Origin of the sequence: Stappia sp. (genome assembly GCF_048268045.1) — a bacterium.
In the GTDB taxonomy this organism is placed as follows: domain Bacteria; phylum Pseudomonadota; class Alphaproteobacteria; order Rhizobiales; family Stappiaceae; genus Stappia.
In genome coordinates this window covers 391549-444278 of sequence record NZ_JBLWWG010000004.1, presented here as the reverse complement: position 1 = coordinate 444278, position 52730 = coordinate 391549, and the positions used below count along the sequence as shown (strand labels likewise).

Sequence of the window (52730 nt, the reverse complement as noted above, 5' to 3'; positions counted from 1 at the left end):
TCCTCCACGGCAACACCTCACCACCCCTGAGGCGTCATCCCGGGCTTGACCCGGGACCCAATCCACATCGCGGCGGGCGGTGCGACTGCCGCGTCCGCCCGGAGCGATCCGCAGGCCCGGAGCCCGCATCGCGCGCTGCGGGAACCAATAGACCCCGGGTCAAGCCCGGGGTGACGGCCGAGCGGGAGGCCGGCACCCAACCTCCGCCGCTGAGTCACCTCGCCTCCCCCACGGCGTCGCCCCCCGTAGCGACGCCCCACCTCCTCCACGGCAACGCCTCACCACTCCTGAGGCGTCATCCCGGGCTTGACCCGGGACCCAATCCACATCGCGGCGGGCGGTGCGCCGTGGAGGGAACGCGAGAAAGGCGTGGGTCACGGGCGTGGGCGCGGGTTCTGGGAATTTCGCTCCGCCGCGCAATGGGATAGGTTGCGGGACTTGCATCCTGCTCCTTCCCGTCCGGCCAGCACCGCGCCGCCCGCCAGCCCGAGGACCGATACGTGGCCCATGACAGCGCCCCCGGCCACAAGGCCGATGCTTCTCCCGATGCGCCGGCGGGCGGAGCCGTGCGGCCCTTCGAGGTGACCAACCGGACGGTGCTCGCCATCGCGGTTCCGATGACGCTGGCCTATCTGTCGACACCGCTGCTCGGGCTGATCGATACGGCGGTGATCGGTCAGCTTGGCGACGCAGCGCTGCTCGGCGGCATCGCGCTCGGCGGCGTGCTTTTCGATCTGGTGTTCACCAGCTTCAACTTCCTGCGCTCCGGCACCACCGGGCTGACGGCGCAGGCCGTGGGGGCGGACGAGCACGAGGAAGAGCGCGCCGTGCTGCTGCGCGCGCAGGTGCTCGCCGCCAGCCTCGGCATCGCCCTGGCGGCTCTCAGCCTGCCGCTGCTGACGGCGGGGCTGTGGCTGATGGGCGGCAGCGCCGAGGTGCAGGCGGCGACCGCGACCTATTTCACCGTCCGCGTGCTCTCCGCGCCTATGGCGCTTGCCAATTACGCTTTTCTCGGCTGGTTCATCGGGCGCGGGCAGGCGATGACCGCGCTTGCCCTGCAGACCGGACTGAACGGCATCAACATCGCGCTTTCGGTGGCGTTCGTGCTGGTGTTCGACTGGGGCGTCGCCGGCGTCGCGGCGGCGACCGTGGTGGCCGAGGCGACCGCCTGCCTCGCCGGTGCAGCAATCGCGCTGGCGATCCTCAGGGGCGCGCCGCTGCCCTCCCGCGCCAGATTGTTCGACCGGCAGAAGTTCCGCAGGATGATGGCGCTCAACGGCGACATCATGATCCGCTCGTTCTCGCTGATCGCCGCCTTCGGCTTCTTCTATTCGCGCTCGGCCGCACAGGGCGACACGGTGCTGGCGGCAAACGCGGTGCTGGAGAAGCTCTTCATGGTGGCGAGCTTCTTTCTCGACGGGCTGGCGACGGCGGCCGAACAGCTGTCGGGGCGCGCGGTGGGCGCGCGCTACCGCCCGGCCTTCGACCGGTCGCTGAAGCTGAGCCTGCTGTGGGGCTATGTGCTGGCCGGCCTGCTGGCGCTCGTCTTCCTGACCATGGGTCCGCTGCTGATCGAGACGATCACCACGGCCCAGGACGTGCGCGAGACGGCGGAGGCCTACCTGCCCTGGGCGGCGGCGACGCCGCTTCTCGGCGTGCTCGCCTTCCAGATGGACGGGGTCTTCATCGGCGCCACCTGGTCGCGCGACATGCGCAACATGATGCTGGTATCGCTGGTCGGCTTCCTTGCCGCCTATGCCATCGCCTTTCCGCTCCTCGGCAACCACGGCCTGTGGCTCGCCTTCGCGATCTTCCTGGCAATGCGCGGGTTCTCGCTGCTGGCGATCACGCCACGGCGGGCGGCGGCGACCTTTCCGCGCGCGCCGGGCTGAGCCGGCACGCGCGCGATTTCACAGCAGGCAGTCGAGGATCTCGTCCTCGCCGACCAGCCCCAGCGGCGCGGCGCCATCGGCAACCAGGATCGGCCCCTCGGACCGGCGCTTGAGGGCGATCACCTCGCGCACCGGCATGCGCGGCGGACAGATCGGCGCATCGCCAAGCCGCTCCGCCTCGCCGGCGGCAAGCGGGCGCATGATGTCGCGGGCGCGCAGCACGCCAAGCGGATTCATGTGGGCGACGAACTCGGCGACGTAGTCGGTCGCCGGCTTGCGGACGATCTCCTGCGGCGTGCCCAGCTGGATGACGCGCCCGCCCTCCATGATGGCGATGCGCGAGCCGATCTTGGCGGCCTCGTCGAGATCGTGGCTGACGAAGATGATGGTCTTGTCGAGCTTGTCCTGAAGCGCCAGCAACTCGTCCTGCAGATGGCTGCGAATGAGCGGGTCGAGCGCCGAGAACGGCTCGTCCATCAGGAGGATCGGCGCGTCGGTGGCGAAGGCGCGGGCAAGCCCGACGCGCTGCTGCATGCCGCCGGAAAGCTCGTGGACGTATTTGTCGCCCCACTGGGCAAGGCCGACCAGCTCGAGCTGGGCATCGACCTTTTCCTTGCGCCGGGCCGGGTTCAGCCCGGCGAGCTCGAGACCGAAGCCAACGTTCTCGCGCACGCTGCGCCAGGGCAACAGCGCAAATTGCTGGAACACCATGGCGATGCGCCCGCGCCGAAGCGCGCGCAGATCGGCCGGCGCGCAGGCGGACGGGTTCACCGAATGATCGCCGTCATGAACCAGCACCTCGCCGCGCGAAATCCGGTTGAGACCGTTGACGGCGCGCAACAGCGTCGACTTGCCGGAGCCGGACAGCCCCATGAGAACGAGAAGCTCGCCCTCGACCACGTCGAAACTGGCCTTCGAGACACCGAGTGTCTGGCCGGTCCGGCTCTGGATCTCGGCCCGGCTGAGGCCCTCGTCCATCAGCGGGTAGGCCAGTTCCGGCCTGTCGCCGAAGACGATGTCGACATCGCGGAAGGAAACGATGGGCTGCGTCATCAGGTGCGGCCCTCCGGCTCGTCGCGGCGGAAGAAGCGGTCGAGCACGATGGCGACCAGCACGATGGCGATACCGACCTCGAAACCGCGGGCGATGTTGACCGTGTTGAGGGCGCGCAGCGTCGGCACGCCGAGGCCGTCCGCCCCGACCAGCGCGGCGATCACCACCATGGAGAGCGACAGCATGATGGTCTGGGTGAGCCCGGCCATGATCTGCGGCAGCGCGTAGGGCAGCTCGACCTTCCACAACAGCTGCGACTTCGTCGCGCCGAAAGCCTCGCCCGCCTCGATGAGCTGGCGGGGGGTGGAGGAAACGCCGAGCTGGGTCAGGCGGATCGGCGCGGGTATGGCGAAGACGACGGTGGCGATCAGGCCGGGCACCATGCCCAGACCGAAGAGAATGAGCGCCGGGATCAGATAGACGAAGGTCGGGATCGTCTGCATCAGGTCGAGCACCGGACGCATCGCCGCATACAGCCTCGGGCGATGCGCGGCGGCGACGCCGAGCGGCACGCCGATCACCATGCACACGACGGCGGCGGCGATGACGAGCGAGAGGGTCTCGGTCGTCTCCTCCCAGTAGCCCTGGTTGATGATGAGAAGCAGGCTCGCGGCGACGAAGACGGCGAAGGAGAGCTTGCGGCGGACGACATAGGCAAGCGCACTCACGATGACCACCGCGACAAGCGGATGCGGAGCCTGGAGAACCCAGAGGATCGCCCCGATCATTGCCTCCAGTGCGACGGATATGCCGTCGAAGAACCAGGCGCCATTGTTGGTCAGCCAATCGACGCAGGCTCTCGCCCAGGGGCCGATCGGCAGTTTGTTGTCGGTCAGCCAGTCCACGCGAGCCGCCTCCTTTTCTGCCGTTTTTCGGGTATATCGCCCGCCATCACAGGCGGGAGGGGCGGCGGGTCCGCCACCCGGCGCCGCCGCTCCCGGGAAGGCTCCCCGGCGCGGCGGCGGTTGTTTTCAGGCCCGCGCGCGGCGCGGTCCGACGGCTTACAGGCCGAGTTCGGACTTCAGTGCCGCCTTGGCGTCGGAGCCGTCGAGCGTGGTCACACCCTCGAGCCACGCGTCGGCGGCCTTGGGATGCGCCTTGAGCCAGGCGCTGGCAGCCTTCTCCGGCTCGGTGCCGTCGTTCAGGATCGCGCCCATGATCTCGTTCTCCATCGACAGCGAGAAGACGAGGTTGTCGAGGAACTGGCCGACGTTCGGGCACTCCTTGCCATAGCCGGCGCGTACATTGGTGAACACCGTCGCGCCACCGTAGTTCGGACCGAAGACGTCATCGCCGCCTTCCAGATAGGCCATCTCGAAATTGGCGTTCATCGGGTGCGGCTCCCAGCCGAGGAAGACAACGTCCTCCTTGCGCTTGGCGGCGCGGGCCACCTGCGAGAGCATGCCGGCTTCCGAGCTCTCGACGATTTCGAAGCTCTTGAGGCCGAAGGTATTGCCCTCGATCATGTCGATGATCAGCCGGTTGCCATCATTGCCCGCCTCGATGCCGTAGATCTTGCCGTCAAGGTCGTCCTTGAACTTGGCGATGTCGGCGAAGGACTTGAGGCCCTTGTCGTAGGTGTATTTGGGCACCGCCAGCGTGTATTTGGCGCCTTCCAGATTGGCCCGCACCGTCTCGACCGAACCGTCCTCGCGATAGGCCTTGATGTCGCCCTCCATGGTCGGCATCCAGTTGCCGAGGAAGACGTCGATGTCCTTGTTCTTCAGCGAGGCATAGGTGACGGGAACGGAGAGGATCTTGACGTCGGCGTCATAGCCGAGCGCCTCGAGCACCACGGAGGCAACCGCCGTCGTCGCGGTGATGTCCGTCCAGCCCACGTCGGAGAAGCGGACCGTCTTGCAGGCGTCGCCATCGGCGGCAAGAGCCGTGCCGGCCGTGAGGCCGACGGCAAGGGTTGCAGCGCCGAGGCGCAGGGCAAGTCTGGTCATGAGCGTTCGTCCTTCCCTTTTTCAAAACGCACCGGCGCAGAAGCGCGCCGGACATGGCAGGTCGCCGGCCACAGGCCGGGAACAAAGCTGTCGGGGCTGGCCGCGCGAAGCGCGAAGCGGCCGCCGGTCCGCGCAAGCCCGAAGCAGGACGGGCAGGACAGGACACAACGGCGACGTGCCGCGAAAGCCGGCGCCACAGGCAGCCCCGCTTTCCGGCCGGTCCGTCGCGCTTGTTCTTCGCGGCGAGGCCCCCAAGCCTGGACACAGCCCCTAGCGGGCCTGCGATCCGATGGCCGGCATCAAAACATTTTTAGACGAAATACGCAATTCCCCGCTCAATCGCCTTTTTTTCATTGATTGAACAGCCAATCAAAAATACACCTGCGATGCTGCGGGCGGTTCGGTATCCGCCCGGAATAACGGGGATGGACATGCCTCGCATCGGAATGGAATCGCACCGCCGCAAGGCCCTGATCGACGCGACCGTGGAAACCATCCACGCGCGCGGCTTCCTCGACGCGACGATGGCGGAGATCGCCCGGCGCGCGGGCGTGTCGGGCGGACTGGCGCATCACTATTTCGGCTCCAAGGCGGGGCTTCTGAACGCCACCATGCGCGCGCTTCTGGCCGATCTGTCGCAGGAGACGCAGGAGCGGATGGCGAAAGCCTCCGGTCCGCGCGAGCGCATCTCGGCGATGATCGCGGCGAGCTTCGCGCCGGCGCAGTTCCAGCCGGCTCTGATTTCCGCCTGGCTCGCCTTTTATCTGCAGGCGCGCACCGAGCCGGATACGCGACGACTGCTGCGCATCTACCACCGCCGGCTCGTGTCCAACCTTGCCCACGCCTATTCGGCGCTGCTGCCGGGCGGGCGGGCGCGCGGCGCGGCCGAGGGCACGGCGGCGATGATCGACGGCCTGTGGCTGCAGCGGGTCTTCGCCGAGGGCCCGGTCCAGCCGCGCCCGGCGATCAGACACGTCGAGGACTATGTCGACAGGCAGATCGCGGACGTGCTTCCGCGCGCCTGAGCGGCGCGAGCGAAACGCAAGAACCTGACGAGAGACGCAGACCATGCAGGACGCCACCCATATCGTGATCGGCGCAGGCTCGGCCGGAGCCGCGCTCGCCTTCCGCCTGTCGGAAGACCCGACCAACCGGGTGCTCGTGATCGAGGCCGGCGGCACCGATGCAGGGCCTTTCATCCAGATGCCGGCGGCGCTGAGCTACCCGATGAACATGTCCCGCTACGACTGGGGCTTCGTCAGCGACGCGGAACCACACCTGGACGGACGCCGGCTGGCGACACCGCGCGGGCGCGTGGTCGGCGGCTCATCGTCGATCAACGGCATGGTCTATGTGCGCGGCCACGCGCGCGACTTCGACACCTGGGCGGACATGGGCGCGCACGGCTGGTCCTATGCGGACGTCGCCCCCTACTACCGGCGCATGGAGACCTCCCACGGCGGCGAGGCCGGGGTGCGCGGCACGCAAGGCCCGATGCATGTCACGCGCGGAACCAAGTGGAGCCCGCTCTACGACGCCTTCATCGACGCCGGCCGGCAGGCGGGATACGCGACCACCGCCGACTACAACGGGCTGAAGCAGGAAGGCTTCGCCGACATGGAGATGACGGTGTGGAAGGGGCGGCGCTGGTCGACGGCAAACGCCTATCTGAAGCCGGCGCTGAAGCGCGACAACCTGCGCATGATCACCGGCGCCGCCGCAAGGCGCATCGTCTTCGAGGGTCGCCGGGCAACCGGCGTCGAGGTGAAGCTCTCCGGCCGCATAGAGACGTTTCACGCCTCGCGCGAGGTGATCCTCGCCGCCTCCTCGATCAACTCTCCGAAGCTGCTGATGCTGTCGGGCATCGGCGAGGCGGCGGCCCTTTCCGCGCTCGGCATCGAGGTGATCGCCGACCGCCCGGGCGTGGGGCAGAACCTGCAGGACCATCTGGAGCTCTACATCCAGCAGGCCTGCACCCAGCCGATCACGCTCTACAAGCACTGGAACCTTCTTTCCAAGGCTCTGATCGGGGCGCGGTGGCTCTTCTCGGGCACGGGCCTGGGCGCGTCGAACCACTTCGAGGCCTGCGCCTTCATCCGCTCCAAGGCCGGCGTCGAATACCCGGACATCCAGTATCATTTCCTGCCCTTCGCCGTGCGCTACGACGGCAAGGCGGCGGCAGAGGGCCACGGCTTCCAGGCACATGTGGGGCCGATGCGCTCGAAATCGCGCGGGCGGGTGGCGCTCGTCTCCGCCGATCCGGAGGCCGCGCCCTCGATCCTCTTCAACTACATGTCCCATCCCGACGACTGGGCCGATTTCCGTACCGCCATCCGGCTGACGCGCGAGATCTTCGCTCAGGAGGCCTTCGCTCCCTATCGCGGCAAGGAGATCCAGCCGGGAAGCGCGGTGCAGTCGGACACGGAGCTGGACGCCTTCATCAAGGAGCACGTGGAAAGCGCCTACCACCCCTGTGGAACCTGCCGCATGGGGGCGCCCGACGACCCGATGGCGGTCGTCGATCCTCAGGGACGGGTCATCGGCGTGGACGGCTTGCGGGTCGCCGACAGCTCGATCTTCCCGCAGATCACCAATGGCAATCTCAACGCCCCCTCGATCATGTGCGGCGAGAAGATCGCCGACCATGTGATGGGCAAGGATCCGCTGCCGCCGTCGAACCTGGAGCCATGGATTCATCCGAAGTGGCGGACAGAACAGCGTTGACGCCCTAAACTCATCAAACGACGACACGACACGCCGTAAAGCGAACGACCGGAGAAGCCAGCATGCGCGCACAGCCGCCCGCCTCTCATTTCATCAATGGAGCCTATGTGCAGGATCCGCACGGCAGGCCGCTGGAAAGCCGCTACCCGGCGACCGGAGAGGTGATCGCCCGGCTCAACGCGGCGGGCGCGGAGACCGTCAATGCGGCGGTCGCGGCGGCGCGGTCCGGCTTCCGGGAATGGGCCGCGACGCCGCCTGTCGAGCGTGGCCGCGTGCTGCGGCGGGCGGCCGCGCTGCTGCGGGAGCGCAACCGCGAGCTCTCCGAGCTGGAGACGCTCGACACCGGCAAGCCCTTGCAGGAGACCCTCGTCGCCGATGCGGCCTCCGGCGCCGACTGCCTTGAGTATTTCGGCGGCCTGACGGCGACGCTCACCGGCGAGCACATCGACCTTGGCGGCTCCTTCGCCTACACCCGCCGCGAGCCGCTGGGCGTGGTCGCGGCCATCGGCGCCTGGAATTACCCGATCCAGATCGCCTGCTGGAAGGCGGCGCCCGCGCTCGCCTGCGGCAACGCGGTCGTCTTCAAGCCCTCGGAAGTCACTCCCCTGTCGGCGCTGAAGCTCGCCGAAATCCTCACCGAGGCCGGCCTTCCCGATGGCGTTTTCAACGTCGTCCAGGGGTTTGGCGAGACCGGCGCGCATCTCGTCTCGCATCCGGACGTGGCCAAGGTCTCGCTGACCGGCTCGGTGCCCACCGGCACGAAGGTCGCCGAGCTTGCCGCGCAAACGCTGAAGCACGTCACACTGGAACTCGGCGGCAAGTCGCCGCTCGTCATCTTCGACGACGCCCATCTCGACAATGCGGTGTCGGCGGCGATCAACGCCAACTTCTATTCATCCGGCCAGATCTGCTCCAACGGCACCCGCGTCTTCGTCCAGAAGGGCCTCAAGGAGGCGTTTCTCGCCCGGCTCGCCGAGCGCACCGCCAACGCCCGCCTCGGCGACCCGATGGACGAAACGACCGACACCGGCCCGCTGGTCTCGAAGGCGCAGTTCGACAAGGTGCTTGCCTATATCCAACGCGGAAAGGCGGAAGGCGCGCGCCTCGTTTGCGGGGGCGACAGGGCCAGCGTCGCGGGGATGCCGGAGGGGCTCTTCGTCCAACCGACGGTCTTTGCCGATGTCGCCGACCACATGGCGATCGCGCGCGAGGAAATCTTCGGCCCCGTCATGTGCGTGCTCGACTTCGACAGCGAGGAGGAAGCGGTGGCGCGCGCCAACGCCACCGAGTTCGGGTTGGCCGCCGGCGTCTTCACCCGCGACATCCAGCGCGCCCACAGGGTGATCGCCGCGCTCAACGCCGGCACCTGCTGGATCAACACCTACAACCTGACGCCGGTCGAGATGCCCTTCGGCGGCTACAAGAAGTCGGGCTTCGGCCGCGAGAACGGCCATGCGGCCATCGGCCACTACAGCCAGGTGAAGTCGGTCTATGTGGAGATGGGCGACGTCGAAAGCGCCTACTGAGGCCCTGGCGCGCACTCGCCCTCCAGCAGGGCAAGCACCGCCTCGGGCGGACGGCCGATGGCCGCGCGCCCGCCCGCGATGACCAGCGGCCGCTCGATCAGAACCGGGTCGGCGGCCATGGCCGCCACCAGCACGTCGGCGTCCTCAACGTCTCCAAGTCGCCTTTCCCGATAGACGGGCTCGCAGCTGCGCATGAGCTGGCGCGGGCCATCTGCCCCGAGCGCGGCCAGCGCGGCGCGGATCTCGGCCTGCGAGGGCGCATCCTCGAGGTAGAGGCGCACCGCCGGCACGACGCCGCGCGCCTCCAGCAGGGCAAGCGTTGCCCGCGACTTGGAACAGCGCGGGTTGTGCCAGATGACGATCTCTCCGCTCACAGCGTGTCCTCGCCGTCCGGGTCGAGCCGGGCCCAGGCCTCGGCGTTGCGGCCGCTGGCGGCATCCAGGCCGGACAGCGCGTGGCGGTCGAGGCTGTTGGCGAGATGGGTCAGGATACGGCCGACGAGATCCGGCCCCTCGTAGACCAGACCGGTGTAGAGCTGCAGCAGATTGGCCCCGGCGGTGATCTTGGTCCAGGCGCTCTCGCCGCTGTCGATGCCGCCGACGCCGATGATCGGCAGGCGCGGACCGACGCGCAGGCGCATGCGGGCAAGCGCGATCGTCGCCCGGCGAAACAGCGGCCGCCCCGAGAGCCCGCCCGTTTCGGCGGCCCCCTTCGCGTCCGAAAGGCCGGCACGCGACAAGGTGGTGTTGGAGACGATGAGACCGTCGAGCTCGGCGGCAATGACCTCCGAGGCGATGTCGTCGAGACCGGCCTCCTCCACATCCGGTGCGATCTTGAGGAAGACGGGCACCGTCCGTCCGACGCGGGCGGCGGCCTTCTCCCGCGCGTCCATCACCCGTGACAGCAGCTCGTGCAGGGCGTCGCGGGCCTGCAGATCGCGCAGGCCCGGCGTGTTGGGCGAGGAGATGTTGACGGTGAAATACGTCGCCCGGTCGGCAAAGGTCTCGATGCCGGCCACATAGTCGGCGATCCGGTCGGTGGCATCCTTGTTGGCCCCGACGTTGACGCCGACGATCCCCCCGCGGCCGGCGCGCGCGTCAAGACGGCCGCGCAGTGCCGCATGGCCCTCGTTGTTGAAGCCGAGACGGTTGACGACGCCATTGTCCTCGACAAGGCGGAAGACGCGCGGCCTGGGATTGCCGGACTGCGGCAGCGGCGTGACCGTGCCGACCTCGGTAAAGCCGAAGCCGAGGCCCAACAGCGCGTCCGGCACCTCGCCGTTCTTGTCGAAGCCGGCGGCCATGCCCAGCGGATTGGGGAAATCGATGCCGGCGACGGTCACGGCCAGACGCGGATCGCTCGCCGCCGCGCAGGAAGGGGCAAGCCCGCTCGCCAGCGCCTTGATGGTGAGACCGTGCGCGGTTTCCGCGTCGAGGGTAAACAGCGCGCGCCGCGCGATCCCGGAGGCGAGCCTTGCGAACATCACAGCCCCTCCGGGAAGCGGTGCGCCCCATCGGCGCCAAGCGGCAGGTCGACGACCGACACGACCGCCGACATGGGCAGCGAAGCATAGAGATGAGGGAAGTGCGCGCCGCCGCGCGAAGGCTCCCAGACGAGCTTGTCGCCCAGCGACGCGGCATCGATGGCCGCCAGCACGAGATCCGACCGGCCGGCAAAATGCTTGCCCGCCGTCTCGCGCACCTGGTCGGCGGCGGAGAAATGGATGAAGCCGTCGGCGAGATCGACCGGCGCGCCGGTGAAGACGCCCGCCGCCTCCGCCTCGCGCCAGTCCGTGGCCGGGGAAATCTTGTAGATCAGCGTCATCGTCTCTCGCCCTCGGATCGCGGTCCGGGCAGGCCCGGAGTTTCGTCACGCCGGATTACAGCCTGTCCGGCAGGGAGACAAGGGCACGGCAAAAGCCCTTTTATATCAATGACACTCCCTTTCAAACCCCGGTGAACAGGCGCAGAAGCGACCCTGTATCCAGCCCCGCACACCACGGCACGGGGTGGCGCGCGCACAGCAATAGGAATATATACCGGAGCGGGGATAAGGTCTTTGACCGAAAGGGGCGGCGGCAACCAGGCGCGGCGCGGCACACGACAGCGCGCGAGACAACGGGAATGCACGATGCTGTCGCATGAGAGCGTATGGTCGGCTATCGACGGACTTGCCCGGCGCAACGGCTTGACCCCCTCCGGTCTCGCCCGCCGTGCCGGCCTCGACCCGACGACCTTCAACCCCTCCAAGCGGGTTGCCTCCGACGGCAGGCCGCGCTGGCCGTCCATGGAATCCATTGCCAAGATCCTGACCGCGACCCGCTCCGACCTTGCCGAATTCGTCGACCTGATCGACAAGAGGCTGGCGCTGCGCGACGCGCTGCCGCAGCCGACCACCGCAACGGTCGCGACGGCCGGGTTCTTCAACGACGAGGACCCCGGGCTCGCGCCGCCCTGGGCCGCGCCCGGCCCCTCCTCCGCACCGCAGGGCCTCGCGGAAACGCCCGCCAACGACATGGCGATCCGCGTGAGCGGAGACATGATGCTGCCACTCTACCGTGACGGGGATGTCGTCGTGGTGTCGCCTGCCGCCGAGATCCGCAAGGGCGACCGGGTGGCGGTACGCACCGTGTCGGGCCGGCTCACGGCCCATATCTTCGAACGACGGACCAGAACCCGGATCGACCTCAAGGGCCTGGACGACAGCGCAGGCTCAATCCGCTACGGGATCACCGAGATCGTGTGGATGGCGCGAATCATCTGGGCCAGCCAATAGGCGACGCCCAGCGGGAACGGGGAAAGCGACGATGCACAAACGACCCGACAAGCCGCTGTCCGGAGCACCCTTCCGGTCGCCCGGCCTGCCCCGGACGCTGGCCGGCGCCGGGCTTGCAGTGGCGCTCGCCGGACTTGCGGCCTGCCCCCTTGCCGCGCAGGAGACGCTCCCCGCCCTGCCCGACGCCCCCGACCCGAGCTCGATCCGCAATGTCACGCCGGGCGGCATCCTGCCGCTGCCGCCGCTCACCGGACCGCTCAAACGCATCGCGCCGCGCCTGCCCGAACGCACGGTGGTCGAGGTGCCAAGCGAGGTAACCCTGAAGCAGCCGGTGGTGATCGACGCCGGCACGCTGAAGGCCGGACGGCTGACCATCCGCCTGGCGGGTGTCGCAGCCCCCGCTCCCGACGCCACCTGCCCCTCGCGGCTTGGCGGCACCTGGCCTTGCGGCATGCGCGCGCGCACGGCGCTTCGCGCCTTCGTCCGCCGGCTCGCGGTGCAATGCGACGACATGAGTGAGGTCGCCCCCGGCCTGGTCACCGCCACCTGCCAGCGCAATGGTGTCGATCTTGCCGACTGGCTGGTACGCCAGGGCTGGGCGGACCCGCTCGAGGATGCGCCGGAAGCCCTGCGCGCGTCGGCGGAGGAAGCGCGGGAAGCCCGGCGCGGCCGCTGGAAGCTCGACGGGCTGCCCGAGCTGCCCGACGCCCTGTCGCTGCCGGAGAACGCGGACGACAGCAGCGAGATCGGCGCAAGGATCGCGCCGCCCGTGATCCCCGACACCGGCTTCGGGGCCGCTGAGCGGACGCAACGTCCCGCAGAGGCGGGGTCCGCGCAACGCAGCGGATATGTGAGCGGCGACATCGAGATCGTCGACACGCCTTGGCATCCGGAAAATACCGGAAGCAACTAACCTGCGAAGCAATCATAAACGCTGCTGCAGAAGATGTAAAAACAATCAACCCACCATAAATATTGTCAGAAATTACATATCCCAATAGGTTTCATGATATAAAATCATGGATAAATATCATAAATATAAGTATATTTCCCCGTATATAAAAACATCATGAAATTGAAAGATATGTTTCGTGTTGTAAACTTTCTAAACTGGCGAACTTTAATTCTTTTTTAAAGATGACAACAAATAGTAATACCGAGAACAAAGCAAACTAACGCCGAACTTTCGAACAAACCGAAATAGCCATGCGAAACCACCCTCCTCCCTGTGGCCGCATCGCGACAGGCGGTGTTCTCGATGACCCGATTTCTTGGCCCAAGCAGGCCAAGCCGAGCATATACGCATCACCTAGAAGTGGGGACCAAGACGGTGCGACTCTCAAATCTCAAGATCTTGTCGAAGATCCTTCTCGTTATCGGCCTTCTGAGCGCCGTTGCTGCGGTACTGACCTACAATGCGGTAACCGCCATGAGCGACATGGACAAGGCCAGCTACAAGATGGACGCCCAGGCCACGAATTCTCGCCTGATCGCCTCTCTTGGCGCCAACCTTCTTGCCATCAGTCGCGAAGACTTCCGGATGGGAACCGACCCGCGCCCGGGAACGATCACGGAAGTGACCGCGACCATTCAGCAGGAACGTAAGGTCTTCGTCGACCGCATGGGCCGTATCCGGAGCAACAACGCCGAGGCGATCGAGACCGAACTCAATCAGATCGAGGTCCTCTGGAAGGACTTTCAGGCAGAGGTCGACGAGGACATCGAGATGATCTCCTCCATCGGCGAGAACCGCACGCCCGAGCAGACACTCCTGATCCAGAATTCGCTGGGCGACACGCTTGCCGCCAGCCAGAAGCTTCGCCGGGCCTTCCAGGATCTGGCCAAGAAGCTCGAGGACAATGTCGGCACGCTCAGGGAAGAGGCCTCGCAGACCTACAAGCAGAGCGAAGGGCTGATGTACACGATGGCCGTTCTCGGCATCGTCGGCGGCATCACCATCGGTTTTCTGATCGCCCGCTTCGGCATCGTCAAGCCGATCCGCGAACTCGCAGGCAGCGTACAGGAACTGGCTGCTGGCAAGTTCGACATCGAAGTGGCCGGACGCGGACGCAAGGACGAGATCGGCGAGATCGCCGACGCGGTCGAGGACTTCAAGGTGAAGCTCGCCGAGGAGGCCCGCCGCGAGGTCGAGGAAAAGACCGAGGCCGACCGCATTGCCGCCGAACAGCGCAAGGCCGAGATGATCAAGCTCGCCGACGACTTCGAGAACGCGGTGGGCGAGATCGTCAATGTGGTGTCCTCCGCATCGACGGAGCTACAGGCAGCGGCGAATACGCTGACCTCCTCCGCCGAGGAAACCAGTTCCCAGTCGGCTTCGGTGGCAAGCGCCGCGGAACAGGCAGCGATGAACGTGCAGACCGTCGCCTCGGCCATCGAGGAGCTCGCCAGCTCGGCCAGCGAGATCGGGCGGCAGGCCGAACAGTCCAAGACGGTGGCGACGCGCGCCGTCGACCAGGCCAACCGCACCAATGCCCAGATGCGGGAGCTGCGTGAGAACGCCGACCAGATCGGCGCGATCATCAGCCTCATCGACGAGATCGCCGAAAAGACCAACCTGCTGGCGCTGAACGCGACCATCGAGGCGGCACGCGCCGGCGAGGCCGGCAAGGGCTTCGCGGTTGTCGCCCAGGAGGTCAAGGGGCTGGCCGAGCAGACCGCCAAGGCGACCTCGGAGATCTCCACCCAGATCAAGTCCATGCAGGGCTCGACGACGGACGCCGGCGAAGCCATCGCCTCGATCGGCAAGACCATCGACGACATGAACACGATCTCCGACTCGATCTTCGGCGCCATCGGCGAGCAGAGCGGCACCACGGCGGAAGTGGCCCGCAATGTTCAGCAGACCGCACAGGGCACGCAGGAGGTGACCGACAACATCACCGGCGTCACCCAGGCGGCCCAGGAGGCAAGCTCCGCCTCGGCTCAGGTGCTCGCCTCGGCCAACGAGCTGGCCCAGCAGTCGAACGCGTTGCGCACCCAGATGACGCGCTTCCTCGAGACGGTCCGCGCCGCCTGACGAGGCGGGAGGGCGACCCGCCCTCTCCCCGCGAAAACGACAAAGGGCCCCGGCCAGATGGCCGGGGCCCTTTTTGTTTGTCTTCAGAGCCAGTGCCCGCCGCTTCAGGCGTTGCCGGCAAGCTCGCCCGAGATCGCACCGGCAATCAGCGCGCGGGTTTCGGGAATGCCGTAGAGCGCCACGAAGGAACCGAAGCGCGGCCCCCGCTCCTGACCGAGCAGCAGGCGGTAGAGCGCGTTGAACCAGGTCACGGCGACGCCGGGGCCGCCGTCCGGGCTCTTCTTGTTGTGATCCTGGAACCGCTCGATGGCGCGGCCGACATCGAGAACCACATCCTGGATCGCCGCTCCGTCCGCATCGGCTGGCAGGCCGGCGAGCTTTGCATCGAGCGCCTTCAACGCCGCCAGCTCGACCTCGTCGGGCTTGTGGAACACCTTGGTCGGCTTGACGAAATCGTCGAAGTAACGGATCGCGTAGCCGACCAGCTCATCGAGCTTCGGGTGGCTTTGCGGCGTTACCCCCGGCACATGGCGCGAGATGAAGGCCCAAAGCACGTCCTTGGTTTCGGCGTTCGAGGCGGACACCAGATTGAGCAGCATGGCGAAGGAGACCGGCACGTCGATGGCCGGCGGGCGACCGGAATGGATGTGCCAGACCGGATTGGCGAGCTGCTGCTCGACCGGCAGCGAGGCATAGCGGCCGGCAAAGGCGAAATACTCGTCGACGGTCTTCGGAATGATGTCGAAATAGAGCTTCTTCGCCGTCTTCGGCTTGGAGAACATGTACAGCGCCAGGCTTTCCGGCGAGGCATAGGTGAGCCACTCGTCGATGGTCAGGCCATTGCCCTTGGACTTGGAGATCTTCTCGCCGTTCTCGTCGAGGAAGAGCTCATAGACGAAGTGCTCGGGCGCACGCCCCCCGAGGATCTCGCAAATCCGGTCATAGATCGGCGCGTTGGTCAGATGGTCCTTGCCGAACATCTCGAAATCGACATCGAGGGCGGCCCAGCGCATGCCGAAGTCAGGCTTCCACTGGAGCTTGACGTTGCCGCCGGTGATCGGGAGCGTAACCTCCGCTCCGTCCTCGTCGTCGAAAGTGATCGTGCCGGCCTTCGGGTCGACGTTCTTCATCGGCACATAGAGCACGCGGCCGGACTTCGGCGAGATCGGCAGGAACGGTGAATAGGTCGCCTGCCGCTCCGCCCCAAGGGTCGGCAGCATCACGTCCATGATCGCCTGATACCTGTGTGCGGCGCGGATCAGGATCTCGTCGAAGCGGCCAGACCGGTAGTAGTCGGTGGCGCTGGCGAACTCGTACTCGAAGCCGAAGGTGTCCAGAAACCGACGCAGCATGGCGTTGTTGTGCGCGCCAAAGCTCTCATGATCGCCACCGAACGGGTTCGGCACGGCGGTCAGCGGCATGTGCAGATACGGCTCGAGCGCGGCCCGGTCCGGCACGTTTTCGGGGATCTTGCGCATGCCGTCCATGTCATCGGAGAAGCACAGCAGCCGCGTGGGGATCTTGTCCTCGGTCAGCACGCGAAAGGCGGTGCGCACCATCGTGGTGCGGGCGACCTCGCCAAAGGTGCCGATGTGCGGAAGGCCGGAGGGGCCGTAGCCGGTCTCGAACAGAACCGGCCGGCCGGGATCGCGCCCGCCAAAGCGTTTCAGCAGCTTGCGCGCCTCCTCGAAAGGCCAGGCTTTCGAGACCTTCGCCGCCTCTACGAGGGCCGGGGTAAGGTCGAGGGGGGGCAGCGAAACTGACGTCATGAAGGAACCGTTGCTGATTTGCGTGGTGGCGGGATCGCGCGCGCCCAGCTCCAGACGGGCGGCTGCGCGCCAACTAACTAGCGGAAGCGCGCGGCAAACGGAACCGAAAACCGGCGCACGACATCCCCTCGAAAGCAATAGCGCCCCATGGCGGGCGATCTTCGAAAGTCGGCTTGCGCCCGCGCGCGCCGACGCTTAGGTGAAACGCAGCATCCCCTTTTCAGGAAAGGGCCTGTCCGACAATGAGCGAGAAATGTCCATGAGCGAAACTGTCAGTCTCCAGGAAGCCCTGATCTACGCGATGGTGATGGTGTCGGCCTCCGACAGCAGCATGACCGACCGCGAGTTGCGGTCGATCGGCAAGATCACCCGCACCCTTCCCGTGTTCCGCGACTTCGACCAGGAGCGCCTGCTGCCCGTCGCGCAGGAGTGCGGCCTGCTGCTTCAGGGCGAGACGGGCATGAGCGACACGATCGCACTCATCGCCCGCAGCGTGCCGGAAAGCCACCGCGACACGGCCTATGCGCTGGCGGTGGAAGTGGCGATCGCCGACCTGACGGTGGCCCGCGAGGAATTGCGCCTGCTGCACCTGCTGCGCGATGCCTTCGCCCTCGACAAGCTCACGGTCGCCGCCATCGAGCGCGCCGCCCAGGCCCGTTTCCGCAAACCCTGACGGCCGCCGCCGTCAGACCGCGGCGCCGTCGATCCAGCGCTGCGGCCGGCCGACATGGTAGCCCTGCGCATGGGTCACCCCAAGATCGCGCAGGACGGCGAGCGTTTCCGCGTCCTCCACGTATTCCGCGATGACGGAGACGCCGATCTGGCGTGCGACCGCGACGATGCCGGCGACGATGGTGCGCTGGAGCTCGTCGTGGGCGACATCGCCGATGATGCCGCCGTCGATCTTGAGGGAATCGATGGGAAACTGTCGCAGGTAGGCGAAGGACGACAGGCCCGAGCCGAAATCGTCGAGGATGACGCCGCAGCCGCATTCGCGCAGCGCGAAGATCAGCGCGCGGGCGGTTGCCATGCTGCGCACCGCGGCCGTCTCCGTGATCTCGAAGGAAATCCGCTCGCAAAGCTCCGGCGTGCGCTCGAGCGCCTCGAGAAGGAAATCCTTGAACTCCGGATCACCGACCGACAGGCCAGAGAGGTTGATCGTCAGCCGGATCGAGGCATCGAGCTCACCGACATGGCGCAGCGCCGTTGTCACCACCCAGCGGTCTATCTCCTGCATCAGACCGTGGCGCTCGGCGGTGGCAATCAGGGACGACGGCGGCAGCACCCGCCCGTCCTCGTTGACGAAGCGCAGCAGCGCCTCGCACATCGGCAGACTGGTTCCGTCGATGGGAGCGATGGCCATGGTGTAAAGCTGGAAATGCCCGGTCTCCAACGAGCGGCGGATAAGCTGAAGATTGCCGATGTCGGCGCGCCGCGCCACCATCTCGGCCGCCTGCGGGCGATAAACCACCGCCCTGCCGCCTCCCATTTCCTTGGCATAGAGGCAGGCCTGGTCCGCCTGATTGAGGATCTGGTGCGTGGTGCGCGGCAGCGCCTCCTCCTCCGACTGCGGTCCGATCATGGCAATGCCGACACTTGCCCCGATCCGATGCCGCGTGCCCCTCCAGGTGAAGGGCATCTCGAAGACATTGGCGACGATGCGGTCGCCGAGGGCGGACGCCGCGTCGACCGTCGTGCGCTGGCAAAGGACGGCGAACTCATCGCCGCCGATCCGCGCGCAGCAGACGCCCCCGTCGGTCTCGAAGGTGCGCAGCATGTCAGCGATCTGGCATAGCAGCGCATCCCCGGCGCTGTGGCCCGCGATGTCGTTGACCAGCTTGAAGCCGTCGATATCGATGGTCAGCAGCGCACCGTGCAGCAGCGAGGTCTGCGCTTGCGCGAGCGCTGCCTCGAGCGCGCCCTGAAGGGCGTGGCGGTTGGCAAGACCCGTGAGCGCGTCCTCCTGTGCCTGACGGCGCAGCTCCTGCGCCATCCGCGTCGCCGCAGTCACGTCGGTCATGACGAGAACCGCCGCCGTCACCTGGCCGCTGCGGTCGCGGTAGGGATCCATCTTGATGCGCACATAGCGCTTGGCGTCCTCCGCATCCGCTGCGATCCCGTACTCGTATTCAACGCTCTCGCCGGCGAAACAGCGTTCGAAATAGTGTCGCGACCGCGCCTCGAAGCACTCGATGCCAATCATCTGCCGTACGTCGCGGCCGATGAGATCTTCCGGGGCCATACCGTAGAAGGCGGCGTTGGCGTGGTTGGTGAAGCGGTAGACGTAGTCGGTGCCGATCACCGATATGCGGTCCGAGGTTTGCCGCACGATCTCCTCGTGCATCGACAGGCGCTCGTTGATCTGCTCGAAGAGGGTGACGTCGCGGGCGGTGGAGGCGACGCAGGCGACAATGCCGTCCGCGTCGAAGATCGGCTGGAAGAAGACCTCCAGCGTGATGCCGCGGGTGCGGTCCCGCAGACCCGGTGAGCGCAGGCGCGAGGCGATGCCGGCAAATGCCCGGTCGATGTTGGCGCGCCGGGCCTCGAAGACCGTATCACCGAGAATTTCGGCGACGTGCCGGCCGACCACGTCGGCGCGGGGCCGGCCCTCCGCTTCCAGGAACGTGCCGTCGACATCCCAGATCCGGTAGTCGCGGTCGCAAACGAAGACGCCGGCGCGGCTCATCTCGATGATGGCGCTGTGCACCTCATCGCGGCTGACCGTGAAGGGCCAGTCGGAGATGGCGACGTTCGCCTCACCTCCGCCGCGCGTCGACGCGCGTGTGGGCGGGCGTGTCCTTGTCGTCATGGCACGCTCCTTCTTCGAGTGACCGCGGCCCGAGGCAGCGGTGGACGGGCGATCCGGTCGCCTGAAAGCACTCAGCCGGTCAACGCAACGCTCAGGACGCCGGTCCTGGCGCCTCCACGGTCCAGCGGGCCGGGCGGCCAATGGCATAGCCTTGCGCGAAGCTCACGCCGAGACGTCCAAGCAGGGCCATCGTCTCGAGATCCTCCACATATTCGGCCACGACCCGGATCGACATGGCTTCGGCAACCGCGACAATGCCCGCGACGATGGTCTGCTGGACCGTGTCGTCACGCAGTCCGCCAATGATGCTGCCGTCGATCTTCAGCATGTCGACATCGAAACGGCGCAAATAGCCGAAAGACGAAAGCCCCGAGCCAAAGTCGTCGAGAATGATCCCGCAGCCGCGCGCACGCAGGGCCGCGATCAGGTCGCGGGCGGTCTCCATCGACCGGATGGCCGATGTTTCGGTGATCTCAAAGGAAATCTGTCCCTTGCGGGGAGCGGCCGCGTCCAGGGCCTCGATGAGAAAATCCCGGAACCGCGCATCGCCGACCGACTGGCCGGAAAGATTGACCGACAGTCGGGCATCGGCGGCAACGCCCGGCAACCTGGCAAGAACGGCCTCGACAACCCACCGATCCACGCGGCTCATCAGGCCATGGCGCTCGGCGGCGGCAATGAAGTTGCCAGGCGGCATCGGCGTGCCGGCCTCATCGAGCACGCGCAACAGGATCTCGTCATAATCGCCGCTGCCGGTGCCGATCGGGGCAATGGGCATGACGTGCAGTTCGAAACGATCCTGGCGCAACGCCTCCTGAATGACGCGGACGTTCATCACCTCCTCGTTGCGGGCAAGAATGTCGCTGTCCTCGGGGTGATAGACCGACACCCGCGCCCCGCCGGCATCGCGCGCGACGCGACAGGCGCGGTCGGCACGCTTCATCACGTCGCTGACCGATGACGCGGCGCCTTCATACACATCCTGATCGATGGGGACGATGCCGATGCTCGCGCCAACGGAATACCGCGCCGTCCCCATCTCGAAGCCGGCGCTGCCGATTGCCGCGACGATCTTCTCACCGAGCGCGACAGCGGTTCGCTGGTCGACGCCACACAGCAGCATGGCGAAATCGTCACCGCCAAGGCGGGCAAGATAGGCGTCGGGGACAAGCGTCGCCAGATGGCGAGCGACCTGGCGCAGCAACACGTCCCCCGCTGCGTAACCGGCCATGTCGTTGATCGTGCGAAAATCGTCGAGGTTCAGAACCATCACCGCCGAAAGACACTCCTGCGTGTCACAGGCACAGGTCGCGACGGCGCCAAGCTGGCGCGACAGATTTTCCTCGAAGGCGCTGCGGTTGGGAAGCCCGGTAAGCGCGTCCTCGGTCTCATGCCGCTCGATCCGCTCGATCATCGCGGCGACATCCGACACGTCGCGACGGTTGACCACCGCGCCGATGATGGTTCCGTTTTCGTCGCGGAAGGGTTCGAGGCGAATGGCGAAGCGGGCCGGCGTGCCGTCGAATGTGCTGGTGACGTCCTCGAAGGCAACATTCTCGCCGCAAAAGCAGCGCGACAGCGGAATGAGCACCGTCTCCATGTAGGAGCGCGTTCCGACAATCTCGGCGACAGCACGTCCCACCACCTGATCAGGCATGAGGTTCCAGCGTCGCGTGTACGAATGATTGGCCCAGACGTAACGATAATCGGTGCCGATGACGGCAAGGCCGTCCGCCGTCTGGTTGAAGACCTCGCCCAGCATGGAGACGCGGCGTTCGAGATCATGCAGCCGCGTGGCGTCTTCCAACCGGACGAGAACGCCGACCACGTCGCCCCCCTCGCCCCGCACAGGGATATGGTGAATACGCAGCAGCCGCCCGCGCGAGGCCCCCCTTTGCCCCCAGTCGACGATGCAGGTTTCCTCTCCGTTCAGCGCAGCCTTGATCTGGCCCAAGCGGGTTTCGAAGACGGAGGGGCCGAGCAAATCGGACACATGGCGACCGACAATGTCCTCCCGCGCGACACGGTCATCGGCGAGAAAGGCATCGTTGACGGCCCGCACGATCAACTCGGTATCAAAGTAAATCATCCTGGAGCGCGCAGACAGAAAGGCGGCCTCGAAAGCGCATAGCGCCTCGCCACCCGCAATCCTTGCGAGGCGGACCGCGTCCTGCTGCACCCCCTGCCTCGACGCCAAAACGGAACTCCCCCTGCTGAGATCGTATCGCGGTCATGATTTCAACATGATACGTAATGCGACCATATCAAGAAAAAGTTGACGAATGGATCAGGAAAAAGACCACCCATCGTCACAAATATCAAATCACCTTCCGGTAATTGAAGCCTGCGAAGCTTAACGATTCCAGAACAGAAACAGACGAACCTTGAACGTGCATTCAATATCTGCCGGCACGAAGCATCCGAAAGAACCTCCGCAGCGTCAGTTCAAACTCCTCGGCTCGCCGGGCACGTCGAGGGAAAAGGCGGGAATGGAGACGTCGAAGCCCTCGCCGCCGGCGGTTTCCATGCGGTAGCTGCCACTCATCACACCGGAAGGTTCGCGCAAGGGGCAGCCGGAGGTGTACTCGAACCGCTCGCCCGGCCCGAGCACCGGCTGCTCACCGACGACACCGGCGCCGCGCACTTCCTCCAGCCGGCCCGCCGCGTCGAAAATGCGCCAGTGGCGAGCGCGCAGGCGGACAGTCTCCATGCCCAGATTGACGATATCGACCGTGTAGGCCCACAGGTACTGACCGCCGTCGGGATCGGAATCCTCGCTGAGGAAAACCGGTTCCACGGTGACCTGGATGTTTCGCGTGACGGACCTGTACATCGTGTCTTCCAGGATCAGAGTTAGGGGCTTGCTCATCAGACCACGCGAGCAGGGAACGCAGGGCCACCCCCGGGAATGTTAGGGCAATTTTGCATCATATCCAGTACGCCGAGCAACGTGAACCGGATGAACCTGCCAATCACAACGTATCGTGAGGTTCCTTCGGGGGCGGCGCGCTTGCGCGCGGCTCAACCCTCGGCCATCAAGGACAGTGCGCCCGACCACCGATGGCGGCGGGAACCTTCAAGCTCCGGAAGAGCCGAACCATGTTCGACGCCCGCCTGCGCCCCCTCATCGATCCGCCGCTCGACGCAGCTGGACGCCGACTGGCACGGCTGGGCATCGCCGCCGACCAGGTGACCCTCGCCGGCTTTGCCTGCGGCATGGGCGCGGCACTCGCCATCGCTCTCGGCGCGCCACTCGCCGGCGCCGTTCTCGTCGCGCTCAACCGGCTTCTCGACGGACTGGACGGTGCCGTGGCGCGCGCCAGCCACAAGAGCGACCGGGGTGGCTATCTGGATATCGTCCTCGATTTCTTCTTCTACGGCGCGGTGCCCTTCGCCTTCGCGCTCCACGCGCCGCAGGCGAATGCGCTGGCCGCCGGCGCACTGCTTCTGGCCTTCTACATGAACGGCGCGAGCTTTCTCGGCTTCGCGATCATGGCGGAGAAGCGCGGCCTCTCGACCGACGCACAGGGAAGAAAGTCACTCTACTATCTGGGAGGGCTTGCGGAAGGGGCGGAGACAATCGCCGTGTTTCTGGCGATGTGCCTGCTGCCGTCCTGCTTCGCCATCCTCGCCTGGGGCTTCGCGGCGGTCTGCGTCGTCTCGGCGGTCTCCCGCGTCGTGCTGGTGGCCGGCCTGCTTGGCGACGCGGACGCGCCCTGAAAGCTGCGTCCGCGAGGCGTGGATCAGCCGCGCGCGGCCTTGAGGGCCGTTTCGAGGTCTGCTGCGAGATCGTCGGGGTGCTCCAGCCCGATCGACAGGCGCAGCAGCCCCTCGCCGATGCCCAGTTCGGCGCGCGCCTCCTCGGCCACGCTCTGGTGCGTGGTCGTCGCCGGATGGGTGATCAGGCTGCGCGCATCGCCCAGATTGTTGGACATCTTGATCACCTGCAGCGCGTTGGAGAAGCGGAATGCCGCCTCCTTTCCACCCTCGAGGTCGATGGCGATCATCGTCGAGCCGGCACGCATCTGCCGACGCGCGACCTCGGCCTGCGGGTGATCGTCACGCCCCGGATAGATGAGGCGCTTCACGCCTGCACTCGTCGCCAGCATGTCGGCCAGGCGGGCCGCCGTCGATGTCTGGCGCTCGACGCGCAGCGAAAGGGTCTCGAGCCCCTTCAGCAGCACCCATGCGTTGAACGGGCTGAGCGAGGGGCCGGTGTGTTTGACGAAGGGCATCACCTCGTCGGCGATCCAGTCCTTCTGGCCGAGCACGACGCCGCCGAGACAACGGCCCTGGCCATCGATGTGCTTGGTCGCGGAATAGACCACCACGTCGGCTCCGAGAGTGAGCGGGGACTGCCACATCGGCGTCGCGAAGACATTGTCGACGACGAGCCTGGCCCCAACCGCATGGGCCAGCTCGGCGACCGCGGCGATATCGATGACCTCCAGCGTCGGATTGGTCGGGCTCTCGAGGAAACAGGCCGTGGTTTCAGGCCGGATCGCCGCGCGCCAGGCCTCGATGTCGGTGCCGTCGACCAGCGTCGTCGACACGCCGAACCGCGGCAGCAGCGTCTCGACGATGTAGCGGCAGGAGCCGAACAGCGCCTTGGCGGCGACCACATGATCTCCGGCCCGACAGCACGCCATCAGCGCGAGATTGACCGCCGCCATGCCGCTCGCCGTGGCGATGGCGGCTTCCGCGCCTTCGAGACCGGCGATGCGTGCCTCGAACATGGCGACCGTCGGATTGGCGTAGCGCGAGTAAACGAAGCCCGGATCGTCGCCGTTGAAGCGTGCCTCGGCCGCCTCGGCCGTTCCATAGACGAAGCCCTGTGTCAGGAAGAGCGCCTCGGACGTCTCGCCGTAGGGAGACCGGGTGGTGCCGCCATGGACGAGGGCGGTGTCGGGATGCCAGTTGCGCGCGTTTGAGCTCATGCCTCAACTCCAAATGCAAAACCCCGGCCGTGACGGACCGGGGTTTTCGCAACCCGGCCTGTTTAGCGACTTCTTTAACGTGGCTGCAAGCCGGCCGGCCCAAATCACCACGGAACGGAAATCTGATAAGCCACGCTTCGACCCGCGTCAATGCCCGCAGGCAAGGCAGACGCAAGGGAAGCCGCCGCCGAACACTCCCCGTCGACGGCCCGCCAGCCTGCCTGGGGCGCATGGCAAACCTGCGACAAACCCCGTGGCAAAACACTGCGGGCTGCGCTAAGAGCGGCGGACAAGGCAATTTGGGGGGCAACATGACAGCGGCCGAACATGGCATTCTTCCGGCGCAGGCGATCCGCGCCATGTTCCAGCGCGGCGCAATTTCCGCTCCGCGCTCTCCTGACACGGACCAGATCCAACCGGCAAGCCTCGACCTGCGGCTCGGGCCGCTTGCCTACCGTGTTCGCGCCAGCTTCCTGCCCGGCGCGGACGCCACCGTCGCCGAAAAGCTCGACCGGCTGAAGCTTCATGCCTTCGACCTGTCGCGCGGCGCGGTGCTGGAAACGGGCTGCGTCTACATCGTGCCGCTGCTCGAGGGGCTGGATCTGCCGGGCGATGTCTCCGCGACCACCAACCCGAAGAGCTCTACCGGCCGGCTCGATGTCTTCACACGGGTGATTACGGACGGCGGTCGCGCCTTCGATACGGTGCCGGCGGGCTATCGCGGCCCGCTCTACGCGGAAATCAGCCCGCGCACCTTCCCCGTGCTCATTCGCGAGGGCTCGCGCCTGTCGCAGATCCGCTTCCGCGTCGGCCAGTCGCTGGTGAGCGATGAGGAGCTGCGCGCCGTGCACCTCGCCCATGGCATCGTCTCCGGCGGTCCGCAGGCCGAGGCCGCCGAAGGCGATGCCGACGACGAGGCAACCATCGCCGGCGGCGTGCATCTGACCATCGACCTCAAGGGCGACGGTGTTGGAAGCCTCATCGGCTACCGCGGCAAGCGCCACACCGGCGTCATCGACGTCGACGCGAAGGCGGCGCAGGATCCGCTCGACTTCTGGGAGCCGATCATCCATCGCGGCGCCGGGGAGCTGATCCTCGATCCAAACGAGTTCTATATTCTCGTATCGCGCGAGGCGGTGCATGTGCCGCCGCTGTTCGCCGCCGAGATGGTGCCCTTCGATCCGCTCGTGGGCGAATTCCGCGTCCACTACGCCGGTTTCTTCGATCCGGGCTTCGGCCACTCCGCCATCGGCGGAGGCGGCTCGCGGGCCGTGCTCGAGGTGCGCTCCCACGAAGTGCCCTTCATCGTCGAACACGGCCAGACCGTCGGGCGATTGGTCTATGAAACCATGCTGGAACGCCCGGACGCGCTCTATGGCGAAGGCATCGGCTCCAACTACCAGGGCCAGGCGCTGAAGCTCTCCAAGCATTTCCGCGCCGGCTGAGGTCTTAAGGCCGGGGCGGCGACGCCCCGGCCCCGGATCCTTTCCCTTTCCCGGTTCCCGTCGGGCGACCTGCCGACAGATGCGAAAGAGTGCGCGCCGGGCGAACCGCCGCGGTTGACTTTTCGCCGGCCAGTTAGTATGCCTTCCTGACTATCGAGATACAGGCCGACATGCCAGACACCGACACTCACGCCCTTTCGCCGTCGCGCGCGCTTGAGCACCTTCATCGCATCGTCCATCGCCGATGGGCGACGATGGCGACCGGCATCGGTGTCAGCCACAGCGAGTTCGAGTATCTGCGGGCGATCAAGGAGCAGGAGCGGCGCAAGGTCCTGCGCGACGAACACACCCAGCATCTTCAGGACGTGGCGGCGGCGATGGGCGTGCGCAAGGCCTCGGCCAGCGCCATGGTTGTGAAACTTGAGGAACGCGGCCTTGTGCGACGGGTCCCGTGCCTGATGGATGCCCGCGCCCAGCATATCCTGCTGACGGGCTCCGGCGCCGAGCTGCTCGCCCGGGGTGAGGCCGTCTACGAGGCGGCGCTCGCCGAGATCTTCTCCGACCTGCAGGAGGCGGACATCCAGCCGCTGCGCTCGGCAATCAGGACCCTCGCAGACCTCCCCTGAGCGAGGCCTGTTCTTCCAACACCTTCCCCCTCGCTTCCCGGCGCCATCGGGACGCCACAAGGAAGCCCCTCCCATGCGCGCGCACTTTGGTATGTCTTCCATACTAACTTAATGGTCGACGGAGATGACGAAGGCCCAGACAAACACACGGCTTCGGGTTGCCAAAATGGGCAAGAGCGATGCGGCAACCGCGCCGTTCGGCGAGGGAGCACTTTTCGACAAGAGCGCGGGCAGCAGCATCGCGGCGCCGGTCGCGTCTTCCCGATCTTCACCCGCCGGCATGGCGCCCGCGCGCGCCCGGCGAAACGCAAGGAGACTGAAATGACCTTCGATGCAGCACTTATCGGAGCAGCGATCCATCTGCTCTTCTGGGAAAAGCTCCCGCATTGGGGCACATGGTTCAACCGGCTGATCGAGGCCCTGCCCGCGCCGTTGCGGGTGCTCTACAAGCAGTGGAACTGCCCCTATTGCGCCGGCTTCTGGATCGCACTCTGCCTGCACGGCGCCACCGGGCTTTCGACCCTGCCCTCGCTTGACGACATGCCGGCCTATTGGGCCGGGTTCGGCGAACCGCTTGGCTGGCTGCTCGACGCGCTGGCAACCGCGACGCTGATCCAGCTCATCGTGCTTCTGGTCAATGCCATCCGGCTGCCGGCGATGAAATCCGTGATGCTTCGCGACGAATTCATGAAGCGCCAGTCGAACTGACCTCCGGCCCCGCGGGGAGGTCCCGTCGCGCGCGGGCCTCCTCGCGCAGGGCCTTCACCTCCTCGCGCAGGGCGCGCACCTCGGCAAGGACCACGCCCGTTTCCGTATGGATGGCCTGGCGGTCGGCCTCCGCGCTCTGGTCATGCTCCTGCTGCATGGCGGAAACGATGACACCGATGAAAAGGTTCAGCACGGTGAAGGCGGTGCACAGGATGAAGGGGACGAAGAGGGCCCAGGAATAGGGATAGACCTCCATCACCGGCCGGACGACGCCCATCGACCAACTCTCGAGCGTCATGATCTGGAACAGCGTGTAGGTGGAGCGACCGATGGTGCCGAACCAGTCCGGGAAGCTGCCGCCGTAGAGCTTCGTCGTCATGACCGCGAAGACATAGAAGACAAGCGCCAGAAGAAGCACGATGGAGCCCATGCCGGGAAGCGCGGCGACAAGGCCGCCGACCACGCGGCGCAGCGAGGGCACCACCGAGATCAGCCGCAGCACCCTGAGGATGCGCAGCGCGCGCAGCACCTGGAACGCGCCATTGGCCGGCATCAGCGCGATCGCGACGACGACGAAATCGAAGAGGCTCCAGGGATCGCGGAAGAAGGCAAGCCGGTGGGCATATATGCGCAGCACGATCTCGACGGCAAAGATCGCCAGCACGATCCGGTCGAGCGCATAGAGGAAGGGCCCCGCCGCCGCCATCGCGGCCTGGCTGGTTTCCAGCCCGAGCGTGACCGCATTGACCACGATCAGCGCGATGATCGTCCATTCCCAGCGCCTGGAGCGCACCAGTTGCGATAGTCTGTCCCGCATTGCCGCCAAAGCGCTTGCCCCGTGTTTCGATGCTCAGATGGCCGCCAGTCCGGCAGCCGACCAGAGGTGGGATCGCACGGGCCGAAATCAAGCGGCCGAGCGTGCCGCGAAGCGCGATCTCCACAGGCTGGCGTGCGTGTGCCCCCTTGTGCGGGACCGGGAGAGCGGGTATCTAAATCTCGTGATGCGGGTATGGTGAAATGGTATCACAGGAGCTTCCCAAGCTCTTAGCACGGGTTCGATTCCCGTTACCCGCTCCAACCTCCCCCGTCTTTCAAGCTTCCCTTTGATGTCTTGTCCGCGACGCCCGCTTGCGGAACGCGCGCGCCTCACAAATCCACCAGGTCCAGTCCGTCGCCGAGCTCGCTGCGGGCGATGTCGACCACACTTCGGTGGTGGGTGAAGAGGATCGGCTGCAGGCTCTCCGACAACCCCGCCAGCGCGCGCAATCCGGCCGCCGTGCGGTTGTCGTCGAACGTCTGGAACAGATCGTCGCCGATGAAGGGCGCGGCCTCGGCACGGCTCGCGTAGTCGCTCAGGAATGCGAGCCGTAACGCCAGATAGAGCTGGTCGCCGGTGCCTTCGCTCAATCCGCTCATCGCCACCTCCTCACCGCCCTCGGCGCGAAGTGCGTAAAGCTCGCTGCGGTCATCCTCGGCAAAGCTGCGTGTCAGGCCCGAGAAGGCACCGTCCGTGAGCTTCGCGAAGATCTCGCCGGCACGCTCGACCAGCGGGTCGCCCTGGCTCTGCCGATGGCGGGCAAGGGCTGCGTCGAGCAGCAGCGCCGAGATCCTCAGCACCGACCACTCCCTTGCCACGTCGAGCATCTCCGTCTCCGCCGCCTGGCGGATGAAGGCGGCCTTTTCCGCGCCCTCGCCCTCCTCCGCCGCGCGACGGTCGGCCAGCGCCGCCTGGCGCGCGGCGTGGGCTTCGTCGCGGGCGCGCGTCAACCGTTCGTCCTCGGCCTGCAGGCCCTCCAGATCGACCGAGGCGCTGTCGGCGTCGAAGCCGGCGAGTTCCTCGGCAACCGCCGCCCGGCTCTCGCCTTCGGAGACCTGCGCAAAGCGGGAAAGACTGTCGGCATGGGCCAGGGCGAGGCCATCGCGCTCGCAAAGACGCACGGCAAGGTCGCGCAGCGCCTCCTCGGCAAGTCCCCTGGGCAGGCGTGCACGCAAGACCTCCAGCCGGGCCCGCGCCTCTGCGAGCCGGGCGTCGGCCTGCTCCAGCCCGCTCTCCGCCTTTTCCTTCTCCGACAGCGCTCCGTCGCGGCGGATGCGGGCGGCAAGCTGCTCCTCGTGGCGGCGGTTGAGGAGCGCGGCCGCCACCACCGGCGGATGGTCGGCAAGGTCGGGGGCAATGCCCGCCGACAGCGTCGCCACGCGCGCCTCGAAGGCGCGATTGTCGCGGCGCATCCCCTCGACGCGACGGGCCGCGTGGTCGCGCTGCGCAAGAGCGGCAGGCAGCTCACGCCAGGCAGCGACGGCCGCCTCGGCCGCGGCAATCGAGCTGCCCGCGGGCAATCCCAGTGGCGCAAGCGCCGCATCGAAGCGCGCGCGCCAGTCCGCGGAGCGCGCGGCAAGCGCCTGCCTGTCGGCGACGATCCGCTCGACACGGCTGCAAAGGTCCTCGCGTCGGGCCGCTCTCATGCGGCCGGCGGCCCAACTCTCCTGCTGCTTCGCCAGCGTGGCCTCGAGGCGCCGCGCAAGCGGGCGGAGCCTCTCTGCGGGCGCGATTTCAAGGTCGAGATCCCTGGCCAGAGCCTCCAGATCCGGCCGGAGCGTCTCGGCCAATTGCTCCAGCGCCTGCAGCCGGTCGGCAAGCTCCACAGCTTCGCCGCGGCGTTGCAGAAGCGCCTCGACGCCGCGACGCCAGTCGAGCATTCGCTCGGGCGCAAGCGGCACCATGCCCAGGCCGGCGAATGCCGCCTGCCACTCTCCCCATGCCGCCTCTCGCTCCCCCGCGACCCGCTCGCCCTCGGCTTCAAGGGCGGCAAGTTCGGCGCGGTGCCCGGCCAGCGCCTCACGGTTCGCCTGATGGCGGGTGACGCGCTCCGCTTCCGCAATCGCCCGGTCGGCAAGCCGGTCTGCCTCCGCAACACGGCCCTGCACGTCGGCCAGAGGATCGCCCGCGCCAGCCCGTGCGACAGCAAGGGCGTCCGGCAGACCGGCAAGAGCATGGTCGCGCGCCGCCCGCGCGGCACGGATCGCCTCGGCGGAGGGAATATCGCCACCGCGTTCGGCCTCGGCGACAACCGCCGCGATGCGGTCGATGCGGTTGCGCATTTCGCGAAGGGCATCTTCCTGCCGGCGCGCCTCCTCGCCAAGGCCCGCAAGCCGGTCGCGGTGCGCGGACAAAAGCGGAAGCGAGGGCAGCGGCACGGTGGCGAGAGCGTCTGGGTCGGCGACCGGCGGATCGAGCCGGCCCGCCTCCTCGGCCAGCCGCCGGCGCGTAGCGGCAAGCCTCGGGACGATCTCGTCGACGCCGTCCAGTGTCTTGAGATCGGGAGCAAGCGCGGCCAGACGGGCAAGCAGCGGCCCCGGATCGCTTTGTTGCACGCCCGGCTGCGCCTCGCCGTCGAGATCGGCAAGCGCCTGTCGTTCCTTCGCCTCGCTCTCGGCAAGCGTCTGTGCATCGCGCTCGATCCGGCGGCCAGCCTCGATCGCGCCCGAAAGCCCCGCAAGATCGGCATCTGCCGGCTGCCTGTCGTTCAGCGCCGCACCGGAAAGATCGTCCCCGCCATGACCGAGACGGCGGAGAATGGCGGCGATCTCCTCCCCGTGCGCATCGGCTTCAGCCTGAACGCGCGGGATCTGCTCCAGCCGTTGGCGGTAGGCTCCGGTTTCGGCAAAGAGTTCGGCGATCTCCTCAGCCCGTTCCAGCAATGCATCATCGACCACAAGCGCCGCGTGGGCCTTGCCGGCCTCCTCCGCGCGGACAAGAGCGGCGCGACGGATCGCCTCCACCGCATCGAGGCCGTCAAGCGCGGCCTTCAGGTCGCCTGTCAGGCTGTCGGGCACCTCTGCGAGATCGGCGAACCGGTCGAGCGCGCGTTCGTGCGCGAGAAGCTCCTCAAGAAGCGGGCGCAGTCGCAGAAGCCGATCCAGACGGCGCTCGCGCTTGCGGTGCTCCTTGAGCGTGACGGATGCCTCGTCGAGCGCGGCCTCCGCCGCATCGACCGCCGCGTTTAGGCCCTTCCACGCAGCCTCGCGCAACTCGCGCTCGCGCATGAGTTTCGTGGCCTCCTCGTGGCGGGCAAGCGCCTGGAAGAAGCGGCGATCCTTGGAAGCGCGCGCCGCGAAAAGCCCGCTCGCCTCCTCGTCGAGCGCCTTGCGCAGGGCGGCAAGCCCGTGGCGGCCGGAAGCAGCGGCGAAGAGCGCGCCCTGCCCGTCGCCTTCCTGCGAGAGCAGCGCTCTCGCCCCGTCCCGCAGGCGCGCCGAGTTGAGGCCGAAACTGTTCAGAAAGACATCGCGGCCGAGATTTCCCAGGAAGGGAACCAGCGCATCGTCACGCAGCGGCGTCTCCGCCTCATCATCGGAAAGCAGCGTGTTCTTGTTGCCACGCCGGCGGCGAAAGGACAGATGCTCGCCGTGGCTGTTGACCAGGCGCGCGCCGACCCGCAGCGACTTGGCCTCGTGGCGAAAGTCCCATTCCTTGGCATGCGGAAAGCCGAAGAGAAGATCGGCGATGGCCGCGAGCGCGGTCGACTTGCCCGCCTCGTTCGCGCCGTAGACGAGATGGAGCCGCGCGCCGGAACGAAAGGCAAGCGATCTGTCCGTCAGTCCGCCGTACCGCAGGAGGTCGAGCCGCTCGAGGCGCATCTCCTTAAGCGCCCCCACCGATACGCAGCCCGAGCAACGCCCGCGCCTCGTCGACGAGCGCGTCGAGATCCTCGCCAAAGGGCGCGGCGGGATCGAGAAGCCCGCCTGGAACCCGCGCGGCGATCTGCGCGATTTCCGCCTGTGCGGCGGCGCGGAAGTCCTGATCATGCACAGCTTCGTCAAGAAGCGAGGCGAGATCGAGCGCGCCGTCGCCGAGTTGCACCGGATCCTGCGTGCCGGGACGGGCGAGGTCGAGAACAAGCTTTTCAAGGAAGAGATCGGCTCCGGCTCGGTCGAAGGCACCCTGGACCTCCACGGTGAGATCCGCGCGCCCGGCCAGCAGCGCATCGCGCAGCGGACTTTCGCCGAAAAGCCGCAGGCGCGCGGCCAGCGGACGACCGTCGGCGCGCACGGCCTCGCTCGCCAGCGCCTCCTCGACCGCCGCAAGCAGCGCGTCGCGGTCACCATGGACGGAAACATCGAGCTCGACGCGGGCGAAGCGCGCCGCGTCGACGACGAGACGCTCCATGGCCTCGACCCGGCCGTCGACCACGCGGACGAGCACCGCCCCCTTCTCGCCGGTTTCGCGGATGCTGCGGCCCTGAATGTTGCCGGGGAAGACGATCGGCGGATCCTGCGCGACCACCTCATGGGCATGGACATGGCCGAGCGCCCAATAGTCGTAGCCCCGCGCCTTCAGGTCCTCGACCGTGCAGGGCGCGTAGTCCGCATGCGGCGGCCGGCCGGTCAGCGAGGTGTGCAGCAGGCCGATGTTGAAGTGGCCGGCGAGCGGAGCGGGATAGGCACGCGCGAGGTTCTCCGGCACCTGCCGATTGGCAAAACTCTGTCCGTGGATCGCAACGCCGAGATCCTCCAGGCGATGCGTCTCGGGGCTGCGCACGCCGAAGACATGCACATTGTCCGGCAGGGTGATGGAGCGGGTGACCACGCTCTGGGCATCGTGGTTGCCGCGGATGACAAAGACCGGAATGCCGGCGCGCGCCAGCCGGGCCATCTCCCGGTTGAAGAACAGCCCGACCGAATGATCCTTCCAGTCTCCGTCATAGACGTCGCCGGAGATGACGAGGAAGCGTGCGCCCTTGTCGATCACCGCATCGACGAGGCCGACGACGGCCGCGCGGATCGCGTCGGCGAAGCGTTCCGCCAGCACCGGGTCGCGCAGGGCAAGACCGGCGAGCGGACTGCCGAGATGGAGATCCGCCGCATGAACGAACGTAAAGGCAGACACGAATTGACCCCCGGATGAGATGCGCCTGGCGGATTCGGCTCGAAGGCTCCGAACCTAGACGGAAACGCGCGGTGCTTTCAACTCGCCGCCACCGCGCGGACCGCCCCTCTCCCGCCTCGCGCGGAGAAAGCCGAAGACCCGCCAGCCTCGGGCCGGCGCCATCATCGCCACTCCCCCGGTTCGCGGCCGGCGGGCAAGACCGTGCTCGGTCTTCTGCCAGTGATGCGGAGCGCGGACCAGCTCCATGAGCGCGGCGTAGAAGGCAAGGCTCTGGGCAATCCAGTAGACCGGCACGAGCAACAGGTCGAGGAGCGCCGGCGGACGATCTCGCGCCATGGCTCCGCCGATCAGCAACAAGGTCATGCCACCGTAGCAGGCAAGGACGCTGAGGCCGGCGAGCGGCAACAGGATGGCGGCAAAATCGACCGAGAGCAGGGACACGTCCGCAAGCCCGGTACCGTAGAACAGAAGCACCAGCACAAAGACCGGGTGGGCGGCAAGCGTCGTCACCATGGCAAGCAGATAGACCAGAAGCACCACGAGGCGCGTGCGCCGAAGGTCGCGGGCAAGCGCGCCGGGGCTTCGCAGCAGGACGAGCAGCGTCTGCAACCAGCCCTTGAGCCAGCGCGTGCGCTGCCGGTGCCAGGCGATCCAGCTTAGCGGTGCCTCCTCCCATGTCGTCGAGCCCAGCATCGCGATCCCGTAGCCCGACCGCACCAGCCGAACGGCCAGATCGGCGTCCTCGGTGACATTGTGCGGATCCCAGCCGCCGACCGCCTCCAGCGGCAGGCGGCGGAAATGATTGGAGGTGCCGCCGAGCGGAACCGGCCAGTCGCGCGCCGCCATCCATGGCAACAGGCAGTCGAAGAGGCCCGAATATTCCATCAGGAACTGACGGGGAAAGAAGCGCGGGCTGCGGTGGTCGATGGCAAGCTGTGCCTGAAGCACGGCGACATCGGCGGGAAGCTCGGCGAAACGCGCCGCTGCCTTGAGCAGCTGGTCCGGCTCCGGCCGGTCTTCACCGTCATAGACGACGACGAGTTCGCCGCGCGCTTGCGACAGTCCGTGGGCAAGCGCGCGCGGCTTGGTGCGCGGATGACCGTTCGGCACCGACAGGATGCGCATGCCGCCGCGCAGATGAGGAACGAGCGCCGCCCCCGTCTCGCGGTCGTCCGCCTCCAACAGAAACAGCACTTCGAAGCGGTCGCGGGGATAGTCCAGCGCGCCGAGATGAGCGGCAAGGGACGCCGCGACCCGCGCTTCTCGGTAGAGCGGCACGAGCACGCTCACGGGCGGCAGCTCGGCGCGTGGCAACATGCGGTGCGGCACGGGTGCGCGGGCGCCGGACACTCCGGCAAGAGCGCGAACCCCGCTCGACAGCAGCCCGACGCCGGTGACGAGAACCGACAGCAGAACGGCGGCGGCCTTGAGCGAGAAGACCTGCCCCGCGAGGATCCCGCCGGCTGCGACCGCCAGGACGACCGCCTGCCCCTTTGTCAGGGTACGCAAGGCCGACATCCTGGAACGGGTGAGCGCGAGACGGGCTGCCGGATCGGCCTCGGCGATCGCCCTGTCGAGCGCCGCAGGTGCGGCGATACAGGTCCGTTCGCGCAGGTCCGGGAACCGGTCGACAAGGTCGAGAAACGCTGCCAGCCGCCCTGGCGGCAGCGCCACGGCGACCATGGTGCGCCCGCTCTCGTCACGGCCGATGGCAAGCGGCCCGTTGGTGCCCGGCGGCGGCGGAAAACCTGGGGAATGGCAGGAAACGAACGACCCGGAAGGCAGGAAGCGCAGGCCAGCGGCCTCCGCGACCGCTGCGTAGTAGGCCTCCTCCGGCACAAGCTCCAGATCGAGAAGCAGTCGCCCCGGCGGCATGGCCCGTCGACGCGCGGTCCGCAGCACGACCTGCAACAGGGCATCGCAGACCCCGCGCCGGCGCAACACCTCGAGGTCCGGGGGGAGAGCCGCGGGCGGGCGGGCACCGGGTCGTTGCCGCAACCGGACGGCGGCAGGGCGGCTCCGCGTCCGCTCGCGCCCCGCATCGCCGACAATCGAGTGCGGCGGCGGCAGCGCGGAAGGGGCGCACTCGGAAAGCTCGGGCAGGGAAGGCTCGGGCATGGGGCGGGATCGTGGTATGGTGTGGCGGGAAAAGAGGATAAAGAAAAGAAACGGGCAGCCGGACGCCGGCCGGAACGACAGGATTGACAGGAATGCTCCCCGGATTTGACCGCAAGACGATTGCAGTTGCAACTCTTGCTATTTTTACGAGTGCAGCCGCGACTCTCGCCCAATCCGCAACGCCGGAAGCTTCCGCTACGTCAGAAATTACCTCGACGGAAGTGGTCACGCCCAACTACTGGGATCCGCGCACCGGCACGGACCGCCCGACAACGACGCCCAACACGATCCGCTTCCTTGCAGCCGATGATTTCCCGCCCTTCGCATTTCGCGACGGCACGGGTCGGCTCACCGGCTTCAACATCGACCTTGCCCGCGCGATCTGCGAAGAGCTGGAGGCTGCCTGCTCCTTGCGGATCAAATCCTTCGACGCGTTGGTGCCGGCGCTCGACGGCGAGGAGGGCGACGCGATCATCGCCGGCCTGGCGACGACACCGGGCAACGTGCAGACGCTGCTCTTTTCCGATCCCTACCTGCGCCTTCCCGCCCGCTTCTCGGTGCTGAAGGGCAAGACGCTTTCGGTCCTTCCCGAGGATCTGGTCGGCAAGCGCATCTCGGTTGTCGAGGGCACCGTGCACGAGAGGTTCCTGCGCAGCTATTTCAGCGGTGCGGAGATCCGGACCTACCCGACCGCCACGGAAGCGCGCGCCGCACTGGGCACCGAGGAGGTCGACGCCCATTTCGGCGACGGCCTGTCGCTGTCCTTCTGGCTCAACGGCAAGATCTCGGGGAATTGCTGCGAGTTCGTCGGCGGCCCATGGCTCGAACCGGGGTATTTCGACCACGGCCTGTCCATCGCCTTGCGCCGGGACGACGCGCTGCGTCAGGCGGCGGTCAACCACGCGCTCGCGCGCCTTCAGGCCAAGGGCGTCTATTCCGAGCTCTATCTACGCTACTTCCCCGTCAGCTTTTACTGAAGGATCCCGCCCGGGCCGGCCGCCGTGCGCGGGGCCAGCGCGAAAGGGAAGAGCAAGGCTCCACAGAATGCCGGCCGGCTTTTCGTCCTGATATTCCGTCAGGCCGATGGTCATGCCCTCGTGCCCCTCCCGCGGCTGGTCGACATAGGTGCGAAACAGCCGGTCCCAGAGCGAAAGATTGAAGCCGTAGTTGGAATCCGTCTCCGCGCGGATCGTCGAATGATGGACCCGGTGCATGTCGGGCGTCACCAGGACGAGGCGCAAGATCCGGTCCAGCGCGCCCGGCAGGCGCAGATTGGCGTGGTTGAACATCGCCGCGCCGTTCAGCACCACCTCGAAGACGAGAACACCGATTGCCGGGATGCCGAAGACAGCCACAACGCCGGCCTTCCAGAGCATTGACAAAAGAATTTCCAGAGGATGAAAGCGCAGCGCCGTGGTCACGTCGATGTCGCGGTCGGCATGGTGCATCCTGTGGATGCGCCAGAGCAGCGGCACCTTGTGCGACGCCCAGTGCTCGAACCAGACGGCGAAGTCGAGGATCACGAAGCCGGCGATGGCGGCAAGCGCGACGGGCGCATCCTGCATGTGAAACAGCCCAAAGCCGGCCTGCTCGGCCCAGAGAGCCACGCCGACGGCGGCCATCGGGAAGACGATGCGCAGCATCGCGGTGTCGAACGCGACGATGGCGAGGTTGGTGGTCCAGCGCCGCGCCCGTGACAGGATCAGGTCGCGACGCGGCAGGACGACCTCGAACAGCGCCATGGCCGCGAAGATGCCAAGGAAGATCGCAAGTCTGATGCCAGCTTCGTTCATGGTCTCCAAGACCTCCGTGGGGCGCGTTCATGCACCGTGCAAACCGCTCTCCGGCAGCCCTGCTGCTTGAACCTAGCGCGCGCCCGTGGGATAGGCGAACAACGCTGCATTCAAGGGTTCGTGAAGAGCCCCGCACACAGGACCGACAAATGAGCGACTTCCTCTGGACCCGCGCCGAAGGCGACACCCCCGCTGCCGCGACCCTGCTTCTCGCGCATGGGGCGGGCGCGGCCATGGATTCGGGCTTCATGAACCGTTTCGCCGGCCATGCCGCCAAGGCCGGGCTCGATGTCGCCCGCTTCGAGTTCGCCTATATGGCAGGCCGTCGTGACGGTGGCCGGAAGCGCCCGCCGCCGAAGGCCGACCTGCTCATCGGCGAGTTCCAGACAGCGCTCCAGACACTGCTTGCCACTTGCCCGGGGCCTGTCCTGATCGGAGGCAAGTCGATGGGCGGTCGCGTCGCGGCAATGCTCGCCGCCTCCCCCTCCCTGCCCAAGCGGGTCACGGGCGTCGTCTGCCTTGGCTATCCGTTCCATCCTCAGGGTGACGCCGGGAACTGGCGGCTCGCCCCGCTCGAGGAAACCCGCCGCCCGGTGCTGATCGCCCAGGGCGACCGCGACGGCTTCGGCAATGTGGCCGAGCTTGCGGACGTGGCCCTGCCGGAAACGGTGCGCCTGTTCTTCCTTGAGGACGGCAACCACGATCTTGCTCCGCGCGGCGCCTCGCCCGCGACCTGGGACGGCAACCTGGCGCAGGCCGCCAGGGAGACGGCGGTTTTTGCAGCAAGCCTCACCGAGGCAAAATGAACAGCGCCGCCTGACCGGCCTCGCCGGTGCGCAGACAGGGGCATGCGCACCGACACCTATTCTGCCGGAACGCCGTCGGGTCCGCGCGGCGCAGGCGGGTGTGAGCGCTCCGGGTGCGGGCCATCCTGCAGACCGTCGTCGCCATCCTCGTCCTTGCGCAGCGTGAGCAGGCGCATGATATCGTCGCCAATGCCCATCATCGCCGGCACGAGGACGAGGACCAGTGCGGTCGCCGTCGACAGACCGAAGACGATGGTGATGGTGATCGGCATCAGGAAGCGCGCCTGAAGATTTTCCTCGAAAAGCAAGGGCGCAAGCCCGCCGATCGTCGTCAGCGAGGTGAGAAGCACGGCGCGCAGACGGTCGAGCGAGGAGGAGACGGCCGCGCTCTCGACGCTTTCCCGCTCCGACAGCCGCTCGTCGAAGCGCGCCACCAGAATGATCGAGTTGTTGACCAGGATGCCCGACAGGCCGAGCAGCCCGATGAAACTCAGGATCGTCAGGTCGTAGCCCATGATGTAGTGGCCGAAGACCGTGCCGACGATGCCGCATGGGATGATCGACATCACCGCAATCGGCTTGAAGTAGCTCGCGAAGACGGCGGCGAGGATCAGGTAGATCATCGCCATCGCCGCGACCGTGCCCAGCTCCAGATCGCTGAACGCGTCCTTGCGCTCCTCCTCGCGTCCGGAGAACCGGTATTCGACGCCATGGCGCGCGGCGATGTCCTGAATCTTGCCGTCGCTGAGATCCTGCACCAGCCGAATGTTGGTGGTCACGTCTGAATCCACATCCGCCGAGACGGAGATCGTAATCTTGCCGTCACGCCGCTGGATGACCGAGAACCCCTGCCGGTCCGACAGCCGCACGACCTCGAGAAGCGGCACGAACTCGCCGTTCGGCGCCTTCAGGTAGAGCGTGCGCAGGGCCCCCGCCCCGCCAGCCTCCATCTCCTGGCGGACGCGGATCGTGACCTCTTCCTCGCCTTGCGCGAAGCGGCGCGGGATCGCGCCCTCCAGGGCACTGCGGATCTGGCGGGCGGCATCGTCGACGGTGAAGCCCAGTGCCTCGCCGCGCGGGCTCAGTTCGATAAGGAGTTCCGGCTTGCCGAAGGGAAGGTCATCGGCGACGCCGTCGACACCCGGGTAGCTCGTCAGCAGCTCCTGCAGCTCGAGCGACGCCTCCTTCAGCGCCATCGTGTCGGTGCCGGTCAGGCGCACGTCGAGATCACGTCCCGGAGGCCCGCCACGCCGCTCGTAGACGGCGACGCGCTTTGTGCCGGGAATCTCGGGGATCTCCTTGCGCCAGGCGCGCACGATCTCTGGGGTACGGATGGTGCGGGCTTCCGAGGCTGTGAGCTGGACGTCAATGCTCGCGACATTGCGGCCGCGGCTGTTGCCCGACTGGCCAAGCGTGGCGTAGGAGGCAACGACAAGCTTCTCGCCGCTGTCTCCGGCAAGCTTTGCCTCGGCACGGCGAAGTGCCTCCTCGATCGCCAGCAATCCGGCCTCGGACTTCTCCAGCGAAATGCCGGCGTTGTAGTCAATGGTGGCACGGATGTTCTCCGCCTCCGGCGAGGGGAAGAACCGGAACTTGACGTGATTGCCCATCACGATGCCGGCCGTCAGGAACAAGGTCGCGATGGCGATCGCCACGGTGACGTAGCGCCAGCGATAGGCACCCAGCACGAGGGCGCGGAACGGCACATCGCGCACCCAGTCGAAGCCCGCGTCGAAGGTGCGGCGGAAACGGCCCGGTTCGTCCTCGAAGGGCGTGTCGCGGCGCCTCCGGCGGAGGCTCATGAACAGAACCTCGAGGCCGAGGGCGACCGCGAAGAACAGCAGGATCACCGCGCCGTCGAAGGCGAGTACGCCCAGACCATCGCGCCCGGCGCGCGCCGGAACGGCGAGCCAGTCGAGAATCGGAGGCACGGAGATGTCCGGCCGCCCGGCGAGCCCGATGACGAAGAGCGCCGGCATCGCCGCAAGCAGCACGACGCGCCACCAGTTCCACGACGGACGGCGGGCGAGCGAATGTGCCAGATGGCCCGGCAGCACCAGGAAGCACTCGACAATGCTGGCGATGACCACCGATATGACCACCAGCGGGAAGGCGCTCATGATCTGGCCGATGGTGTCGCGCATCAGCAATATCGGCAGGAAGGAAGCGATGGTGGTGGTGCAGGCGGCGACGATCGGCCAGAGCATGCGCCCGGCGCCCTCCTCGGCCGCGTGATAGGGACTGTCGCCCATCGCGACCCGCGTCGCGGTGTGCTCGCCCACCACGATGGCGTCATCGACGATGATGCCGAGCGCCATGATCAGCGCGAAGAGCGAAATCATGTTGATGGTCTGCCCGGTCATCCACATGATGCCCGCCGTGGCCAGGATCGCCACCGGAATGCCGGCCACCACCCAAAGCGCGATGCGCGCGTTGAGGAAGGCGAAGAGCACGATCAGCACGAGGATGAAGCCGGAAATGCCGTTCTCGACCAGGATCATGATGCGCTGGAACAGCGAGTCCGCCCGCACCTCGTATTTGACCAGCTCCAGCGAGTGCGGAAGCTCCCCGGCGATCTCCGTCAGATACTTGTCGAGGATGGCGTTGACCTTGAGCTGGTCGGCCTTGGCCGAGCGCTGCACGGTCAACTCGACGGCGCGCACCCCGTCGGAGAAACCGATCACCTGATCGTCGTCATAGGTCTTGGAGACATCGGCGATGTCGCGCAGACGCACCTTCTCGCCGGTGGGGAAGGATTTCACCACGATCCGCCCGATGGCCTCGGGCGAGGCGGTGTCGGCGACGGCACGCACCTGCCGCTCGATGCCGCCCTGAAGGTCGCCAGAGGGCATGTCGCGGGTGTTGAGGGCGATGCGCCCGGAGATATCGCCTAGCGTCATGTCGAGGCGGCGCAGCTCGCGCTCGGGCACCTTGACCGTGTATTCGGTATCGCGAAAGCCGCTGAAGGTGACCTTGTCGATGCCCCGGTCGATAAGGTCGTCTCGGATCTTGCGCGCATAGCCCTTGAGCGCGTCCTCGGAAAAGGGGCCGCGCAGGGCGACCCGGGCGACCCGGTCGAACCAGTTGGACAGAGCGATGACAGGTGTCTCGCTGTCCTCTGGCAGGGTGGTCACGCCGGCGATCGCCTGCTCGACGTCCGACAGCGCTTTCTGCATGTCGGCGCCCTCGAGGAACTCAAGGCTGACCGAGGCCGCGCCCTCGCGGGCATAGGAGACCATCTCGTCGACGTTGTCGATGAAGCGCAGCTCCGGCTCGACCGCCTGAAGGATGTTCTTTTCCACGTCCTCGGCACTGGCCCCGGGCCAGGAGATCGTCACGTTGATGCGGTCGATGACCACCTGCGGGAAAAATTCTGTGTTGAGCTTGGTGATGCCGAAGATGCCGAACAGCACCATCAGCACCATCACCAGGTTGGCGGCATTGGGGTGGCGCAGGAAGGCACCAATGAAGCCGCGCGGCTCGAAGTCGGGCATGTGCATCGGATCAGCTCCGCCCGTCCTGGGTGCCGGCGGGCTTGCCGGTCGCAGCCGCGGCACCGGCCTTGCCGTCGGCCTCGTCCTTTTCCTTGGCCCCGAAAGGATCTTTCACCAGAACGCCCTCGCCCACCTCGTCGAGGCGCGTTGCGACAAGCACGTCACCGGTCTGAAGGTCGCCCTCGACCAGCAGGCTGGTACCGTCGAAGGCGACCGGGGTCACCTCGCGCCGCTGGGTGCGCCCGTCGACGACGACATAGACATGATCGGTGCCGTAGAGCGCGGCCTCGGGAATGCGGGCGCTGCGAGGATAGGTGCGATCATCGAGGGTCACTTCGACAAAGGCGCCCGGGCGCAGCACGGCCTGGTCGGCTCCGGCCGTGACACTGGCATAGATGTCGATGCCGCCGCGGGCGACGGCGACTTCCGCGCCGGTGCGCACGATTTCGCCCGTGTAGCGCACAGGCACGCCGCCGATGTGCCAGACCACCTCGACGGGACGGCCGACGACGGAGCCCGTATCGGAAAGGACCCGGCCGTATTGATTGTCGGAAAGCGTGAACCGCGCCTCGAGCGCGTTGCGGTCGTAAAGCGTCGCAACCACGTCGTTGACGCCAACAAGCCGGCCGATGGCGGCGCTCTCGCTCATCACCACGGCATCGAAGGGGGCGCGCAGGACCGTATCGGCAAGATTGCGCTCGGCCTGGGACTGGCGCCATTCCAGCCGCTCGATCGCCGCCTGCTGCTGTTGGACGCGCGCCTTCTCCACGTCGAGGGCGTTGCGTCGCTGCTCGACGGCCTGCTTGCGCTGCGATACCAGCAGCCGGCGTTCGTCGAGGGTGCGCTCCGTCACGGAGCCGCTGGCAAGAAGCTGGGAGGCGCGCTCCAGATCGCGCTCGGCGAAATCGAGCTGCTCGACCGCGCGCGTGACATTGCCCTCTTCCGTGGCGACCCGGCCGCGCGCCTCGACCATGGCGGCGCGCGCCTCGGCGAGATTGGCCTTCGCCTCGGTCACCGCGCCCTCATACTGGAAGGGATCGACGGAGACGATCTCCTCCCCCTTGTCGATGGTCGCGCCGGTCTCGAGCTTCGGATTTACCCGCACGATCTCGCCGGCGACCAGCGCCCGCAGCTCCGCATTGCGGGCCGCCGCGACTTCGCCGTAAACGGTCAGGCGGGGGGTGTGGTCGCCGATCTCCACCGGCAGGGTGCTGACGGTGTAGATGGTCTCCTGCTTGGGTCGGGTCGGCACGTCGCCACGCGCCAGCACGAGATGCTTCATGCCCGTGTAGGCGCCGGCTATGATCAGGAGCGCGACAGCCGCCTGAAGCGTCGCCTTGGAAACGAGGACAAGCCGGCGGCTTTGCCGGCGACCGCCCTCGTCAGGGCGGTGATAGGACACGTCCGTCCTGTGCGTCGACGACGTTTCATCCACGGATTTCAGCATCGCTTTCTCGCCCACTCGCCAACCTTTGCCCTGTCGTCGTTCTCCCTCGGAAGCGGCCTGCCCACGGCAGCCGCTTCCCCTCGCACTGCCTTCTACGGTGGGCCCGCGCGCGCGGACCTGCCTCCGGGACGATGGCATTGCGATAGCTGGCGACTATCAAAGCGAAGATGACGGGGCGCAAGCCGAAGAATGTATCAATCTGTCGTCGCAATTGAGGCACAGGGACGCGCAAGGCGGAGCCGGTGCAACGGAGCGCCATGCCGCCCCAGGGCTGACCGGCGCGACGCATAGCCTGGAGAAGGTGATACAAACGGCGACAATATTTGCGCCGGCCGGACGGGAAACCGCCCGGCAGCGGGAAAAACGGCAAGGCCAGAAAGAAAAAAGGCGGCAAACGCGCGCGCCCGACTACGGGGTCAGAATTCGTCCGAGGCGTAGTCGTAGCGCGTGTTGCAGAAGCGGCAGGTGACCTCGATCCGCCCACCCACCGTCATGTCGTCGCGCTCCTCGGCGGAAAAGCCCTTGAGCATGCCGCGAATACGCGTATCCGAGCAACGGCAGCGGTCGACGATGGGCTGGGGCGGGAAGATGCGCACGCCGCGCTCGTTGAAGAGACGGAAAAGCAGCCGCTCGGCTGTCATGTCCAGGTCGGTGAGTTCGTCGTCGCGCAAGGTCTCGACGAGCGCGCGCGCCTCACGCCAGGCGTCGTCCTCGTCAAGGTGATGCGCGCCCGCGCCCTCCGGCGCATCGCCGGGATGCAGGTCGGGCTGGCGCATGCGCTCCGGCGCCTCGGGCAGGAACTGCGCCAGCACGCCACCGGCAAGCCACGAATGACGCGGCGCGGCGCCTTCCTGGCGCTCAAACACCTCGCCGACGGCGAGACGCACAACGGTCGGGATCTGCTCCGACTGGGCGAAGTAGCGGTGCGCCACCTCCTCCAGCGAAATGCCGTCCAGCGCGACAATGCCCTGATAGCGGTTCATCGCCGCGCCCTGATCCACCGTCATTGCCAGATGGCCACGCCCGAGCAGGGACGCCGTATCGGTCGCGCCCGCGCGCTCGGCCTCGGCAAGCGCCGCCTCATCGAACTGGGCGCAGGCGCGCAGGCCGTCCGGCGTGTCGAAATCGACGACGAGCATCGACACAGGCCCGTCGGTCGTTGTCTGCAGCGTGAAGCGCCCGTCGAACTTCAGCGAGGTTCCAAGCAACGCGACGAGCGTCGCAGCTTCCGCCAGCAGGCGTGACACCGGCGTCGGATAGGCGTGGCGCTTCAGGATCTTGTCGAGAACCGGGCCCATAAGCACGGCACGGCCGCGCACGTCGAGCGGCTCCACCGAATAGGGCAGGACGGCATCGCGACCGGCCGGCTGGACGCCGAGCCGGTCGAGTTCTTCAGCAACAGTCATCAGGCCTGCAGGGCTCCAAAGCACCAGGCAAGAATGCCCTTTTGCGCATGCATGCGGTTTTCCGCCTCGTCGAAGACGACGGAAGCCGGGCCGTCCATCACCTCGGACGTCACCTCCTCACCGCGGTGCGCGGGAAGGCAATGCATGAAGATCGCGTCGGCGTCGGCCTCGCCCATCAGCCGGCTGTTGACCTGATAGGGCTTCAGCATGTTGTGGCGGTCGCCCTCGTCGTCACCCATCGAGACCCAGCAGTCGGTGACCACCGCATCGACGCCGCGCACGGCCTCGAACGGATCGTCGGTCAGGCTGATCTCGGCGCCGGCCTTGCGGGCAGCGGCGATAAGATCCGCCGGGGGGGCAAGCTGGGAGGGCGTGGCGATGCGCAGTTCAAAATCGAACTTCGCCGCCGCATGAACCCAGGAGGCCAGCACATTGTTGCTGTCGCCAGTCCAGGCGACGGACCGGCCGGCGATCTTGCCCTTCTTCTCCTCGAAGGTGAGCACGTCGGCCATGATCTGGCACGGATGGGTGAGCTTGGTCAGGCCGTTGATCACCGGAACGGTCGCATGTTCCGCCAGTTCGTGCAGCGCGTCATGATCAAGGATGCGGATCATGATCGCGTCGACGTAGCGCGACAGAACGCGCGCGGTGTCGGCGATGGTCTCGCCGCGACCGAGCTGCATCTCCGCGCCAGTCAGCATCAACGTCTCGCCGCCGAGCTCACGCATGCCGACGTCGAAGGAAATGCGCGTGCGCGTCGACGGTTGCTCGAACACCATGGCGAGCACGCGGCCGGCCAGCGGCCCCGTGCCGCTGACGCGAACCGGACCGCGCGCTTCCTTGATGCGGCGGCTGCCGTCGAGAATAGAGCGCAGTTCGTCTGCCCCGACCTCGGTGAGGTCGAGAAAATGGCGGGGCTGGACAGTCATTATTCGGCAGCTCCCTGCTTCAGCTCTGCTTCCATGGCAATGGCTGCCTTCTCGATGCGCACCACGGCTTCCTCGATCTCCTCTGCGGTGATCGTCAGCGGCGGCAGGATGCGCAGTACGTTGTCGCCGGCGCCGATCGCAAGCACGCCCTCTGCGCGGAAACGCTCAAGCAAGGCTCCGTTGGGGACACGGCACTTGAGGCCGAGCAACAGGCCCTTGCCGCGCAGATCCTCGAAAATCTCCGGATGCCGGTCGATGACGCCGGAGAGCTTCTGCGTCAAAAGCAGGCCCTTGTCGCGCACGCCCTCGAGGAAGCCATCGGCGAGCACCACGTCGAGCACAGCGTTGCCGACCGCCATGGCGAGCGGATTGCCGCCATAGGTCGTGCCGTGGGTGCCCGGCTGCATGCCGGAGGCAACCTCCTCGGTCGCGAGGCAGGCGCCGACCGGAAAGCCGCCGCCGATGCCCTTGGCAATCGCCATGATGTCCGGGGTGATGCCGGCCCATTCATGGGCAAACAATTTGCCCGTGCGTCCGACGCCGGTCTGCACCTCGTCGAGCAGCAGCAGGATGCCGTTGTCGTCGCAGATCTTGCGCAGGTCGCGCAGCGTCTCGGTCGGCACGGACCGCACGCCGCCCTCGCCCTGGATCGGCTCGATCAGGAGACCGGCCGTCGTGTCGGAGATCGCGGCCAGCAGCGCCTCGCGGTCGCCGAAGGGAACCTGCACGAAGCCCGGAGCCTTGGGCCCGAAGCCCTCGAGGTACTTCGCCTGACCGCCGGCGGCGATGGTCGCCAGCGTCCGGCCGTGGAAGGCACCCTCGAAGGTGATGATGTCGATCCGCTCCGGCTCGCCCTTCGAATAGAAGTAGCGCCGCGCCGTCTTGATCGCGCATTCCAGTGCCTCGGCGCCGGAATTGGTGAAGAACACCCGATCGGCGAAGGTCGCTTCGGTCAGCTTGCGCGAGAAGGTGTCCTGGCCCGGGATCGTGTAGACGTTCGACACGTGCCAAAGCTTCTCGGCCTGCGTCTTCAGCGCCTCGACAAGCGCCGGATGGCCGTGGCCGAGCGAGTTCACCGCAATGCCGGAGCCGCAATCGAGAAAGCGTCGGCCATCGGTCGTCTCCAGCCAGACACCATTGCCGCGTTCGAACTCCAGGTTCGCGCGGTTGTAGGTCGGGTAGAGAGTTGAGCCAACCATAGCCGTCTTGCTCCTTGTTGCCGGTGGCGCGCCTTTCCCTGGCCGCCCACCTCATGGCCCGTCATCGGATGAATCCGTCGCCGCGCCGCCATGCCCTCCCGCGCCACGCGCTCGCGCGGCAACGAAAACAGGCGGGCATTTGCCCCCCTTAAAAGCATAGCGCCGCCCCGAAAGGCGGCACGACAACAGGGTTTCGTTATACACCGCCCAGCCGAGCGAAAGTCAACGAAATAGCAATCCGCCCGTTTTTGCACGCCCCGCGCCCGAGACCTCCTTAATTGGGGAAAACATCGACTATCCCCAAGTGAATCGGGCCAACGACTTGCACGAAAAACGCGGCATATTGTAGGTTTCAGACATCAGAGACACGACATCTCGTGTGCTTGACTCAGAATAGCCTCAAAATCCGGCAATAGGCGGGACACCATCAGGGTGTGCCGGCAAGGTTTTTTTAACCATATGCCGGACGGACGACGAAGACGGAGTGAGACGCATGTCCTGGACAAGCGAGCGTGTCGACCTTCTCAAGAAGCTCTGGCTCGAAGGCTTGAGCGCGAGTCAGATCGCCGCCGAGCTCGGCGGCGTGACGCGCAACGCGGTCATCGGCAAGGTGCACCGGCTGGGCCTCTCCGGCCGTGCCAAGGCGCCGACGAACGCTGCCAAGCCATCGCGCAAGACCACGCAGCCCACAGCCGGCGCCGAGACGGCGCAAGCGCCCGAGACCAACGCCGGCGCACCGCAGACCATCGGCGCCACGGCGCTGAAGATGGCTCCTTCCCCGGCCCCCGCACCGCAGCAGAAGCCCGTTGCGGAACTGGTCCCCATCGCCAAGCGCGCCACCATCCTGACGCTCACCGAGCGCACCTGCAAGTGGCCGATCGGCGATCCGACCAAGGATGACTTCTATTTCTGCGGCAACAATTCCAATCCGGGCGTGCCCTATTGCCCGTATCACTGCCGCATGGCCTACCAGCCGGCGAATGACCGCCGTCGCGAGCGCAACACGGCGGCCGCGACCGGCTGATATCGCCACAACAGGGTGCCACAGAAAAAAGGCCCGCGCATCGCGCGGGCCTTTTTCGTTGACGGCTGGTTGCTCCATTTCCTGGCGGCGGGTCGGGATCCGGCCCGCCGGGAAAGGCCGCTTCAAGACGCCTGGGCGAACTGGTCGTTGAAGGCGTAGCCTGCGCCGCGCACGGTGCGGATCGGGTCCGGCGCCTTGCCCCGGTTGATCGCCTTGCGAAGGCGACCGACGTGAACGTCGACGGTGCGCTCGTCCACATAGACGTCATGTCCCCATACACCGTCGAGCAACTGCTCGCGCGAGAAGACGCGGCCGGGCGAAGTCATCAGGAATTCCAGCAAGCGGAACTCGGTTGGCCCCAGATGGATCTCGCGGCCAGAGCGACGCACCCGGTGCGTTTCCCGGTCGAGTTCAAGATCGCCGGCGCGCAGCAACGAGGAGACGACCTCCGGCTTTGCGCGCCGAAGCATGGCGCGCACCCGTGCCATGAGCTCGGGGATCGAGAAGGGCTTGACCACATAGTCGTCGGCACCTGTCGCCAGGCCGCGGATGCGCTCCTGCTCCTCGCCGCGCGCCGTGAGCATGATCACCGGCAGGCGCTCGGTCTCGGCCCGCGAGCGCAGCCGACGACACAATTCAATGCCGGACAGACCCGGCAACATCCAGTCGAGCAGGAGAAGGTCGGGCTGGTTCTCGCGCAGCCGGATATCGGCCTCGTCGCCCCTCATGCAGGTCTCGACCGTGTAGCCCTCAGCTTCGAGATTGTACCTCAGAAGCATGGCAAGCGGTTCCTCGTCCTCGACAATCAGAACCTTCGGCATTCCCGGAAACCTCGTATGTCAGTCGCAAGGGCCCGGCTATGCCGCCGGACCCTGTCCGTTTCGAAGGCGTCAGACGTTGGTCTCGACGCCGGTCTCGTCCTGCTTCTGGCGCTCGTCCATCGGCTGCACGCCGGTCGTCATGTAGATGACGTTTTCGGCGATGTTGGTCGCATGGTCGCCGATGCGCTCGATGTTCTTGGCGCAGAAGAGCAGATGCGCGCAGATCGAGATCTGGCGCGGATCCTCCATCATGTAGGTGAGCAGTTCACGGAAGATCGAGGTGTAAAGCGCGTCGACGGCATCGTCGCGCTCGCGCACGGCCTCGGCCTCGGCCGTGTCGCGGCTGGCATAGGCGTCGAGCACGTCCTTGAGCTGCTGCTGGGCAAGCTCGGTCATGTGCTCCACGCCAAGCGCGAACTTCTTGGAATCGAAGGAGCCGTCGATGGCGATGACACGCTTGGCGACGTTCTTGGCGAGATCGCCGACGCGCTCCAGGTCGTTGGAGATGCGCATGGCGGAAATCACATCGCGCAAGTCCTGGGCGACAGGCTGGCGACGGGCGATGACCAGGATCGCCTGCTCCTCGACCTCGAACTGCAGCTGGTCAACACGCTTATCCTGGAGCACGACGCGGCGCGCGAGATCCTTGTCCATGCGGATCAGCGCCGAGATGGCCTCGTTGAGCATGGCCTCGGTGAGGCCGCCCATCTCCGAGACGCGCCCGGCAATGGACTTCAACTCTTCATCGAAAGACGTAACGGTATGGCTAGTCATTCTTCATCTCCTCCGCCGACGGCGGTAACGGGATCGGGAAGCCGGGGCAGGCCCACGCCCGCACCCTTTCCAGGATGCATGGGCACGGACCAACCCGCCTTGTCGTCAGCCGAAGCGTCCGGTGATGTAGTCCTGCGTCCGCTTGTCCGCAGGGTTGGTGAAGATCTCCTTGGTGTCTCCCTCCTCGACAAGATTGCCGAGATGGAAGAAGGCGGTGCGCTGGGAGACGCGCGCGGCCTGCTGCATGGAGTGCGTCACAATCACGATGGTGTAGTTGGCGCGCAGATCGTCGATCAGCTCCTCGACCTTGGCGGTCGCGATCGGATCCAGCGCCGAGCAGGGCTCGTCCATCAGGATCACCTCGGGACTGACCGCGATGGCGCGGGCAATGCACAGGCGCTGCTGCTGACCGCCGGAAAGGCCGGTTCCCGGCTCGTCGAGACGGTCCTTGACCTCTTCCCACAGGCCGGCCTTCTGCAGGCTCGAGGCGACGATTTCCTCAAGCCCGGACTTGTTGCTGGCAAGACCGTGGATGCGCGGTCCGTAGGAGACATTGTCGAAGATCGACTTGGGGAACGGGTTCGGCTTCTGGAACACCATGCCGACCTTGGCGCGCAACTGCACCGGATCCACCTTGGGATCGTAGATATCCTCGCCATCGATCTCGATGTCGCCTTCGACGCGGCAGCTGTCGATCGTGTCATTCATGCGGTTGAGGCAGCGCAGGAAGGTCGACTTGCCGCAACCCGACGGGCCGATGAAGGCGGTGACCGTCTTGTCCTCGATCTGCAGGTCGACGTCTTTGATCGCATGCGTCTCGCCATAGTAGACCTGCACCTTCCTGGCCAGGATCTTCATGTTGTTCATGGCGGCAACCTTCTCGGCTTTGGGCATTTGGTTCATGGCGTGTCAGTCCTTACCAGCGGCGCTCGAAGCGGCGGCGCAGGATCACCGCGAGGATGTTCATGGTCATGAGGAAAACGAGCAGAACGATGATGCCGCCCCATGCCCGCTCGTAGAAGGCGGGATCGGCGCGCTTGGCCCACTCGTAGATCTGGGCGGGCATCGCCGAGTTCGGCTCCAGGAAACCGGAGACGGCCGACGTCGGGTAGTTGGAGGCGATGAAGCCGACCATGCCGATGAGGAGCAGCGGCGCGGTCTCGCCGAGAGCCTGGGCAAGGCCGATGATCGTTCCCGTCAGGATGCCCGGCATGGCGAGCGGCAGAACGTGGTGGAACACGGACTGCATCTTCGAGGCGCCAACCCCCAGAGCCGCGTCGCGGATCGACGGCGGCACCGACTTGAGAGAGGCGCGGGTCGAGATGATGATCGTCGGCAGCGTCATCAGCGTCAGCACCAGGCCGCCGACGAGCGGAGCAGACTGGGGCAGATGCGCGAACTGGATGAACGCCGCCAGACCCAGGATACCGAAGACGATCGAAGGCACGGCCGCCAGGTTGGAGATGTTCACCTCGATCAGATCCGTGAACCGGTTCTTGGGGGCGAATTCCTCCAGATAGATGGAGGCGGCGACGCCGATCGGCAGCGACAGGACCAGCACCACCAGCATCATGTAGAGGGAGCCGATCATCGCAACGCCGATGCCGGCCTCCTCGGGACGCGAGTCGGAGGCGTCCGAGCCCAGGATGAAGGCGGTGTTGAAGCGTTTCTGGACGATGCCGGCCTTTTTCAGAACATCGATCATGTCCAGGTGGCTGGCGTCGAGGTTCTTGTCGTTGACGAGCGCCTCCCGCGAGACGCGGCCCTTCAGGTAGCCGTCGACGCGCGAGGACGCCAACAGGTCGAAGGTCACCGTCTCGCCGATCCGGTCCGGGTTGGCCAGCACGAAGTTGCGCACCTGGGCGGCAGCGCCGGAGGAGAGCATCAGCCGCAGGTCGCGGCCCTTCATGTCGGTCGAGATACCGGCGGACTTGAGCTGGGCCTCAAGCCCGGCCTCAATCATCAGATTGTACTTGGACGTCTTGACGATCGACTTCTCGGCCTGCTCCACCGCCGTCTTCTCCAGGGCCACGGGCACGCTGAAGAAGGTCTGGCTGAAGGCGCTGAGCCCGTTGGAGAAGATCGCCCAGAGCAAGGCGACCAGAAAAAGCAGGCCGATCAGGATTGCGGCGATGCCATAGAGACGGAAGCGCGTCTCGGCGGCATTGCGCTTGCGGGTCAGGGCATCGACCTCGAGCAGCGAGGTCTTGCGGCGGGCCGGTGTCGTATCCGACGCCGGCGATTTGGTCACGGTCGCGTCGGTCATTCGTACTGTTCCCGGTATTTCCGCACGATGTAGAGGGCGAAGATGTTGAGGCAGAGCGTGATGACGAAGAGCGTCATGCCAAGCGCAAAGGCGACGAGCGCCTCCGGCGAGGCGAAGTCCGCGTCACCGGTGAGCTGGCTGACGATCTTGGCCGTCACGGTTGTCATGGCCTCGAAGGGATTGAGGCTGAGCTTGGCGGCGGCGCCGGCGCCGAGCACAACGATCATGGTCTCGCCGATGGCACGCGAGGCGGCCAACAGGATGGCGCCGACGATGCCCGGAAGCGCGGCCGGCAGGATCACCTGCTTCACCGTCTCCGAATGGGTGGCGCCGAGGCCGAGCGAGCCGTCGCGCATGGCCTGCGGCACCGCGTTGATGATGTCGTCGGAGAGCGAGCTGACGAAGGGGATCAGCATGATGCCCATGACGAGGCCGGCGGTCATGACCGCCGTGCCGCCGGCCATCCAGTCGACACCGAGCACGCCGCCGGAGCCGAAGGCGCTGACGAGCAGCGGCCCGATGGTGAGCAGTGCGAACAGGCCGTAGACGATGGTCGGAATGCCGGCGAGAACCTCGAGCATCGGCTTGGCCGCAGCGCGCACGACCGGAGGGGCGTATTCCGAAAGGTAGACAGCGGCGAAAAGGCCGACGGGAACCGCCACCGCCAGTGCGATGAAGGAGATGTAGAGCGTCGCCCAGATCAGCGGAACGATGCCAAGTTCGGAACCGCCGCCGAAGCTCGGGCTCCAGGTCGTGCCGAAGAAGAACTCGCTCGCCGGATAGAGGCGGAAGAACTCGACCGTGTTGAAGATCAGCGACAGCACGATGCCGAGCGTTGTCAGGATCGCGATCGAGGCAGAGATGATCAGCAGCGCCAGGATCACTTTCTCGACGCTGTTGCGGGCGCGAAAGTCCTTGCTAGAGCGCAGGTAGCCATAGGCGAAGCCGGCAAGCGCCAGCGCCAGAATGGCGAACGTGCGGGCCATCAGGCCGACGCGATCAAGCTCGCGGTAGCGCTGTGCCGCGTGCAGTGTCTCGGATGTGACGTCGGAGCCGAGGGCGACGCCAACGTCACCCAGCCTATCACGCACATCGGTGAATTCGGTGCGGATGGAATCAGCCTTCTCCGCCGTCATGACGCCAGCTTCCACGGCAAGATCGAGGCCGTGGGCGATGCGGCGAACGTCGCTCATCACCAGATCGAGCGAACTCTCCTCGGCGGCTTGCGTCGAGATCATGGAGGAAACACGGCTTTCGACAACCGCGGGCTGGACGGCCAGCCACACAGCAAGGGCAAGAAGCGCCGGGAGCAGCGTGACGAGCGCGACATTCCAGCCGTAATAATTGGGCAGGGAATGCAGCAGGCGACCGTCACCGCCAACCGATGCGAGCGCGCGGGCACGCCCGAGGAAAAAGCCCGCGGCGGCAAGCGCAAGCAGCACGAGCAGGATCACTGGCAATGACATGAGGTTCCATCCGACATGGGAAAAGGGGAAGGGGCGGCCAGGCCGCCCCTTCG

At 66.6% G+C, this 52730-nt stretch carries 41 protein-coding genes, 1 tRNA gene and 1 riboswitch; of the genes, 16 read left to right on the top strand and 26 right to left on the bottom strand.

The window, feature by feature from the left end; all coding sequences use genetic code 11:
- The first annotated feature begins 500 nt into the window (after window positions 1–500).
- A complete protein-coding gene (locus ACN0WF_RS09425; RefSeq protein ID WP_417772549.1) occupies window positions 501–1892 on the top strand; it encodes an MATE family efflux transporter in 1392 nt (463 codons plus the stop codon).
- Between the two features lie 18 nt (window positions 1893–1910).
- On the opposite strand, the gene choV is transcribed toward ACN0WF_RS09425, so the two are convergent.
- The 3 genes from choV to ACN0WF_RS09410 form a co-directional block, all read right to left on the bottom strand.
- Window positions 1911–2945: a choline ABC transporter ATP-binding protein gene (choV, locus tag ACN0WF_RS09420; RefSeq protein ID WP_417772548.1), complete on the bottom strand. Its 1035-nt coding sequence runs from the start codon at window positions 2943–2945 to the stop codon at window positions 1911–1913.
- Window positions 2945–3790, bottom strand: a complete 846-nt coding sequence (gene choW, locus ACN0WF_RS09415; protein ID WP_417772547.1) for a choline ABC transporter permease subunit — start codon at window positions 3788–3790, stop codon at window positions 2945–2947. Before choW ends, choV begins: the two co-directional genes overlap by 1 nt.
- Before the next feature lie 156 nt (window positions 3791–3946).
- Window positions 3947–4894 carry a choline ABC transporter substrate-binding protein gene (locus ACN0WF_RS09410; protein ID WP_417772546.1) on the bottom strand — a complete coding sequence of 316 codons (948 nt, stop codon included), beginning with the start codon at window positions 4892–4894 and terminating at the stop codon, window positions 3947–3949.
- A gap of 431 nt (window positions 4895–5325) precedes the next feature.
- Here ACN0WF_RS09410 and betI point away from each other — a divergent pair, with 431 nt between their 5' ends.
- The 3 genes from betI to betB all read left to right on the top strand — a co-directional run bounded on the left by betI (window position 5326) and on the right by betB (window position 9144).
- Window positions 5326–5919: a transcriptional regulator BetI gene (gene betI, locus ACN0WF_RS09405; protein WP_417772545.1), complete on the top strand. Its 594-nt coding sequence runs from the start codon at window positions 5326–5328 to the stop codon at window positions 5917–5919.
- A gap of 43 nt (window positions 5920–5962) precedes the next feature.
- A complete protein-coding gene (gene betA, locus ACN0WF_RS09400) occupies window positions 5963–7618 on the top strand; it encodes a choline dehydrogenase (protein ID WP_417772544.1) in 1656 nt (551 codons plus the stop codon).
- Window positions 7619–7680: 62 nt separating this feature from the next.
- Window positions 7681–9144 (top strand): betaine-aldehyde dehydrogenase, encoded by a 1464-nt coding sequence (gene betB / locus ACN0WF_RS09395; RefSeq protein ID WP_417772543.1) that lies wholly within the window; start codon window positions 7681–7683, stop codon window positions 9142–9144.
- Here betB and arsC read toward each other — a convergent pair.
- Genes arsC through ACN0WF_RS09380 form a run of 3 tightly spaced genes read right to left on the bottom strand, consistent with a single transcriptional unit; the run spans window position 9138 to window position 10968 of the window.
- Entirely contained in the window at window positions 9138–9518 is a 381-nt protein-coding gene (gene arsC / locus ACN0WF_RS09390; RefSeq protein WP_417772542.1) for an arsenate reductase (glutaredoxin), read from the bottom strand. The two genes, betB and arsC, sit on opposite strands and share 7 nt — an antisense overlap.
- On the bottom strand, window positions 9515–10627 hold the full coding sequence (locus ACN0WF_RS09385; RefSeq protein WP_417772541.1) for a quinone-dependent dihydroorotate dehydrogenase: 1113 nt from the start codon (window positions 10625–10627) through the stop codon (window positions 9515–9517). Before ACN0WF_RS09385 ends, arsC begins: the two co-directional genes overlap by 4 nt.
- Window positions 10627–10968 (bottom strand): DUF952 domain-containing protein, encoded by a 342-nt coding sequence (locus ACN0WF_RS09380; RefSeq protein WP_417772540.1) that lies wholly within the window; start codon window positions 10966–10968, stop codon window positions 10627–10629. The genes ACN0WF_RS09385 and ACN0WF_RS09380 overlap by 1 nt, the downstream gene beginning before the upstream one ends.
- Before the next feature lie 306 nt (window positions 10969–11274).
- On the opposite strand from ACN0WF_RS09380, the gene ACN0WF_RS09375 reads away from it, so the two are divergent.
- The 3 genes from ACN0WF_RS09375 to ACN0WF_RS09365 all read left to right on the top strand — a co-directional run bounded on the left by ACN0WF_RS09375 (window position 11275) and on the right by ACN0WF_RS09365 (window position 14956).
- Window positions 11275–11919 carry a S24 family peptidase gene (locus tag ACN0WF_RS09375; RefSeq protein ID WP_417772539.1) on the top strand — a complete coding sequence of 215 codons (645 nt, stop codon included), beginning with the start codon at window positions 11275–11277 and terminating at the stop codon, window positions 11917–11919.
- Between the two features lie 31 nt (window positions 11920–11950).
- Entirely contained in the window at window positions 11951–12832 is an 882-nt protein-coding gene (locus ACN0WF_RS09370; RefSeq protein ID WP_417772538.1) for a thermonuclease family protein, read from the top strand.
- Between the two features lie 417 nt (window positions 12833–13249).
- Entirely contained in the window at window positions 13250–14956 is a 1707-nt protein-coding gene (locus tag ACN0WF_RS09365) for a methyl-accepting chemotaxis protein (protein ID WP_417772537.1), read from the top strand.
- A 104-nt stretch (window positions 14957–15060) separates the two neighbouring features.
- On the opposite strand, the gene ACN0WF_RS09360 is transcribed toward ACN0WF_RS09365, so the two are convergent.
- Window positions 15061–16725 (bottom strand): lysine--tRNA ligase, encoded by a 1665-nt coding sequence (locus tag ACN0WF_RS09360; RefSeq protein ID WP_417772536.1) that lies wholly within the window; start codon window positions 16723–16725, stop codon window positions 15061–15063.
- A gap of 259 nt (window positions 16726–16984) precedes the next feature.
- Between ACN0WF_RS09360 and ACN0WF_RS09355 the strand changes: the two genes are divergently transcribed.
- Window positions 16985–17398: a tellurite resistance TerB family protein gene (locus ACN0WF_RS09355; RefSeq protein ID WP_417772535.1), complete on the top strand. Its 414-nt coding sequence runs from the start codon at window positions 16985–16987 to the stop codon at window positions 17396–17398.
- A gap of 12 nt (window positions 17399–17410) precedes the next feature.
- Here ACN0WF_RS09355 and ACN0WF_RS09350 read toward each other — a convergent pair whose 3' ends face one another.
- From ACN0WF_RS09350 to apaG, 3 genes are all read right to left on the bottom strand, one after another.
- Window positions 17411–19534, bottom strand: a complete 2124-nt coding sequence (locus ACN0WF_RS09350) for an EAL domain-containing protein (protein WP_417772534.1) — start codon at window positions 19532–19534, stop codon at window positions 17411–17413.
- 91 nt (window positions 19535–19625) lie between these two features.
- A complete protein-coding gene (locus tag ACN0WF_RS09345; RefSeq protein ID WP_417772533.1) occupies window positions 19626–21623 on the bottom strand; it encodes an EAL domain-containing protein in 1998 nt (665 codons plus the stop codon).
- A 351-nt stretch (window positions 21624–21974) separates the two neighbouring features.
- Window positions 21975–22367 (bottom strand): Co2+/Mg2+ efflux protein ApaG, encoded by a 393-nt coding sequence (gene apaG / locus ACN0WF_RS09340; RefSeq protein ID WP_417772567.1) that lies wholly within the window; start codon window positions 22365–22367, stop codon window positions 21975–21977.
- A gap of 266 nt (window positions 22368–22633) precedes the next feature.
- On the opposite strand from apaG, the gene ACN0WF_RS09335 reads away from it, so the two are divergent.
- Window positions 22634–23254: a CDP-alcohol phosphatidyltransferase family protein gene (locus ACN0WF_RS09335; RefSeq protein WP_417772532.1), complete on the top strand. Its 621-nt coding sequence runs from the start codon at window positions 22634–22636 to the stop codon at window positions 23252–23254.
- A gap of 23 nt (window positions 23255–23277) precedes the next feature.
- On the opposite strand, the gene ACN0WF_RS09330 is transcribed toward ACN0WF_RS09335, so the two are convergent.
- Window positions 23278–24471 (bottom strand): O-succinylhomoserine sulfhydrylase, encoded by a 1194-nt coding sequence (locus ACN0WF_RS09330; RefSeq protein ID WP_417772531.1) that lies wholly within the window; start codon window positions 24469–24471, stop codon window positions 23278–23280.
- A gap of 41 nt (window positions 24472–24512) precedes the next feature.
- Window positions 24513–24592: riboswitch (SAM riboswitch) on the bottom strand.
- Window positions 24593–24782: 190 nt separating this feature from the next.
- On the opposite strand from ACN0WF_RS09330, the gene ACN0WF_RS09325 reads away from it, so the two are divergent.
- From ACN0WF_RS09325 to ACN0WF_RS09315, 3 genes are all read left to right on the top strand, one after another.
- A complete protein-coding gene (locus tag ACN0WF_RS09325; protein ID WP_417772530.1) occupies window positions 24783–25916 on the top strand; it encodes a 2'-deoxycytidine 5'-triphosphate deaminase in 1134 nt (377 codons plus the stop codon).
- 170 nt (window positions 25917–26086) lie between these two features.
- Window positions 26087–26542 carry a MarR family winged helix-turn-helix transcriptional regulator gene (locus tag ACN0WF_RS09320; RefSeq protein WP_417772529.1) on the top strand — a complete coding sequence of 152 codons (456 nt, stop codon included), beginning with the start codon at window positions 26087–26089 and terminating at the stop codon, window positions 26540–26542.
- 321 nt (window positions 26543–26863) lie between these two features.
- Window positions 26864–27250, top strand: coding sequence for a hypothetical protein (locus ACN0WF_RS09315; RefSeq protein ID WP_417772528.1), 387 nt, complete (start codon window positions 26864–26866; stop codon window positions 27248–27250).
- On the opposite strand, the gene ACN0WF_RS09310 is transcribed toward ACN0WF_RS09315, so the two are convergent.
- Window positions 27228–28067 carry an ion transporter gene (locus tag ACN0WF_RS09310; protein ID WP_417772527.1) on the bottom strand — a complete coding sequence of 280 codons (840 nt, stop codon included), beginning with the start codon at window positions 28065–28067 and terminating at the stop codon, window positions 27228–27230. The genes ACN0WF_RS09315 and ACN0WF_RS09310 overlap by 23 nt on opposite strands.
- 186 nt (window positions 28068–28253) lie before the next feature.
- Here ACN0WF_RS09310 and ACN0WF_RS09305 point away from each other — a divergent pair.
- A tRNA-Gly gene (locus tag ACN0WF_RS09305) sits at window positions 28254–28327 on the top strand.
- Window positions 28328–28396: 69 nt separating this feature from the next.
- On the opposite strand, the gene ACN0WF_RS09300 is transcribed toward ACN0WF_RS09305, so the two are convergent.
- The 3 genes from ACN0WF_RS09300 to ACN0WF_RS09290 are packed head-to-tail and all read right to left on the bottom strand — an operon-like array spanning window position 28397 to window position 35009.
- Window positions 28397–31903, bottom strand: coding sequence for an AAA family ATPase (locus tag ACN0WF_RS09300; RefSeq protein WP_417772526.1), 3507 nt, complete (start codon window positions 31901–31903; stop codon window positions 28397–28399).
- On the bottom strand, window positions 31890–33134 hold the full coding sequence (locus ACN0WF_RS09295) for a metallophosphoesterase family protein (protein ID WP_417772525.1): 1245 nt from the start codon (window positions 33132–33134) through the stop codon (window positions 31890–31892). Before ACN0WF_RS09295 ends, ACN0WF_RS09300 begins: the two co-directional genes overlap by 14 nt.
- 54 nt (window positions 33135–33188) lie before the next feature.
- Window positions 33189–35009, bottom strand: coding sequence for a glycosyltransferase family 2 protein (locus ACN0WF_RS09290; RefSeq protein ID WP_417772524.1), 1821 nt, complete (start codon window positions 35007–35009; stop codon window positions 33189–33191).
- 464 nt (window positions 35010–35473) lie between these two features.
- Here ACN0WF_RS09290 and ACN0WF_RS09285 point away from each other — a divergent pair, with 464 nt between their 5' ends.
- Window positions 35474–36229, top strand: coding sequence for a transporter substrate-binding domain-containing protein (locus ACN0WF_RS09285; RefSeq protein WP_417772523.1), 756 nt, complete (start codon window positions 35474–35476; stop codon window positions 36227–36229).
- Here the strand turns inward: ACN0WF_RS09285 and ACN0WF_RS09280 are convergent.
- Window positions 36200–37045, bottom strand: a complete 846-nt coding sequence (locus ACN0WF_RS09280; RefSeq protein WP_417772522.1) for a sterol desaturase family protein — start codon at window positions 37043–37045, stop codon at window positions 36200–36202. The two genes, ACN0WF_RS09285 and ACN0WF_RS09280, sit on opposite strands and share 30 nt — an antisense overlap.
- 149 nt (window positions 37046–37194) lie before the next feature.
- On the opposite strand from ACN0WF_RS09280, the gene ACN0WF_RS09275 reads away from it, so the two are divergent.
- Window positions 37195–37851: an alpha/beta family hydrolase gene (locus ACN0WF_RS09275; RefSeq protein ID WP_417772521.1), complete on the top strand. Its 657-nt coding sequence runs from the start codon at window positions 37195–37197 to the stop codon at window positions 37849–37851.
- Window positions 37852–37907: 56 nt separating this feature from the next.
- Here ACN0WF_RS09275 and ACN0WF_RS09270 read toward each other — a convergent pair whose 3' ends face one another.
- The 5 genes from ACN0WF_RS09270 to ACN0WF_RS09250 all read right to left on the bottom strand — a co-directional run bounded on the left by ACN0WF_RS09270 (window position 37908) and on the right by ACN0WF_RS09250 (window position 46326).
- A complete protein-coding gene (locus tag ACN0WF_RS09270; RefSeq protein ID WP_417772520.1) occupies window positions 37908–41351 on the bottom strand; it encodes an efflux RND transporter permease subunit in 3444 nt (1147 codons plus the stop codon).
- Window positions 41352–41355: 4 nt separating this feature from the next.
- Window positions 41356–42792 (bottom strand): efflux RND transporter periplasmic adaptor subunit, encoded by a 1437-nt coding sequence (locus ACN0WF_RS09265; protein WP_417772519.1) that lies wholly within the window; start codon window positions 42790–42792, stop codon window positions 41356–41358.
- Between the two features lie 416 nt (window positions 42793–43208).
- On the bottom strand, window positions 43209–44198 hold the full coding sequence (locus tag ACN0WF_RS09260) for an Hsp33 family molecular chaperone (RefSeq protein ID WP_417772518.1): 990 nt from the start codon (window positions 44196–44198) through the stop codon (window positions 43209–43211).
- On the bottom strand, window positions 44198–45127 hold the full coding sequence (gene argF, locus ACN0WF_RS09255; RefSeq protein WP_417772517.1) for an ornithine carbamoyltransferase: 930 nt from the start codon (window positions 45125–45127) through the stop codon (window positions 44198–44200). Before argF ends, ACN0WF_RS09260 begins: the two co-directional genes overlap by 1 nt.
- Complete coding sequence (locus ACN0WF_RS09250) at window positions 45127–46326, bottom strand: aspartate aminotransferase family protein (RefSeq protein WP_417772516.1); 1200 nt, start codon at window positions 46324–46326, stop codon at window positions 45127–45129. The genes argF and ACN0WF_RS09250 overlap by 1 nt, the downstream gene beginning before the upstream one ends.
- Before the next feature lie 493 nt (window positions 46327–46819).
- Between ACN0WF_RS09250 and ACN0WF_RS09245 the strand changes: the two genes are divergently transcribed.
- Window positions 46820–47350, top strand: coding sequence for a GcrA family cell cycle regulator (locus tag ACN0WF_RS09245; protein ID WP_417772515.1), 531 nt, complete (start codon window positions 46820–46822; stop codon window positions 47348–47350).
- 122 nt (window positions 47351–47472) lie between these two features.
- Here ACN0WF_RS09245 and phoB read toward each other — a convergent pair whose 3' ends face one another.
- The 5 genes from phoB to pstC all read right to left on the bottom strand — a co-directional run bounded on the left by phoB (window position 47473) and on the right by pstC (window position 52677).
- A complete protein-coding gene (gene phoB / locus ACN0WF_RS09240; RefSeq protein ID WP_417772514.1) occupies window positions 47473–48171 on the bottom strand; it encodes a phosphate regulon transcriptional regulator PhoB in 699 nt (232 codons plus the stop codon).
- A 69-nt stretch (window positions 48172–48240) separates the two neighbouring features.
- Window positions 48241–48945, bottom strand: coding sequence for a phosphate signaling complex protein PhoU (phoU, locus tag ACN0WF_RS09235; RefSeq protein ID WP_417772513.1), 705 nt, complete (start codon window positions 48943–48945; stop codon window positions 48241–48243).
- A 105-nt stretch (window positions 48946–49050) separates the two neighbouring features.
- Complete coding sequence (pstB, locus tag ACN0WF_RS09230; protein ID WP_417772512.1) at window positions 49051–49848, bottom strand: phosphate ABC transporter ATP-binding protein PstB; 798 nt, start codon at window positions 49846–49848, stop codon at window positions 49051–49053.
- Between the two features lie 13 nt (window positions 49849–49861).
- On the bottom strand, window positions 49862–51211 hold the full coding sequence (pstA, locus tag ACN0WF_RS09225; RefSeq protein ID WP_417772511.1) for a phosphate ABC transporter permease PstA: 1350 nt from the start codon (window positions 51209–51211) through the stop codon (window positions 49862–49864).
- Window positions 51208–52677, bottom strand: coding sequence for a phosphate ABC transporter permease subunit PstC (gene pstC / locus ACN0WF_RS09220; RefSeq protein WP_417772510.1), 1470 nt, complete (start codon window positions 52675–52677; stop codon window positions 51208–51210). Before pstC ends, pstA begins: the two co-directional genes overlap by 4 nt.
- Window positions 52678–52730: the final 53 nt, after the last annotated feature.

Excerpts from the sequence above, each read along its gene's own strand:
- choV (WP_417772548.1), bottom strand. The coding sequence starts at position 2,945 with ATGACGCAGCCCATCGTTTCCTTCCGCGATGTCGACATCGTCTTCGGC.
- ACN0WF_RS09410 (WP_417772546.1), bottom strand. The coding sequence starts at position 4,894 with ATGACCAGACTTGCCCTGCGCCTCGGCGCTGCAACCCTTGCCGTCGGC.
- betI (WP_417772545.1), top strand. The coding sequence starts at position 5,326 with ATGCCTCGCATCGGAATGGAATCGCACCGCCGCAAGGCCCTGATCGAC.
- betA (WP_417772544.1), top strand. The coding sequence starts at position 5,963 with ATGCAGGACGCCACCCATATCGTGATCGGCGCAGGCTCGGCCGGAGCC.
- betB (WP_417772543.1), top strand. The coding sequence starts at position 7,681 with ATGCGCGCACAGCCGCCCGCCTCTCATTTCATCAATGGAGCCTATGTG.
- ACN0WF_RS09385 (WP_417772541.1), bottom strand. The coding sequence starts at position 10,627 with ATGTTCGCAAGGCTCGCCTCCGGGATCGCGCGGCGCGCGCTGTTTACC.
- ACN0WF_RS09380 (WP_417772540.1), bottom strand. The coding sequence starts at position 10,968 with ATGACGCTGATCTACAAGATTTCCCCGGCCACGGACTGGCGCGAGGCG.
- ACN0WF_RS09375 (WP_417772539.1), top strand. The coding sequence starts at position 11,275 with ATGCTGTCGCATGAGAGCGTATGGTCGGCTATCGACGGACTTGCCCGG.
- ACN0WF_RS09370 (WP_417772538.1), top strand. The coding sequence starts at position 11,951 with ATGCACAAACGACCCGACAAGCCGCTGTCCGGAGCACCCTTCCGGTCG.
- ACN0WF_RS09360 (WP_417772536.1), bottom strand. The coding sequence starts at position 16,725 with ATGACGTCAGTTTCGCTGCCCCCCCTCGACCTTACCCCGGCCCTCGTA.
- ACN0WF_RS09355 (WP_417772535.1), top strand. The coding sequence starts at position 16,985 with ATGAGCGAAACTGTCAGTCTCCAGGAAGCCCTGATCTACGCGATGGTG.
- ACN0WF_RS09350 (WP_417772534.1), bottom strand. The coding sequence starts at position 19,534 with ATGACGACAAGGACACGCCCGCCCACACGCGCGTCGACGCGCGGCGGA.
- ACN0WF_RS09345 (WP_417772533.1), bottom strand. The coding sequence starts at position 21,623 with ATGATTTACTTTGATACCGAGTTGATCGTGCGGGCCGTCAACGATGCC.
- apaG (WP_417772567.1), bottom strand. The coding sequence starts at position 22,367 with ATGTACAGGTCCGTCACGCGAAACATCCAGGTCACCGTGGAACCGGTT.
- ACN0WF_RS09335 (WP_417772532.1), top strand. The coding sequence starts at position 22,634 with ATGTTCGACGCCCGCCTGCGCCCCCTCATCGATCCGCCGCTCGACGCA.
- ACN0WF_RS09330 (WP_417772531.1), bottom strand. The coding sequence starts at position 24,471 with ATGAGCTCAAACGCGCGCAACTGGCATCCCGACACCGCCCTCGTCCAT.
- ACN0WF_RS09325 (WP_417772530.1), top strand. The coding sequence starts at position 24,783 with ATGACAGCGGCCGAACATGGCATTCTTCCGGCGCAGGCGATCCGCGCC.
- ACN0WF_RS09320 (WP_417772529.1), top strand. The coding sequence starts at position 26,087 with ATGCCAGACACCGACACTCACGCCCTTTCGCCGTCGCGCGCGCTTGAG.
- ACN0WF_RS09315 (WP_417772528.1), top strand. The coding sequence starts at position 26,864 with ATGACCTTCGATGCAGCACTTATCGGAGCAGCGATCCATCTGCTCTTC.
- ACN0WF_RS09310 (WP_417772527.1), bottom strand. The coding sequence starts at position 28,067 with ATGCGGGACAGACTATCGCAACTGGTGCGCTCCAGGCGCTGGGAATGG.
- ACN0WF_RS09290 (WP_417772524.1), bottom strand. The coding sequence starts at position 35,009 with ATGCCGCCGGGGCGACTGCTTCTCGATCTGGAGCTTGTGCCGGAGGAG.
- ACN0WF_RS09280 (WP_417772522.1), bottom strand. The coding sequence starts at position 37,045 with ATGAACGAAGCTGGCATCAGACTTGCGATCTTCCTTGGCATCTTCGCG.
- ACN0WF_RS09275 (WP_417772521.1), top strand. The coding sequence starts at position 37,195 with ATGAGCGACTTCCTCTGGACCCGCGCCGAAGGCGACACCCCCGCTGCC.
- ACN0WF_RS09270 (WP_417772520.1), bottom strand. The coding sequence starts at position 41,351 with ATGCACATGCCCGACTTCGAGCCGCGCGGCTTCATTGGTGCCTTCCTG.
- ACN0WF_RS09265 (WP_417772519.1), bottom strand. The coding sequence starts at position 42,792 with ATGCTGAAATCCGTGGATGAAACGTCGTCGACGCACAGGACGGACGTG.
- ACN0WF_RS09260 (WP_417772518.1), bottom strand. The coding sequence starts at position 44,198 with ATGACTGTTGCTGAAGAACTCGACCGGCTCGGCGTCCAGCCGGCCGGT.
- argF (WP_417772517.1), bottom strand. The coding sequence starts at position 45,127 with ATGACTGTCCAGCCCCGCCATTTTCTCGACCTCACCGAGGTCGGGGCA.
- ACN0WF_RS09250 (WP_417772516.1), bottom strand. The coding sequence starts at position 46,326 with ATGGTTGGCTCAACTCTCTACCCGACCTACAACCGCGCGAACCTGGAG.
- ACN0WF_RS09245 (WP_417772515.1), top strand. The coding sequence starts at position 46,820 with ATGTCCTGGACAAGCGAGCGTGTCGACCTTCTCAAGAAGCTCTGGCTC.
- phoB (WP_417772514.1), bottom strand. The coding sequence starts at position 48,171 with ATGCCGAAGGTTCTGATTGTCGAGGACGAGGAACCGCTTGCCATGCTT.
- phoU (WP_417772513.1), bottom strand. The coding sequence starts at position 48,945 with ATGACTAGCCATACCGTTACGTCTTTCGATGAAGAGTTGAAGTCCATT.
- pstB (WP_417772512.1), bottom strand. The coding sequence starts at position 49,848 with ATGAACCAAATGCCCAAAGCCGAGAAGGTTGCCGCCATGAACAACATG.
- pstA (WP_417772511.1), bottom strand. The coding sequence starts at position 51,211 with ATGACCGACGCGACCGTGACCAAATCGCCGGCGTCGGATACGACACCG.
- pstC (WP_417772510.1), bottom strand. The coding sequence starts at position 52,677 with ATGTCATTGCCAGTGATCCTGCTCGTGCTGCTTGCGCTTGCCGCCGCG.